At 47.2% G+C, this 57671-nt stretch carries 60 protein-coding genes and 1 pseudogene (1 of these 61 running past the window's edge); 11 read left to right on the top strand and 50 right to left on the bottom strand.

Annotated elements, in window-relative coordinates; translation table 11 throughout:
- From qmoC to QMD03_00685, 29 genes are all read right to left on the bottom strand, one after another.
- A protein-coding gene (qmoC, locus tag QMD03_00825; protein MDI6775780.1) for a quinone-interacting membrane-bound oxidoreductase complex subunit QmoC crosses the window boundary here: on the bottom strand, positions 1 to 522 show its beginning. It extends 618 nt beyond the left edge of the window; only the first 522 of its 1140 coding nucleotides appear in the window; the start codon lies at positions 520 to 522; its stop codon lies off the left edge, out of view.
- Positions 523 to 583: 61 nt separating this feature from the next.
- The gene (locus QMD03_00820; protein ID MDI6775779.1) at positions 584 to 2827 is read right to left on the bottom strand and encodes an FAD-dependent oxidoreductase; all 2244 of its coding nucleotides are present in this window, start codon (positions 2825 to 2827) and stop codon (positions 584 to 586) included.
- A gap of 5 nt (positions 2828 to 2832) precedes the next feature.
- Complete coding sequence (locus tag QMD03_00815) at positions 2833 to 4095, bottom strand: CoB--CoM heterodisulfide reductase iron-sulfur subunit A family protein (GenBank protein MDI6775778.1); 1263 nt, start codon at positions 4093 to 4095, stop codon at positions 2833 to 2835.
- 73 nt (positions 4096 to 4168) lie between these two features.
- A complete protein-coding gene (locus tag QMD03_00810) occupies positions 4169 to 4945 on the bottom strand; it encodes a YkgJ family cysteine cluster protein (protein ID MDI6775777.1) in 777 nt (258 codons plus the stop codon).
- Between the two features lie 40 nt (positions 4946 to 4985).
- The gene (locus tag QMD03_00805; protein ID MDI6775776.1) at positions 4986 to 5771 is read right to left on the bottom strand and encodes a YkgJ family cysteine cluster protein; all 786 of its coding nucleotides are present in this window, start codon (positions 5769 to 5771) and stop codon (positions 4986 to 4988) included.
- A 62-nt stretch (positions 5772 to 5833) separates the two neighbouring features.
- A complete protein-coding gene (aprA, locus tag QMD03_00800) occupies positions 5834 to 7750 on the bottom strand; it encodes an adenylyl-sulfate reductase subunit alpha (GenBank protein ID MDI6775775.1) in 1917 nt (638 codons plus the stop codon).
- Between the two features lie 16 nt (positions 7751 to 7766).
- On the bottom strand, positions 7767 to 8213 hold the full coding sequence (gene aprB, locus QMD03_00795; GenBank protein ID MDI6775774.1) for an adenylyl-sulfate reductase subunit beta: 447 nt from the start codon (positions 8211 to 8213) through the stop codon (positions 7767 to 7769).
- Between the two features lie 127 nt (positions 8214 to 8340).
- Positions 8341 to 8643: a hypothetical protein gene (locus QMD03_00790; protein MDI6775773.1), complete on the bottom strand. Its 303-nt coding sequence runs from the start codon at positions 8641 to 8643 to the stop codon at positions 8341 to 8343.
- 95 nt (positions 8644 to 8738) lie between these two features.
- Positions 8739 to 10004, bottom strand: coding sequence for a sulfate adenylyltransferase (sat, locus tag QMD03_00785; GenBank protein ID MDI6775772.1), 1266 nt, complete (start codon positions 10002 to 10004; stop codon positions 8739 to 8741).
- A gap of 72 nt (positions 10005 to 10076) precedes the next feature.
- Complete coding sequence (locus QMD03_00780) at positions 10077 to 10268, bottom strand: 4Fe-4S binding protein (protein MDI6775771.1); 192 nt, start codon at positions 10266 to 10268, stop codon at positions 10077 to 10079.
- Between the two features lie 109 nt (positions 10269 to 10377).
- Positions 10378 to 11535 carry a polysulfide reductase NrfD gene (gene nrfD, locus QMD03_00775; protein MDI6775770.1) on the bottom strand — a complete coding sequence of 386 codons (1158 nt, stop codon included), beginning with the start codon at positions 11533 to 11535 and terminating at the stop codon, positions 10378 to 10380.
- Positions 11536 to 11541: 6 nt separating this feature from the next.
- The gene (locus tag QMD03_00770; GenBank protein ID MDI6775769.1) at positions 11542 to 12303 is read right to left on the bottom strand and encodes a 4Fe-4S dicluster domain-containing protein; all 762 of its coding nucleotides are present in this window, start codon (positions 12301 to 12303) and stop codon (positions 11542 to 11544) included.
- Positions 12300 to 12686, bottom strand: coding sequence for a sulfate reduction electron transfer complex DsrMKJOP subunit DsrJ (gene dsrJ, locus QMD03_00765; GenBank protein ID MDI6775768.1), 387 nt, complete (start codon positions 12684 to 12686; stop codon positions 12300 to 12302). Before dsrJ ends, QMD03_00770 begins: the two co-directional genes overlap by 4 nt.
- Before the next feature lie 6 nt (positions 12687 to 12692).
- Entirely contained in the window at positions 12693 to 14402 is a 1710-nt protein-coding gene (locus QMD03_00760) for a (Fe-S)-binding protein (protein MDI6775767.1), read from the bottom strand.
- A gap of 2 nt (positions 14403 to 14404) precedes the next feature.
- Positions 14405 to 15397 (bottom strand): sulfate reduction electron transfer complex DsrMKJOP subunit DsrM, encoded by a 993-nt coding sequence (dsrM, locus tag QMD03_00755; protein ID MDI6775766.1) that lies wholly within the window; start codon positions 15395 to 15397, stop codon positions 14405 to 14407.
- Positions 15398 to 15442: 45 nt separating this feature from the next.
- Positions 15443 to 16027 (bottom strand): RsbRD N-terminal domain-containing protein, encoded by a 585-nt coding sequence (locus QMD03_00750; protein MDI6775765.1) that lies wholly within the window; start codon positions 16025 to 16027, stop codon positions 15443 to 15445.
- 17 nt (positions 16028 to 16044) lie between these two features.
- The gene (locus QMD03_00745; GenBank protein ID MDI6775764.1) at positions 16045 to 16437 is read right to left on the bottom strand and encodes an OsmC family protein; all 393 of its coding nucleotides are present in this window, start codon (positions 16435 to 16437) and stop codon (positions 16045 to 16047) included.
- A gap of 16 nt (positions 16438 to 16453) precedes the next feature.
- Positions 16454 to 16774, bottom strand: coding sequence for a TusE/DsrC/DsvC family sulfur relay protein (locus QMD03_00740; protein MDI6775763.1), 321 nt, complete (start codon positions 16772 to 16774; stop codon positions 16454 to 16456).
- A 52-nt stretch (positions 16775 to 16826) separates the two neighbouring features.
- Positions 16827 to 18323, bottom strand: a complete 1497-nt coding sequence (locus QMD03_00735; GenBank protein MDI6775762.1) for a cobyrinate a,c-diamide synthase — start codon at positions 18321 to 18323, stop codon at positions 16827 to 16829.
- Between the two features lie 3 nt (positions 18324 to 18326).
- On the bottom strand, positions 18327 to 18572 hold the full coding sequence (locus QMD03_00730) for a dissimilatory sulfite reductase D family protein (protein ID MDI6775761.1): 246 nt from the start codon (positions 18570 to 18572) through the stop codon (positions 18327 to 18329).
- 33 nt (positions 18573 to 18605) lie between these two features.
- Complete coding sequence (gene dsrB, locus QMD03_00725) at positions 18606 to 19721, bottom strand: dissimilatory-type sulfite reductase subunit beta (GenBank protein ID MDI6775760.1); 1116 nt, start codon at positions 19719 to 19721, stop codon at positions 18606 to 18608.
- A gap of 12 nt (positions 19722 to 19733) precedes the next feature.
- Complete coding sequence (gene dsrA / locus QMD03_00720; GenBank protein MDI6775759.1) at positions 19734 to 21041, bottom strand: dissimilatory-type sulfite reductase subunit alpha; 1308 nt, start codon at positions 21039 to 21041, stop codon at positions 19734 to 19736.
- 292 nt (positions 21042 to 21333) lie between these two features.
- On the bottom strand, positions 21334 to 21957 hold the full coding sequence (locus tag QMD03_00715) for a tetratricopeptide repeat protein (protein ID MDI6775758.1): 624 nt from the start codon (positions 21955 to 21957) through the stop codon (positions 21334 to 21336).
- Entirely contained in the window at positions 21954 to 22295 is a 342-nt protein-coding gene (locus QMD03_00710) for a hypothetical protein (protein ID MDI6775757.1), read from the bottom strand. The genes QMD03_00715 and QMD03_00710 overlap by 4 nt, the downstream gene beginning before the upstream one ends.
- A 42-nt stretch (positions 22296 to 22337) precedes the next feature.
- On the bottom strand, positions 22338 to 22661 hold the full coding sequence (locus QMD03_00705) for a hypothetical protein (GenBank protein ID MDI6775756.1): 324 nt from the start codon (positions 22659 to 22661) through the stop codon (positions 22338 to 22340).
- 30 nt (positions 22662 to 22691) lie between these two features.
- On the bottom strand, positions 22692 to 22904 hold the full coding sequence (locus tag QMD03_00700) for a 4Fe-4S binding protein (protein ID MDI6775755.1): 213 nt from the start codon (positions 22902 to 22904) through the stop codon (positions 22692 to 22694).
- A gap of 343 nt (positions 22905 to 23247) precedes the next feature.
- Entirely contained in the window at positions 23248 to 24624 is a 1377-nt protein-coding gene (locus tag QMD03_00695) for a sigma-54 dependent transcriptional regulator (protein MDI6775754.1), read from the bottom strand.
- 15 nt (positions 24625 to 24639) lie between these two features.
- Complete coding sequence (locus tag QMD03_00690) at positions 24640 to 26163, bottom strand: ATP-binding protein (GenBank protein ID MDI6775753.1); 1524 nt, start codon at positions 26161 to 26163, stop codon at positions 24640 to 24642.
- A 65-nt stretch (positions 26164 to 26228) separates the two neighbouring features.
- On the bottom strand, positions 26229 to 26573 hold the full coding sequence (locus QMD03_00685) for a CGGC domain-containing protein (protein MDI6775752.1): 345 nt from the start codon (positions 26571 to 26573) through the stop codon (positions 26229 to 26231).
- 487 nt (positions 26574 to 27060) lie between these two features.
- On the opposite strand from QMD03_00685, the gene QMD03_00680 reads away from it, so the two are divergent.
- Together QMD03_00680 and QMD03_00675 are read left to right on the top strand one after the other, a co-directional pair.
- Positions 27061 to 27825 (top strand): protein-L-isoaspartate(D-aspartate) O-methyltransferase, encoded by a 765-nt coding sequence (locus tag QMD03_00680; GenBank protein MDI6775751.1) that lies wholly within the window; start codon positions 27061 to 27063, stop codon positions 27823 to 27825.
- Positions 27826 to 27827: 2 nt separating this feature from the next.
- On the top strand, positions 27828 to 30227 hold the full coding sequence (locus tag QMD03_00675; GenBank protein ID MDI6775750.1) for a hypothetical protein: 2400 nt from the start codon (positions 27828 to 27830) through the stop codon (positions 30225 to 30227).
- A 21-nt stretch (positions 30228 to 30248) separates the two neighbouring features.
- On the opposite strand, the gene QMD03_00670 is transcribed toward QMD03_00675, so the two are convergent.
- Positions 30249 to 31127, bottom strand: coding sequence for a deoxyribonuclease IV (locus tag QMD03_00670; GenBank protein ID MDI6775749.1), 879 nt, complete (start codon positions 31125 to 31127; stop codon positions 30249 to 30251).
- Positions 31128 to 31400: 273 nt separating this feature from the next.
- Between QMD03_00670 and QMD03_00665 the strand changes: the two genes are divergently transcribed.
- The gene (locus tag QMD03_00665) at positions 31401 to 32741 is read left to right on the top strand and encodes an FAD-dependent oxidoreductase (protein MDI6775748.1); all 1341 of its coding nucleotides are present in this window, start codon (positions 31401 to 31403) and stop codon (positions 32739 to 32741) included.
- 52 nt (positions 32742 to 32793) lie between these two features.
- Here QMD03_00665 and QMD03_00660 read toward each other — a convergent pair whose 3' ends face one another.
- Both QMD03_00660 and QMD03_00655 read right to left on the bottom strand, forming a co-directional pair.
- Positions 32794 to 33654, bottom strand: a complete 861-nt coding sequence (locus QMD03_00660; protein ID MDI6775747.1) for a substrate-binding domain-containing protein — start codon at positions 33652 to 33654, stop codon at positions 32794 to 32796.
- A 13-nt stretch (positions 33655 to 33667) separates the two neighbouring features.
- The gene (locus QMD03_00655) at positions 33668 to 33898 is read right to left on the bottom strand and encodes a hypothetical protein (protein MDI6775746.1); all 231 of its coding nucleotides are present in this window, start codon (positions 33896 to 33898) and stop codon (positions 33668 to 33670) included.
- Positions 33899 to 34263: 365 nt separating this feature from the next.
- Between QMD03_00655 and cmk the strand changes: the two genes are divergently transcribed.
- The 8 genes from cmk (at position 34264) to QMD03_00615 (ending at position 43069) form a co-directional block, all read left to right on the top strand.
- Positions 34264 to 34938: a (d)CMP kinase gene (cmk, locus tag QMD03_00650; protein ID MDI6775745.1), complete on the top strand. Its 675-nt coding sequence runs from the start codon at positions 34264 to 34266 to the stop codon at positions 34936 to 34938.
- Positions 34939 to 35465: 527 nt separating this feature from the next.
- On the top strand, positions 35466 to 37469 hold the full coding sequence (locus QMD03_00645) for an aldehyde ferredoxin oxidoreductase family protein (protein ID MDI6775744.1): 2004 nt from the start codon (positions 35466 to 35468) through the stop codon (positions 37467 to 37469).
- A gap of 37 nt (positions 37470 to 37506) precedes the next feature.
- Complete coding sequence (vorB, locus tag QMD03_00640; protein ID MDI6775743.1) at positions 37507 to 38571, top strand: 3-methyl-2-oxobutanoate dehydrogenase subunit VorB; 1065 nt, start codon at positions 37507 to 37509, stop codon at positions 38569 to 38571.
- Entirely contained in the window at positions 38568 to 39344 is a 777-nt protein-coding gene (locus tag QMD03_00635) for a thiamine pyrophosphate-dependent enzyme (GenBank protein MDI6775742.1), read from the top strand. The genes vorB and QMD03_00635 overlap by 4 nt, the downstream gene beginning before the upstream one ends.
- 31 nt (positions 39345 to 39375) lie before the next feature.
- Positions 39376 to 39939: a 2-oxoacid:acceptor oxidoreductase family protein gene (locus QMD03_00630; protein ID MDI6775741.1), complete on the top strand. Its 564-nt coding sequence runs from the start codon at positions 39376 to 39378 to the stop codon at positions 39937 to 39939.
- A 142-nt stretch (positions 39940 to 40081) separates the two neighbouring features.
- Entirely contained in the window at positions 40082 to 41851 is a 1770-nt protein-coding gene (locus QMD03_00625) for a 30S ribosomal protein S1 (protein ID MDI6775740.1), read from the top strand.
- Positions 41852 to 41860: 9 nt separating this feature from the next.
- The gene (sppA, locus tag QMD03_00620; GenBank protein MDI6775739.1) at positions 41861 to 42772 is read left to right on the top strand and encodes a signal peptide peptidase SppA; all 912 of its coding nucleotides are present in this window, start codon (positions 41861 to 41863) and stop codon (positions 42770 to 42772) included.
- 12 nt (positions 42773 to 42784) lie between these two features.
- Positions 42785 to 43069, top strand: a complete 285-nt coding sequence (locus QMD03_00615) for an HU family DNA-binding protein (GenBank protein MDI6775738.1) — start codon at positions 42785 to 42787, stop codon at positions 43067 to 43069.
- A 65-nt stretch (positions 43070 to 43134) separates the two neighbouring features.
- On the opposite strand, the pseudogene QMD03_00610 reads toward QMD03_00615, so the two are convergent.
- From QMD03_00610 to QMD03_00525, 18 genes and pseudogenes are all read right to left on the bottom strand, one after another.
- Positions 43135 to 43293: pseudogene (locus QMD03_00610) on the bottom strand (sigma factor-like helix-turn-helix DNA-binding protein).
- Between the two features lie 604 nt (positions 43294 to 43897).
- The gene (locus tag QMD03_00605; protein MDI6775737.1) at positions 43898 to 44539 is read right to left on the bottom strand and encodes a nitronate monooxygenase; all 642 of its coding nucleotides are present in this window, start codon (positions 44537 to 44539) and stop codon (positions 43898 to 43900) included.
- Positions 44540 to 44752: 213 nt separating this feature from the next.
- Complete coding sequence (locus tag QMD03_00600; protein ID MDI6775736.1) at positions 44753 to 45529, bottom strand: thiamine pyrophosphate-dependent enzyme; 777 nt, start codon at positions 45527 to 45529, stop codon at positions 44753 to 44755.
- Positions 45530 to 45623: 94 nt separating this feature from the next.
- Complete coding sequence (locus QMD03_00595) at positions 45624 to 46736, bottom strand: transketolase C-terminal domain-containing protein (GenBank protein MDI6775735.1); 1113 nt, start codon at positions 46734 to 46736, stop codon at positions 45624 to 45626.
- 2 nt (positions 46737 to 46738) lie between these two features.
- Positions 46739 to 47482 (bottom strand): thiamine pyrophosphate-dependent enzyme, encoded by a 744-nt coding sequence (locus QMD03_00590; protein MDI6775734.1) that lies wholly within the window; start codon positions 47480 to 47482, stop codon positions 46739 to 46741.
- Entirely contained in the window at positions 47482 to 48585 is a 1104-nt protein-coding gene (locus QMD03_00585) for a transketolase C-terminal domain-containing protein (protein ID MDI6775733.1), read from the bottom strand. Before QMD03_00585 ends, QMD03_00590 begins: the two co-directional genes overlap by 1 nt.
- On the bottom strand, positions 48585 to 48833 hold the full coding sequence (locus tag QMD03_00580; GenBank protein MDI6775732.1) for a ferredoxin family protein: 249 nt from the start codon (positions 48831 to 48833) through the stop codon (positions 48585 to 48587). Before QMD03_00580 ends, QMD03_00585 begins: the two co-directional genes overlap by 1 nt.
- Positions 48834 to 48918: 85 nt before the next feature.
- Complete coding sequence (locus tag QMD03_00575; GenBank protein MDI6775731.1) at positions 48919 to 50493, bottom strand: long-chain-fatty-acid--CoA ligase; 1575 nt, start codon at positions 50491 to 50493, stop codon at positions 48919 to 48921.
- A gap of 188 nt (positions 50494 to 50681) precedes the next feature.
- Positions 50682 to 50882, bottom strand: coding sequence for a hypothetical protein (locus QMD03_00570; protein MDI6775730.1), 201 nt, complete (start codon positions 50880 to 50882; stop codon positions 50682 to 50684).
- A gap of 11 nt (positions 50883 to 50893) precedes the next feature.
- Complete coding sequence (locus QMD03_00565) at positions 50894 to 51538, bottom strand: ABC transporter ATP-binding protein (protein ID MDI6775729.1); 645 nt, start codon at positions 51536 to 51538, stop codon at positions 50894 to 50896.
- An 87-nt stretch (positions 51539 to 51625) separates the two neighbouring features.
- Positions 51626 to 52384, bottom strand: a complete 759-nt coding sequence (gene cbiQ / locus QMD03_00560) for a cobalt ECF transporter T component CbiQ (protein MDI6775728.1) — start codon at positions 52382 to 52384, stop codon at positions 51626 to 51628.
- Between the two features lie 54 nt (positions 52385 to 52438).
- Positions 52439 to 53125, bottom strand: coding sequence for a hypothetical protein (locus tag QMD03_00555; protein MDI6775727.1), 687 nt, complete (start codon positions 53123 to 53125; stop codon positions 52439 to 52441).
- Entirely contained in the window at positions 53122 to 53727 is a 606-nt protein-coding gene (gene cbiM / locus QMD03_00550) for a cobalt transporter CbiM (GenBank protein ID MDI6775726.1), read from the bottom strand. Before cbiM ends, QMD03_00555 begins: the two co-directional genes overlap by 4 nt.
- Positions 53727 to 54500, bottom strand: a complete 774-nt coding sequence (locus QMD03_00545; GenBank protein ID MDI6775725.1) for a DUF4198 domain-containing protein — start codon at positions 54498 to 54500, stop codon at positions 53727 to 53729. Before QMD03_00545 ends, cbiM begins: the two co-directional genes overlap by 1 nt.
- Positions 54501 to 54510: 10 nt before the next feature.
- Complete coding sequence (locus QMD03_00540; GenBank protein ID MDI6775724.1) at positions 54511 to 55335, bottom strand: transporter; 825 nt, start codon at positions 55333 to 55335, stop codon at positions 54511 to 54513.
- A 96-nt stretch (positions 55336 to 55431) separates the two neighbouring features.
- Positions 55432 to 55884, bottom strand: coding sequence for a hypothetical protein (locus tag QMD03_00535; GenBank protein MDI6775723.1), 453 nt, complete (start codon positions 55882 to 55884; stop codon positions 55432 to 55434).
- On the bottom strand, positions 55884 to 56603 hold the full coding sequence (locus QMD03_00530; protein ID MDI6775722.1) for a DUF4198 domain-containing protein: 720 nt from the start codon (positions 56601 to 56603) through the stop codon (positions 55884 to 55886). The genes QMD03_00535 and QMD03_00530 overlap by 1 nt, the downstream gene beginning before the upstream one ends.
- A gap of 96 nt (positions 56604 to 56699) precedes the next feature.
- A partial coding sequence (locus QMD03_00525) for a TonB-dependent receptor (protein MDI6775721.1) occupies positions 56700 to 57671 on the bottom strand: 972 nt, incomplete at its 5' end.

Genomic DNA, 57671 nt, shown 5'->3' with positions numbered 1-57671 from the left:
TACAATGGATATAACGACCAGAATGGAAACGGCCATAAAGACAGGGTCTACAATGGTATGGGGAATAAATTTGGCAAATACGATTTCACCCTCCGGTATCGCAAGATGGCCTGTAATCCCCATAAGAAAGAGAAGAAGGATAACCGGAAAGGCCAAGAGGAAGGGGAGATACGTTGCTTTGCCGAGGGCCTTGCCCAAAAATTGCGGAGAGGCGTAGTGCATAAAACTATAGTTTCTCACCGCTGCAAGGACATCCCCGGGTTTCGCCCCCCGGGGACAGTAGGTGGAACAATCATTACACTGATGGCAGAGCCATACATCGGGGTCGCCCAGGAGCCTCTCCTTCAGCCCCCAAGAAGCCCAGATCATCTCTTTTCTTGGGAAAGGCTTCTTTTCCGGGGTCAGATTGCATACAACAGAACATGTCGCACATTGAAAACACTTTTTCAGTGTGTTCCCTCCAAGACCTTCCATTTTCTTAACAAAATCCATATCAGGTTCTATGAGTTGTCTATCCACCATTTTTCCACCTCTTTTCTCTGTGCCTTTGTGCCTCTGTCCCTCTCAAGCCTACTTAAAACGTCTAAAGACCCTTATACGGGTTTGGACCAAGCTCTTCTATTTTTGCGAGGAAATCGTCGAAGATCCCCGGTAGTTTATCGTATTCGTCGAGCGAAAGCTCCAGGATGCGTATCCTGTCAGATTCAAGGCGAAGCCTGTCCAGCGTCTCCTTGATCTTTTCCATCCTGTAGTTCGCCAGTTCGCTTCCCTTGATGAAGTGACATTGATAATCATCACCGTATTTGCACCCTATCAGGAGAATCCCATCTATACCCTTGGAGAGGGCATCGGCGATCCATACGAGATTAACATTACCCAGGCACCTCAAGGGGATAACCCTTACATAGGGATTGTAGGAGAGACGTTTTTGGCCTACGATATCCATGGAAGGATAGGCGTCGTTCTCGCAGAGAAAGGCTACAACCCTCGGTTTTTCCTCGTCCTCTTCGGGGACATCTATCGCCTTTACCATGGACCCGATAATGTCCACGGAATAGTCCTTGAAAGAGATGATCCTCTCGGGACATGACCCCATGCAGATACCACACCTGCGACATCTGGTGGGGTTGGGCAATGGATTGGCCTTTTCATCTTCGTTGTACACACCAAATGGGCACTCCTCCGTGCACCTCTTGCACTGGGTACACCGCGACATGTATAATTCCGGATAGCTCATATCCCCCGCTCTCGGATGGACCGCTTTCCCCTGGGCGGTAAGTTCAACGCACTGTATAGCCTTCAATGCAGCTCCTCCCGCATCATCCATGCAGGCGGCGCTATCCATCGGTTGTCTTACGCATCCAGCGGCGTAAATGCCCGTTCTGCGTGTCTCATAGGGAAAACATATATAGTGTGAATCGGGGAACCCATATCTCAGGGCGGGTGGTTCCGGTCCTTGTCTGTATTCGAGGTTCAGAATATCCGATGGGATAATAGTATCCGCGGGGAGGTCTTTTTCCTCTTCCTTTTTCTCCTCACAGGTCTTCTCTGCCTCTTCCGGTGATACTATCGGTTCTCTCGCCTCAATCCCCGCCGTGGGAACCATCCCCGTTGCCAGGACGACCATCTCCGCCTTTACCTGTATCTTCTCACCCAAGAGGGTGTTATCCACGTCAATAACAAGATTCTTCTCAGCATCCTCAGAGATGCCGGCAACCTCACCCTTCGTCAGGAAGATGCCGGGGTCTTCCTGGACCTTTTTGTAAAAGATCTCATACTGACCGACGGTCCTTATATCCTTGTAGAGGATGTAAACCTTTGCGTCACTGTCCTTTTCCCTTATATACTTAGCCTGTTTCAACGAGGCAAGGCAACAGTAAGAGGAACAGTAGGGGAGGTGATCTTTGTCCCGGGAGCCGGCACACTGGATGAAGGCCACGCTCTTTGCCTCTTTTCCATCAGAGGGACGCGTAAATTTCCCCCCTGCCGCCATCTCCTCCACCATGATCCCGGTCACGACATTTGCATATTTGCCAAAACCTAAAGAACCGAGCTTCGTGGCATCATACGGTTGCCAGCCGGCAGCCTCCACGATTGCCCCTACCCTTACCGTCTCCGATTTCCCGTTCTGACTGACAACAACATCAAAGAGACCGGGGGCGCCTGTTGTTTTTTCTATCTTAGCCCCTGTATACACCTTGATTTTCGTATGGGACATCACCTCTTTGATCTTTTCATCAACTCCTGTAGGCTGGAGTTCCAGGTAAGGGGGGATCTTCGGATACTGTTTCCAAAGCTTCTTCATCCATCCCCCTAATTCAGGGGCCTTCTCGACGAGAATAACATCGTATCCGGCCTTTGCCGCCTCGATGGCCGATGTCATCCCCGTTATCCCACCACCCACGACAAGGATGGTCTTATCTATCTGCTCATTGAAAGGTTCCAGGGGGGCCATCTTCTGGGCCTTAGCGATCCCCATTCTCAGGTAGTCTTCCGCCAGCATCTGGGTATCTTCATCCTGAGAGGAATGGCACCAGACAACATGTTCCCTAATGTTTACCCTTTCCATACAGACAGAGGTGGGATCGTACATGAAGACATCGGTTTTTTCTCTCGGTGAACAGGCAGCGATAACTACCGTATTGACCCCTTCCTTCTCCATATCGGCAGTGACGAGGGAAGAACCTTCCTTACCGCATAACATCGGGTTGTTTTTACATATGGGAACTTTGTATTCAGAAGTTGCCACCTTAGAAAGGGCGGGAACATCAAGAGATTCCCCAATTTCACAACCAGTGCATATATAAACCCCGACCTTCTTATCCATCGTAGTTACCTCCTTACCATACTCTGCATAGCTTTTAGCGCTGCCCCTGTGGCATCCTGAACCGATTGCGCAACCCCTGTAGGTCTCCTGGCGCAGCCGACGCCATATATGCCTCTTTTGGACGGATCAGAGACAATAAATCCAAACTCGTCATACGTTACGGCGATGTTACTCCCCAGTGGACGGGGAACCATTCCCGTGGCTAAAACAACCATGTCAGCCCTAACTTTGATCTTATCGCCTGTCAGCGTGTCTTCCACTTCCACCACCACGTCGGCAGTGGCCGGGTCCTCTTCTACCCTGGCTGCCTTTCCCTTGATAAGGGATATATTCTCGTCCATTGCCACTTTCGTGTAGAAGTCTTCAAACTTACCGAGGGCCCTGATGTCTATGTAAAAGATCGTCGCCTTTGCATCCGGATACTGTTCTCTCACATAGGTGGCCTGTTTGAGGGAAGCGAGACAGCACACACCTGAACAGTAGGCAAGATGATTCTCATCCCGGGAGCCGGCACACTGGGCAAAGATAACAGTTTTCACCTCTTTCCCGTCAGAAGGCCTGACTATCCTCCCCTTTGTCGGTCCGGAAGGAGATGCCAGCCTTTCCATCATTACATTGGTGATCACATTCCTGCATTTACCAAAACCAAGGTTGTCAATTTTTGCCGCATCATAAGGATCCCAGCCTGTAGCGACAACTATCGCCCCAACTTTCACCTTGACGGTCTCCTGCTTCATCGTAAGATCAATGGCGTTGTATTTACATGCCTCGAGACACTTCTTCGCTTCTTCCGTACCGATAATTTCCGGAGCTATCACATATCTCATGGGAAACGCCATCGGATAGGGAAGGTAAGCAGCTCTGATTTTATCCATCCCAAGGTTGAACTCATTTGGTATCTCTGTAACACACACCTCGGCGCATTTTCCGCAGGCGGTACAGTTCTCATTAACGTACCGGGGATTTACCCTGATGGTTGCCTCGTAATTCCCCTCCCCACCGGAGATCGCTTCTACCTCCGACAGTGTGAGACACTGAATATTGGGATTTTTCTTTATCCTCTTGAAGTTTATTTCCAGTCCACAAGATGGAGGGCAGAGCTTGGTATAGTACTTGTTGTTCCTGGCCACCCTTCCCCCGAGAAAAGGCTCTTTCTCCACGAGGATGACCCTGCACCCCGCTTCCGCAGCTTCGACGGCCGTGGTGAGCCCACTGATCCCTCCTCCGATAACAAAAACATCTCCGTCAGAAACCTTTGTATCCGCCATGTTTCCTCCTTACTTTGGACGCGACAGAGCGCGTCCCTCCTTTTATTATTCCCTCAGAAATTAATTTATTTGACTAACGTTGGGACGGCAATGATTCTTTTTTTACTTTCAACGTTTCCTCAAGCATCAGGATGTATTTCAGGTATTTGAATCCAAACTTCATCAGCGCTATTTCATCAGTTTTTATCTTTTCGACCTCCACCTTATCAATCTCAAGGATATCGAGAAGTTTACTCTCAGAAATAAATCTTTTGAACTTATCTAAATCATAGCTTGCCATGTAAAGCATGGCCTGTTTCTTCGAGTCGAGTTTGGACTGCTCAGATGGGTTTCTCCTCAACTGGATCTCCATCCACTCCCTTGTCATATCATCATAAATGTCAGCTCCCTGGTTGATCCTCCAACTCTCTATTGTCCACTCTCTGCCCTCCTGATAACCAAGACAATTTGGATCTCTTATAAAGAAGTAAAATTCTTCATTTACCGGCCCTTCCTCTGAGCCAATTATCATGAGACCTTGACCGACAGGATAATAGCGACAGTTAGAAGGCCGGTCTTCATAAATACTGCAGCCCTCAGGTGTAACAAAGGGACATCCCCCTTTATTATCATCCATCACCTTAAGCACTGCATAAGGATGTGAGTTCTCTTCATCAATATAGGTGTAGGTGTATTTCTCGAGGAAATCTCCTGAAGAGATTCCCAACCTATTTTTTATCCTTACGATGTCATAGGGGGTAAGAATTATACTTGTACGGCTACAACAGCTAGTAAAGCAGCTGATATCATTATGACATCCGAATTTGAATTTGGAATCCAGTGTGCGCTTAACAGGTTCCACGACACCCATATCCATTAACATGGATTAATCCTTTCTTTGCTTGTCTCTCTTAATCCTTTAGAGATTCCTTCCTCTTGGCCTGCAAAATCTTCTCAAAAGTCTTATCTTTGAGTCTTAATGTATCTTCCCCAAAGAAATTGAATCTTACCCATCTATATCCAAAACTTAGGAGTTCTTCCTCGTCTTCTTTTATTCTTTCAATAGTCTCCCTCTCCACATCATAAATATCAAAAAACCTGGTTTCAAAAAGAAATCTGTTAAACTCATCCAGGTCGTAACAGGCCATATAAAGCATCTTCGACCTTCCTGGATCAAGTTTATTCCCCTTCAGGAAATAATCATGGAAGGTAATCTCCTTATAAGATTCATTCATTTTATCATAGATATCGATCCCATGACCCTTCTTCCACTCTTGTATTGTCCACCATTTTTCCTCTTTAAATCCAAGGCATGAGCTCCCTTCCTCTATAAAAAATTCTTCTTCTTTTGAAGAAGAGGGGAATATGGGATACATCCTGCATGACCATGGTCTGTCCTGGTATATACTGCAACCCTCTTGGGTAACAAAAGGACAGCTCTTATTTTCGTCCTCCTTCATCTTAAGCACAACCAGAGGTAACCTCTCCTCGCCTAAGAGTGGGATGGTATATCCCTTTAAGAATTCTCCCGAAGACAACCCCGTAGCCCTTCTCATCCTCAGGAAATCATAAGGTGTGAGAAAGATATTTATATCAGCGCAGCAGGTGTTAAAACAGAAAAGTCCATTGTGACATGAAAATCTGAATCTGCCATCCAGAGAGAGCCTTCGGCGTTTTTCAGCATACTCTTCATTCATAGGCCATTCTCTAATAAAATATGGGGGCGACCGGAAAGATCGCCCCCATGGATACATCTGGCTTACATGATAGGGATCATCGGCCTTTCAATTACCTTCCATTCCTTCTTATCCACATCGTACTTCACATTTATAAACTTCTTCTGACCCTCATCCAGTTTTAGGTAATCGAATTTATAGTAGTATCCGGGCCATCTTGACTCCTTCCTCGCAAGCCTTGTCCTTGCACATGCCTCACCAACATAGTACCTGTGGACACTCTCCCATGCCCTCAGTAGCTCATGAAGGTCTTTGGCGGCAATCTTCTCTATATCCTCTCCGCAGAACCCTAATTTCCAGAGGGCGGCCTCAAGCATCTTGTCAGATGTCCCATACAACGTCTCCCATCCACCGCAGTATTCTCCCATTATCTTCTGCAGCCTGAACAGGAAATTATGCGGAGAGATATAGTTAGGATTCACATCGGGACTCACTGTATATGTGGCTTTTTCTTCATAGAGGGCAAGTGGTCTCAATATTGTTTCCTTGAATTTACCTATCGTAGCATCAGACAGCGTTGGCGTATAGTCCTTCCTGTCATTGGCATACTTCAGGGCAGACTTTGCTGCAATCCTTCCCTGTACGTGTGAGCCACTTGAAAACTTATGGGCACATGCGCCTACTCCGCAACCTGCTGTAAATAGACCCTTGACAGTGGTCATACAGTTATACTGCTCAGGGAATGCATCGGCATATTCTTTTGGCATTAGATCTTCAGGACCACAGGTCCAGGAACCACAAGAGCAGGCATGTGAACCTATGAAGACAGTGTCTGACAGCTGAAGCTCCATCGCTTTTTCCATTGGGTCAACATTATGGGAAGCCCAGTTGGTGGCGCCTGAGATCGTCATATCGAGGAAGTCTTCCCAAGCTTCGCTTTCATACTCTCTTATCTTCTTCTTCAGCTCCTTTGGATCTGTTATCTCCTTCTGAAACCTTTCTACCACCCTGTTTGTGTGCATGAGGTATGGTGTTTTGCCTTCCTTCGCGCAGAGTATCATCTCATAGTTTCTCAAAGCAGTTGGACAGGGCTTTGCATTTGAATAAGGCGCCCACTTGTCTAACTCGGATGGATATGCACCAACGTATGGCCCGTCATAGGCATTTGTTGCCGGTGTCTTAAAGAGCAGGAAGAATGTGCCCACAGGACCATAAGAATCCTTGAACCTCGGAGGGACAAATGTCACATCCATCTGTGTAAGCTCACCACCTGCCTGGAGTACAAGGGCATAGATTGATCCGCTAACAAAGGGCGGCATCCATGACCTGCCAAAGCCTTCACCCTGAGACCTTGGCCTGAATACATGGACTGCACCACCCATCAGAGCGATAGTTGCCTTAGCCTTAAACACATAGATCGTCTCTTCCCTGACGCTAAAGCCAATTGCACCACATACCCTGTCGGGTTCCTTTTCATCCTTGAGTAGATGCGTAATCATAACCCTCTCAATTATCTGACCTTTATCACCAAGAGTGGCCATAGCGTTCTTTGCTGCCTCTGCCACGACGACCTTGTAACTCTCGCCGGATATCATCACCTGCCATTCACCTGATTTTCGATAGTTTCCTGCCTCATCCTTCCATATAGGAAGACCCCATTTATCGAAGTGTCTGACGGTTGAGTCCACATGTCTTGCGACATCATAGACCATGTCCTGTCTTGCCAGACCACACTGGTCATTCGTCACATATTCAACAAATCTTTCCGGCATACGGGGATTCTCAGTTACCTTTCCATCCATTCCCATGTATGTATTAATGGCAGAAAGTCCCATGGCAACAGGACCACTTCTGTCAATGGCAGCCTTTTCTACAAGGGTTACCTTTAAACCCAGTGGCTTTGCCCAGTATGCAGCCTCTACTGCAGCGCCACAGCCGGCCATTCCTCCACCGAGTATCAATACATCAGTCTCCACAACTTCTGTTTTAAACTCTCTCATGGTCATTCCTCCCTTCCTATTTTTTCTTTGTTGGGAGATCTTTTACTCCCATTATGTCGGGTTCTCCGAGAAGTAAGTGATTGTTCAAATCTGCTGCCTTTGCCTCGGGAAATCCCTCGAATGGCTTTATTGAACCCTCCGGTGTCGTCCTGATGGCATACTTAAACCTCTTTATCCTCCCGTCCCTGAATGTGATTGTCCACATGATGTCCTCTGATCCTCTCAGGGGGGTTGAGGCAGCGCCAAGGGGCATAAAGTCTGCGTACCCCCTTACATCCATAGCCTGCTGTGGACATATCTTCACACAACAATAACACTCCCAGCAATAGGTAGGCTCCTGATTGTAGGCCTTCATTGTCTCTTTGTTCAAGACCATTAAATCGTTGGGGCAGATATGCATACATGCCGTCTTATCCTGCCCTTTGCAGCCGTCACACTTCTCCGTAATGACATAACTTGGCATAATTTTTTACCTCCTTCAAATAGTTTCTTCTTACCACTACTGGTCATACCGTATTTTGTTTACTCCTGCCGATTACCATTTACCCCCTTTACCACCTCCCTTCAGATTTTACTTTATCCTCCACCGTTTACCCCTGTTGCTTCAAGAACTCTTCCATAACGTCCACTTTCTTTTTCTCCACGATCAGATCAAATATCTTATCCTTTACCTCCCTGGGAAGAAGCTCGATACTTTTGGTCGTGGCACTGTCGAATTTTGCCGTAGGAAAAAGCGAAAGTATCTTATCCTTCTGTGCATCGTTGGCGTAGGCCCTTATCACTTTTAAGCCAGCCAGCATCTCCTCACACAGGTCTGCCAGACCGGCACTTCTAATTTTTTCATACCTCTCCTCATTTACCCAGATATTGATGGGATACTTCTCTTCAGTCATAACATCACCTCCTCAAAACATTAGTCGTATGTCATATGTCGTATGTCGAAAGTCGAAAGTCGAAAGTCGAAAGACATATGACGTATGACGACGTATTAAGCGCTCAATGGTGGAATCGTGAAAACAGGCGTTCTCTTTTTCAGATACTCATCTGTAACAAAGGGAGAACCAAAACCATATTTTTCAGCACATTCCATCACCAGATCAAAGACCTCGGGCCTGAATATCAAACGCGGCGGCTTTACCCCGTCATCCACAATGCTCCTGATGAGGGTGCCGCTAAATTTCTGCCACTCCTTCCTGTGGTTGCAGAGACCCTCCGAGGCGACTTCCCCACAGTGGGGGCAGTACAACCAGTCCATGGAATAGACGGAAGCAATACTCAGCTCATTCTTTATGCTTTCGAGCAGGTAGTGAGCATCGTACGTACCATAGTATGTTCCAACCCCCGCGTGGTCCCGCCCGTACATGTGATGAGTGAGACCGAGATTGGTCCTCAGCATCGCATGGAATACCGCCTCCTTCGGTCCTGCATAACGCATATCCCAGAAGGTAAGGGAGGTCATGTGGTTATGATCCCCAAAATAACCGGCCTTCCTCAATTCATCCTGGGTCAGGATGATAGCCTCATCAATATAATCGCCCTTCCGTTTTTCCCCAATGATCGCATTAACCAGCACCCCGACTAAGGGTTTCTCAATGGGGAGTTCACCGTATGTCTGGAACCAGGCCCCCTTCATGAGCCATTCATGCCCTGTATGGGGCACGTTTCTCGTCTGATGGGCAACAACCCTTACCCAGCCCTTCTCTTTAAACCTCTTTCTCATCTCTAAGGGCGGTATAAAGTACTCCTCAAAGGGAGGATTGATCTTCGGCCTGCTGACGAGGGTGATTTTACCGCCGATGAATTTATCCTTATACTTATAAGTCCTTGCACAACCCGGATGCTTTTCATCGGTCGTCCCGTATATGGCCTGACACATCTCCTTCCTGTCGTAATCGAATATCTCCTCTACCTCGAAGATCGCCATGGGATTGTTATCGTAGGTGAGAAGCACACTCCCCTTTTCTCTTATCCCATAGTCGGATATTTCTCCTGCCGAGATATCAAAGACGATCGGAATACTCCAGACCACACCGTTCGCCAGTCTCATCTTCTTGCATACGGAATCTACATCGGCCTTACCCATAAAACCTTCGAGAGGTGTGAACCAACCGTAGGCAATGTTTATAACCTCATTTGCCATCTGGCTTCCAATGGGAACCGCTCTCATACCAGGCCCTTTAATCTTTTGGGCAGCTTCCTTTGGTTCTAAGATCCTTTCCACAATCTCTTTGCCGCCATATCCTATATTACTCATATTTTATCTCCTTTCCTCAACATTCTCACCATAATCCCTCGTCCCTGGATCCCTCAGGAAAATGAAGATGTTTTACACCTCCTCAATGGTAATGGCTCCCTTTTCACACACTTCCACGCATGTGTCACAGCCGATGCACTCATCCTCATTGACCGGATCTGATTTACCATCATCACCGATCACAAAGACCTCTACCGGGCAATTCTCAACACATGCACCATCTCCGTCACACTTTTCCTTATCAACCTTTACCACATACGCCATTTCCTCTTTCACCCCCTTATGTAATCTGTAATAAACCCCATCAGCTAAATTAAAAACTGCTTCTTCCCTTCCTTTCCTCCCTTCTCGATTATTTCTCTTTTCCCTCTCCCTATGCCGCTATCTCCTCTTTAACTGTAACAGCTATCTTATAAAGAACGGTGAGTATCAGAAAACCCATTGCCCAGACTCCGAGGGTAATTATTACCTCAGGTCCCGTGGGCGAATACTCAAATACCCTGCCCAAGGAAGAGGGGATAAACCCGGTGATCACGAGACCAAGTCCCTTCTCTATCCAGAGGGAGGCAAATACCGCCACACAGGCCACGGCCAGGATACCTTCCTTCCTCCGTGTGACAGGGTTAATCAGGAGGATGAGAGAGGCAATGGCAAGTATGGCAGAAGTCCACATCCATGGCACAAGCTTTTCATGCCCCTCCAGGCCGGCAAAGAGGTACTCGAATGGGTGCATGTGTTCCGGTATCTGACTGTAGAAGACGGTAAAGATCTCAAGCAGCACGAAAAATACACTGACCGCCATGGCATAGGTAACAATCCTGGCGAGATTCTGCATGGCCTCCTTCCCCGGATCAAATCTGGTAAACCTCCTTATAATAAAGCACATCAGGATGAGAAGGGCCGGCCCGGAAGCAAATGCCGAGGCCAGGAAGCGAGGGGCCATAATGGCAGTGAGCCAGAAACCCCTCCCCGGAAGACCGGCGTAAATAAAGGCGGTAACTGTATGGATACTAACGGCCAAGGGGATAGAGATATATATCAAAGGTTTCACCCAGGTAGGTGGTGGCACTGATTTGCGCTCAGAGGCTAATACAGTCCAGCCAATCACGATATTCAGGAGAAGGTAACCATTCAAAACAACCATATCCCAGAAGAGGATTGAACTGGGAGATGGGTAGAGCAATACATTAAACGCCCGTGCCGGCTGCCCGAGATCTACAATAATGAACGTCAGGCACATCGCCACACAGGCCACGGCCAGAAACTCCCCTAAGATGGTAATCCTCCCGAATGCCTTGTAGTTATGCAGATAATAGGGCAAAACCACCATCACCGCTGAAGCGGCAACACCCACCAGGAAGGTAAACTGGGCAATATAGAGACCCCAAGAAACATCCCTGCTCATTCCGGTTATCCCCAGGCCGTAAGTCAATTGCCTGAGGTAAAAATAAAATCCCCCTCCGATAATAATGAGCAGCAGAATAACCAATCCATAGTACTTCTTACTTCCAATGAGCGCCTTCTCTAACATAACCCCTCACACAAGATAGTAGATTTGTGGTCCTGTACCCAGCTCTGGCCTTCTTCGGATGGTGTGACTTGCACGGAGAACCTCTCTTACTTCCGCACCGGAGTCCTTCAGATTACCAAAAACCAATGCCTTTTCCTTACACGCTTCTACACACGCCGGGATAAGACCCTTGGCGATGCGCTCCCCACAAAAATCGCATTTTTCTACAACCCCCCTCATCCTCGTGGGAAAGTCCGGATTAATCTTCTTAATAAAAGGCCGGGGGTCCCTCCAGTTTAAACTCCTTGAGCCATACGGACATGCAGCCATACAGAATCTGCAGCCGATACACCGATGATAGTCCATCATGACAATCCCGTCTCTTCTCTTAAAGGTGGCCTTTGTGGGACAAACCCTTACACAGGGAGGGTTGTCACAGTGGTTGCACAATACAACAACGGGCTTATTACCTCTGGTGCTAAATTCCTGCTCCTGCTCGGGAAATACCTTCTTATAGGGCTCAGTCCATATCCACTTGACCTCATCCTTGGGATTGCCCAAATCGGGGACATTGTGGACACTGTGGCAGGCGGCGATACAGTCCCGGCATCCTTCCTTGCACTTGTTCACATTGACGGCCATGGCCCATCTTTTCCCCGTTAGAGCATCAGCTTCGGGTGAAGCTTCTACCAGATCACCTTTTAAAAGGACATCCATAAGAGGCCTGGCAGCAAAACCCAATATCCCAATGCCTCCTATCTTTAAGAATCCTCTTCTGTCGGTCTTCATGAGTTTCTCTCCTCCGGGACGACGTGGCAATTGAAGCAGGTAGGCGTCACCTCCACGTAGTTGTGACACTTATCGCAAAAATCAGCCTTGTTCAGATGACATTTCAGGCATGTCCTGGACAGATTCATATCATACTTCTTTCCATTAGAAGCCACATATACCCTGTTGCCCTCTCGAACAACGGTATTTCTCCATTCATTGAGTAACTGCATGTGATTGGTCCTCATGTACCCTGTGGACTCTACACACTGCTTCTCCTGGGTGACAATCTTGAGGTCAGGTATATACGCGGCCTTTCCTCCCACTACATTGTACCAGACAGGAAAGGTTATTAAAGACAGGAAGATAATTATTCCTGCCATGATCTTAGCTGTATCGTACATTCGCCTTTATTCTCCTTCTCTGCCTGTCTCCAGTCGCCTGTCTGCCTGTCTCCAGTTTCTATGACTGACGACTGACGACTGATTTTTACTTCCTGGTAGCGGTTCACCCCGAAGATTGATGGTTCTCTCTTTCTCACCTTTCATTATTAGTGCATTCGCCACCATCTCATGGATACCGGTAACGAGCACCCCCGGAGCCCAGTAGTCGCAGAGAGGAATAAGAGTAGCCCTGTCAATTGCACACATACAGGCAAGGCGGTTCACCCCGTATTTCTCCTGGACATATCTGACGGCGTTTCCCCTCGGGAACCCCCCACGTAACCTCATATCCAGGTTTTCGTCAGTGCCCAGGCCGGCCCCGCCCCCACAGCAGAATGTCTGTTCCCTGATGGTACCCTCCGGCATATCATAGAAATGGTTACACACATTCCGGATAACATACCGCGGTTCCTCAAATATCCCCATGGCCCTTGCGGGATTGCAGGAGTCATGGAAGGTCACAATCAGGTCATCATTTCTCCCGAGATCCAATCTCAATTTATTGTGCCTGATGAGATCGGCGGTAAATTCCATGATATGCACCATCTTCGTGGACTTTGCATTCTCAAACTTTGTGCCCGTAATAGGAGAGACCGGCTCCTCGAGAAAATCGGCCGGACCGTTCATTGTATCCATATACTGATGCATGACCCTCCACATGTGGCCACATTCCCCGCCGAGGATCCATTTTACCCCCAACCTCTTCGCCTCGGTGTAGATCTTGGCATTGAGCCTCTTAATCATCTCATGGGAGGTAAATAAACCGAAGTTTCCCCCCTCGGAGGCGTATGTGCTCCAGGTATAGTCAATGCCCAGTTCATGGAAGAGCATCATGTACCCCATGCAGGTGTAAGTACCCGGATCGCCAAAGTAATCACCAGAAGGCACGACAAAGAGGATCTCGGCGCCCTTTTTATTAAGTGGCACATCTATTCTGATACCCGTTACATTTTCTATATCATCCGCAAAAAATTCGAGGGTATCCTTGAATCCATGGGGCCGAATCCCCAGATGATTCCCTGTCCTGAAGCAATTCGCCACCGGCTCCATGGCCCAGTTGATACCCAAACCTAACAGATGGAGGAGTTCCCTGCCCATCATCGTGATCTCCGCGGTATCAATCCCGTAGGGGCAGAAGACCGAACAGCGGCGGCACTCGGTACACTGGTAAAAGTAGTAGAACCATTCTTTTATTACATCCTCAGTAAGTTCTCTTGCCCCGGCAAGCCTTCCTAAGAGCTTGCCTGCCGTGGTGAAATCATTACGATATACCGACCTGAGAAGTTCCGCCCTGAGGACCGGCATATTCTTGGGGTCTCCGGAACCGATGAAGAAATGGCACTTGTCGGCGCAGGCGCCGCATCTCACACAGATATCCATGAAGAGTTTAAAGGAACGGTACTTCTCAAGACGATCCTTGAATCCTTCCCTGATGATCTCCTTCCAGTTTTCCGGCAGTTTCCAGTCCTCATCGGTAGGTGACCATTCCCTCGGATTTGGCATATCAAGGATCTTAAGATTTTTGGCCTTTCCCGGAAAGCAATAGGTTCCCCGCTTGAATTCAACGGGGGTATCCATCCACCCCTTTCGCGGCGGCTTATGGACGACTCGCATGAATTCATCCGGTTCAGGGATGTTAGACAGCTCTGATGATGACGGCAGCTCTGATGATGACATCTCTACTCCTTTTCCACTGGTATTCCAGCCTCTTTCATTCTATCTCTAAATTCGTCCTCATATTCCTCGTACGTATGAACCTTCACAGGGTAATCCCATGGATTGATATGCCTTTTCACACGATTGTTATTCGCCAGATTCCTCGTAGGACTGAAGAAAACCCCTGTTAGGTGCATCAGCTTGCTGAAGGGAAAGTACACGAGCAGGACACTGACTAAAAACAGATGAATGTAAAAGGGAATCCCTATCCCAGTGGGAACAACAGGATGAAAACTGACCAATCCCATAACCAATTCCTTTACCTTCAAGAGATCCACCTTGAAAAAATGCCGCATCAGGAGACCGGACAGACCAACACCAATAATCAGAAACAATGGAAAGTAGTCAGCGGCAAGGGAGATGTAGCGGACCTGGGGGATAAAAACCCGCCTGAGGAAGAGGTAGGTTACAGAGACGAGCATGATTAAACCGCTTATGTAAAGAGCGGGTACTCCTATCTCGAAAACCCCGTCAATACCGGCAAAAAGCCCTACCAGGCGCGGCACCGGCTCGGTAAAAAACCTCAAGTGTCTGATGAGAATGACAAGAAACGACCAATGAAAGGCAAGTCCGGCCAGCCAGAGCCACTTGGCTCCACCGTATACGAGTCTGGGATCATTCCTCAATTCAACTTTTGTGTTTCTGAAGAGGGAGCGAAACAGAAGCACCTCCAGCGCCATCCTCACGATAACACCCATGGTGTTGTGCGGACTCTCAATATTGTTTGACTTGATCCACGGTAGGGATTTCTGCTGTCCGCAAGTTGTAGTTATTCGGAAGGGGACAGGCGATCTCGCCCATCTCAAGACACGACTAATAACCCCCACAATAAAGATCGCCAAAGCCGCATAGGGTATGATAACACCAAAGAGGACTTGTAGCTTTCCCATTTCTACACCCATAAAAACAACAAAAGTAAGTATCACCACCGCAAAGAGAGAAAACCATAAAGCCATTTGCCAAGACCTCACATTTGACAGGCGAGACGCCTGTCCTCTTGGTTATATAAAATCACCACCCATGGTAGGACAGGCGTCTCGCCTGTCATGACTGCCCGTGTCCAGCTCAGAAGCCTCCTCTGAAACATCACATATCAGATTTGCCCTTTTAAGCAAACTAAAGACCCTGTTTCTCACTTCATCTACCCTGATTTCATATATCTTCTCCCGACACTGCATATAGGTGTCGAAAGCAAGAAGGGCAAGTTCATCTATCCGGGAATCAAATTTCAGGAGATCCTCATAGAATCGTCTTTCGTGAATCTCGCCAGCCAACTCCTCCCTGATCACCTTCTTTAAAAAGTAGACAAACGCCACGGCCTCTGAGGGAGAAAAATCCTGGATTGCCCTGATTCTGATAATTCTGTCCAGGAAGGGAGATATTTTATCAGCATCTACCCCTTCAAGGAGCTCTCCATAGAGGGACTCTATCTCCCGCAGGATCGTATATCCCACCGGATTGGCAAAGCGGCTACCTTCCTGCTTGAAAAACTCTGCCGCATCGGGAGGATAAGTCTCTAAGATCATATCGCACCATCTTTTCAATATGACGGCTTTTTTCTGTATCAGGAGATTCTTCAACCCCATACCCTACAACTTGCAACTTAAATGTCGAGATCAATCTCCGGCCCCCGGGCCAGGGTATTTCTGACAATACAGTTCTGCCCTGCTCTCAACACAGCGGAAGAGCGCGGCCCCGAATCCTGGGGGAGAGAAATATCTCCCACAATATTGGAGATTCTTTTCCTGTTTCCCTCATCGGCAATTTGAAAGGTCAAATTCAATTCCATTCCCTCGTAAGGGATCTTAGATGTCTGACAGTACCTGACGATGTGAGCGCCAACACACGATCCGAGGGATGCCACGAGAATCTCCGCCGGCGAAGGACCCTGATCAGCGCCACCGGCATCTTCTCCCATATCCACAAGAAACCGATGACCACGAACACTGACCGAAAAACAGAGCCCACTTTCATGTTTTATAGAAATGAGATCCATAACTTCCCTTTGGAATTTATACGCACCCTGTAGGCTTGGAAAGTCCCGCCAGTTTACAGGCGCCTTTTGCCGGCCCTGAAGGAAACATTTCGTATATATACTTCAGGCTAAAGCCACAATCCTTACACAGCTTTCTGATCATGGGAGCAATGCCATACTGGGTATAGTAGTCCCTGATGTAATCTATAAGCTTCCAATGGTCTGCGGTAAGTTCCCCTTCGATACCTTCTATGCCGGCGTAACCCTGCGCAAAATCCCTACTCCATTTATCAAGCTCCTGAAGGAAACCATCCTCATCAACCTCGTAAGCCTTTCCTCCAATTTCTAACTGCGGCATGTCTTTACTACCTCCTTCTTTTTATTTTTTGCTGATTTCACTAATACAAAACTTATAGGGTCTGGCGAGAACAAGCAGCCGGCCTTTCCGAATTGCCTGTGACAACCGGGACATTGTTTACTACGGTGGATCGCCCTACCCAAGACAACCTATCCTCCCTATCTTTATAAAAAAGGGCATGATCAAATAAGGACCTGGCCCATCCCTTCGCCCCCGAGGCGTGGAGGTGAGAATATGTGGCTAGGACATTCTTATAGCACAGACCATCCCTTCTTCCATTGATACCATATCCCCGCCTGACATTAAGAGCTAAAGTAAGCCCCTCCTCCTTCCCATCGAGGATGTGAGAGTAATGAAATTCATGACCGTGCAGGATTTCTCCTGTCGGAAAATAAGGATTGGGCTGATCAACCTCGAGGATTGTGTACCCATGGCCCTGCGGTATTCTGTCCAGAACAAAATCCAAAGGGAAAACCCCCACCATGGGAAACGTCCTCTCCCCCACAATCAGCTTTTCCCCCAGATACATCAGCCCGCCGCACTCTGCATAAACGGGAAGTCCTCTCTCCACAGCCTCATGGAGAGACCTCCGGAAACCGGCGTTAGCAGCTAAAGACCCGGCATGGGTCTCAGGAAACCCCCCTCCAATGTAAAGGGCATCTACGGGAGGAAGTTCCTCATCATGAAGGGCGCTGCACTCTACCAGAGACGCCCCCAGTCTTACGAGGGCTTCCAGGTTATCCGGATAGTAGAACCAGAAGGCAGAATCCCTGATGAAACCGATCCGCGGCTGTCCCGATGGCCAGCCGGACCAGACCTTTTCCTCCCCCTTCAGGTCAGGAAGGTCCAGGGGAGGAGACCCCTCAGCAATCTCCCACAATCTATCTATGTCAATATATCTGGCTGCGATTCGGGCAGCTTCATCTATGGCCCGGGAAGCTCCCGGGTGTTCCGGAGGTGGCACCAGCCCCATATGTCTTTCCGGAAAGGCTCCCCCGGCTATCCTGGGAACGGCCCCTAATACAGGCACTCCACAACTATCTTCTATGGCAGAACGCACAATCGTCTCGTGGCGTGTCCCCCCGATCCGATTCAGAATAACGCCTTTTATGGCAACCTCCGGATCGAAATGTTGACAGCCGAGGAGCATGGCGGCTGCGGTGCGTGTCGTCATAGAGCAGTCCATAATTAAAATTACCGGCATCTGGAGCATCTTGGCAAGCTCCGCCGTGCTGTAACTTCCCTCCCGGTTCATCCCATCGAAAAGACCTCTGTTACCCTCCACCAGGGCGCCATCTGTCTGCTGCACACGGGTTAAAAAGGAAGAGAGGACCCCTTCCCTTTCCATCAGGAAGACATCCAGATTGTAACAGGGGCGACCGGTAACCATCCCAAGCCAGGCGGCATCTATATAATCGGGACCCTTTTTAAAAGGAGCTATTCTCTTCCCCCTATGGCGAAGGCAAGCCCCCACGCCTACCGTCAAAAAGGTCTTACCTGAGTTCCCCCGCAAGGCGGAGAAGACCACCCTTGGACAGACAATAACCATCTTCTACTCTTCTTCCCTGGCCTCTGCCCCGTGTTGCACACCTGCGCCCTTAAGACCGATCATTGTAGTAGAGCCACTTGACCAGTACTCAAGGATACCTTCAGCTACCATCTCATTGACAATCTTCTTTACTTCCCTCGGTTTTCTGTCAGGAAAGATATGATTGAAGTCACTCAAATAGAACTTCGTTTTTGCCTTCTTTCCCTTCAGTGTCTCGACGATAAGCTGCTTATCCTCTTCTATGCCCATCTCTTCTCTCCTTATAAAACTTTCCTCTTTTCTTTAAAATTTAAACTGTGTGCTGGTACGCCAGGTTGTGTAGGCAAAACGGTAATCGTCAATAAGATGCTCTGTAAACGGCAACCCCGTCTTCTCAAAGAACCTCTCCCAGCCGATCCTCTGAGCCCAATTACCGAGACGTTCATATTTCTTTGCATCTTCCATATAGGTATAGAGGATTTTTTTGATTGCCTCGACCGTCTGCGGCCAGCGGGGGGGCTCATTGGGAAGGAAGGGAACCACAACCTTGGAAAACATCGGGGGACTTATCCTGTTCGAAAGTTTACCCCCCACCAAAAGGGCGATACCACTTCCCACTTCATCCGCTAAGGGCATACAGGGACACATCGTATAACAATTACCGCAGAACATACACCTCTCATTCTTAACCTCAACACTCTTTTTGCCGTCCACCGTAGTCGGCTTGATGGCTCCCGTAGGACACGCAGCAATGGCTAAAGGAATCTCGCACATATTTCCCAGATTCTCATGGTCAATCATGGGAGGCATGCGGTGAATACCCAAAATGGCAATATCAGAACAGTGGACAGCGCCGCACATATTGAGGCAACAGGCCAGTGATATCCGGACCTGAGCAGGAAATCTCATCTTCTGAAAGTCGTCGTATAATTCATCCATCACAGCCTTTACCACACCCGAGGCATCTGTAGCCGGAGTATGGCAGTGGATCCACCCCTGGGTGTGAACAATGTTGGTGAGACCGGCGCCGGTGCCACCACGGGGAAACTTATGCGAGCCACCGGCAAATTTCCTCTTCTCAAGGTCTTCCATCAGGGGCTTCAATTTTGCCTCGGCATCAACCATAAACTCGATGTTATTACGGGTAGTCCATCTTACGTGCCCATCACAGTGTTTATCGGCAATATCGCATATCTCACGGATATGCTGGACACCCATCAGCCGCGCGCCGCCCACCCTTACCGTGTAGACCTTCTCACCCGTCTCGGAAACATGCACAAGCACACCTGGTTCCAGGATGTCATGGTACAACCACCTTCCAAAATTCCTCTTGATTACGGGGGGCAAAAAATCTTCATAGTTTCGCGGGCCGATATCGGTGATTCTATCCTTCATCGGATCACTTGGATTATAAGCCATTTTTAAGACCTCCTATTTCTGGTGTTTTTTCCTGTATTCTTTAATATCCCGCTCCCATCCCCCGGCAACGTCCTCTTCCTTCCAGAAGATGTAAGGGTTAGATCTTGGTTCCTTAATTGATCGAGGATCTGCCTTTAACCCACAAACCTCCATAAGTTTCCCGAGACCCTCTCTCTGCATCATTTCACCGAGGCGCTCACGGTTTTTCCCCCCTTCAGACCACCAATCCCATACATTTTCAATCAACTCCTTGAGCTCATCGTACGGTTCCTCGATCTTCATAAACGGAACAACTAATGTGGAAAGCTGGGCGCCTTCTAAGATTGGGGCCTTGGCGCCAAATAGGATAGATGCTCCGGTATCCTCTCCAATCCTCAGGGCCCTGGGCATCGTATTGATACAGTGCATACACCGAATGCACTCCTTATTATTGATCTTGAGATTTTTCCCATCCCAGGCCATGCAATGAGTGGGGCAGAGATGAATCACCTCTTTCTCAATATCGAAAGGTCCCCAGTTCCGACCGGCATGGGCTCCGGCATTAGGCTTGAAGTCGCCTCCTACATACGCCCTCACCGCTTCCTGGTCAATGCGGATGTCATCCCGCCAGGTGCCGATAACCGACATGTCCGCCCTGGCGATAGAGGCCACACAGCCGTTGGGACAACCATCAAACTTAAACTTGAATTTATACGGAAATGCGGGTCTGTGTAACTCGTCCTGATATTCCATGGTAAAGGAATGACACAGATGCTGGGTATCGTAGCAGGCAAACTCACAGCGGGCCTTTCCTATACAGCAATTCGGTGTCCTGAGATTGGAGCCTGAACCGCCGAGATCCTGTTTGAGGTCATGGGTAAGCTCCCAGAATATCTCTTCTAACTGCGGTGTGGTTGTCCCCAGTAAGATCATATCCCCGGTGGAACCATGCATGTTGGTGAGGCCGCTACCCCGTCTCTCCCACAAATCACATATTTTTCTTAAGTGCTCCGTGGTATAAAAATAACTGGAAGGTTGATTTACGCGCATGGTATGAAAATCTCGCACCGCCGGAAATTGTTCGGGCTGGTCACAATACCTGCCAATAACACCGCCACCATACCCGAAGACACCTACGATACCGCCATGTTTCCAGTGCCCTACCTTATCTTCGTAGGAGAGCTCCATAAGACTGAGGAGATCATCACAAGCCTCCCGCGGTGTTTGCAAATCAACTTTCGTTTTTTCTCTTGCAGCGGCCTCCTGTTTCATATCAGAGACAAAACTCGGCCACCTTCCCTTCTCTAACTCATCAAGCATAGGAGTCTTACGCTTTGCCATCAAAATACCTCCATTCTTAAGTGATTTAATACTCTTAGGAATTTCCCTTTTATAACTTTAGGCACCTTAAACTTTAGATCACTTTAGGCACTTAACTTGAAATCCCCGATCTTCTGGACTGTTGCTCTGTTCACCCCCTCCCCAAGAACCTCAAAATCAGTCAAACCCGCAGGCTAACTATAACAATATCTCCCGTCTGTCAAGCTCTTATTAAAATATCTCTCGTCATACGTCTTATGTTTTACGACTTACGACTTACGACTTACGACATACGACTTGTTTTTAGCGGAAACTATTCCTGGAATGCTCTCAGTTCCTCCAAAAGTTCGGGGGATACCTCATACCCATACTCTATCGCCCTGTCACAATGATGGATCGCCTTCTTGAATTCTCCCTTCTCGAAATAGGCAACAGCGAGGTTGTTATGGGCAACCGCAAAATTTGGTGCAATTCCAATGGCCTTTTCATTGTTTTCAATACACTCTTCAATCTTTCCCTGACAAAAATAGGCGCTCCCCAGGGAGCTGAAGGCCTGAACGAACACAGGGTCTTTTTTAACCGCCTTCTTGAGCATATCAATCGCCTTTTCAACCTCCCCCATCTGCAGATAGGCAAAGCCTATATTGCCATAGGGAATAGCAAAATCCGACCTGAACTCTATGACTTTCCTGCAGATGTCAATCCCCTTTTCCAGATCTCCCCTCTGGAAGTATATCCCACTCAGGTTGATGTATGCCTCTGCCAGGCGCGGACTCTCTACTATCGCCTCTTCAAACTCGGATATTGCCTCATCCCACTTATGCTGCTTTATAAGCGCAATCCCCAAGTTGTAATGGGTAAGTGCACATCCCGGGTCATCTCCCGATCTCTGCTTCAGTTCCCTGATGTACTCTTCAGTGGACACCTCTTCCTTCATAACTCACCATTTTTCAATATCTTTCCGTACCAGCAGGAAAACTCGTACATCCCCCTGTAGCGGTCGTTGTTGCCAATAATTCCTACGCAGATTTCCCACGCCCCTTGACCGTAAGCATTACTGTACTCTTCTTGACGGCATGTTTGTAGAAACTTCCTTACCAGCGCCGAAGCTGTCTCCCTTTGTCCGGCCATCCTGATGTCAATGGGGTCATTCGGCATAAGGAAAGGGTCCCAGCTCTCGTATCCCTTATCGAGGATCCTCTTCCGGCTTCTTGCCGACATGCTCTCAAAGATAGCCTTCTTCCTCTTTTCCTCTTCAGGGGTAAGTTCAGACACTTAAAAATGTCACCCTTCCTATGTCAGGGCATAGCCTTGTTGTTAGAATACCTTTGCACGAAGATCCTTACCCGCAAGGGGGTTGTAGAGTTTCATAATGGCTACCTTCATAACATCTAAGGTCTTCATATCCAGGATAAAATTCATCAGGATATTCTCCGCCTGCTCGGGAATTACGCAGGCGTTGGAAGAATCGAAGGCCAATTCCGGGAAACCCTTGACGAGTTTCTTCTGTTCCTTGCCGGTAAGACCAACCTGAACCGCCTTTTTACCGTCAATTTCCTTAATTTCGCCGGCCAATCCGGCGCCTTGAATCTTTTTGAGTTTCTCATCATCGAGGAAGACGTTAATGTAATAATCTGCCATCTAAGGTACCTCCTGTTTGTAAAATTAATCCTAACACCCTACGGAAACTTCATCATCTTCTTTGATAATTTTTAATGCCCCGGTTTCACAGACTACCACACAATTTTCACATCCAACACATTCTCTATCGCCAATAGCCGGTGAACATCCATCCCTTCTTTTAATCAACACATCATTGGGGCATACCTCTGCGCATAACCCACAACAATTACACATCGCCTCGTCTATCTGGATACGGAACATGGGGCATTACCCGGCAGATACTTTCCCTCACTAACTCAGGCCGTGAGAAAAACCTCCCCATACGAAGCAAAAACTATACCAGAAAAATATATGGATGGGAGGAGAAACTTCCCCCGTACCCAAGGCAGGGCTTTCCGGATATATCCAAGTCAGGATCATTTACACTATAGAACAAAAAATCCTGGGGAAAACAGGCCTAAATGGGAAGAAAAAGTAACACCATTTAACGTCCATTTTCCTTGAAAATGGAAAATTTCTCTGTTCTTTTAAGGAGATTAAGTTATGTTTAAGAAATGTTACGAGAAGGTAACGTAAAAGGTTTATCCTTAATATTTAAGTAAGGTCAAGAGGTGGCACTCTCAACAATTTGGTGTTCTTTCATTTTTTCCCAGAGAGTCTTGCGACTTATCCCTAAAAGTTCTGCCGCCTTACTCTTTCGGCCCTGCGCCTCCTCAAGTATCTTCCTGAGATGCTCCTTTTCCACGGCCTTTAAAACTTCATCGAGGGTTTCAACCCGGCGATCAAGATACTTCTTTTTCTTCAAGCAAATCTCCCGAATGTCCTTAGTAAGATCGGCGATCTGTATCTTCTCTGTCCGACAGAAAGCTACCGCCCTCTCCACAACATTTCTCAACTCCCGAACGTTCCCGGGCCATTCGTATTGTTCAAGCAGATCCAGAGCGCCTTCCGTGAACCCAAGGATATTTTTGGCAGTCTTCATCTTAAACTCATGCAAAAAATATTTGGCGAGAAGAGGGATATCTTCCTTACGTTCACGGAGAGAGGGGAGTTGGATCTTAATTGTGTTCAAACGATAGTACATATCCTCTCGAAGACGTTCGCTCTTTACTGTCTGGATGTCGTATCTTGTGGCGCTGATTATCCTTACATCCACATGGATGGTTTTGGAACCGCCGACTCTCTCAAATTCTCTTTCCTGAAGGACACGTAGAAGTTTGACCTGGACGGCAGGCGATATGTCACCGATTTCATCCAGAAAGAGTGTCCCCTGATCTGCCAGTTCAAATCGGCCAGGTTTTCTTCGGATGGCGCCGGTAAAGGCCCCTCTTTCATGGCCAAAGAGCTCTGACTCGAGGATTGTCTCCGACAGGGCAGCACAGCTTACCTTAATGAACGGACCACTTTTGCGACGGCTGTTATAATGAATAGCGTTAGCAACCAACTCTTTTCCTGTACCACTCTCACCTTGAATCAAAACGGTAGTGTCTGTTTCCGCTACTATCTGGATACGTTCGTAGATATCCTGCATCTTATGGCTTTTACCTATAAGGTTGCCAAAATGGTATTTTTCCTCCACTTGTTGACGGAGATAGATATTCTCATCTTTCAAACACTGAAAAATGTTGATATTCCGGATCTTCAAAACCAGTTCATCAAGAGAAAAGGGTTTGGTAATAAAGTCGTGTGCCCCCAACTTCATAGCCTCTACAGCCTTCTCTACCGTGCCATAAGCGGTAATCATAACTACCATGGTTTCCGGGGAGAGGCTTTTTATCTCTTTAAGTATATTTATCCCCGATATGTCCGGCAGAACCATGTCAACTATTACCATGTCAAAGGATTCCCCTTGAAATATCGCAAGTCCTTTTTGGCCGGACTCCGCCACCTCAACCTTATATCCCGCTTTGGCCAGGGCATCGGAGACGGTCACCAGTAAGATAGGTTCATCATCTATAAGCAAAATCCTTCCCTTCTCCATACCAGATAGGCCTCCTTAAGAAGACGATTGCTGAACTTTCTCCTCCAGATAATCGAGGGGTAAAAGAATGGTAAATTCGCTTCCCATACCTTTTTCGCTTTCCACCTCGATCTTACCACCGTGGTCATGAATGATACCGTAACTGACGGAAAGGCCAAGCCCGGTTCCCTGTCCCGGATCTTTTGTGCTGAAAAAGGGATCAAATATCCGGTCCAGGTTCTCTTCCGGGATTCCGCATCCATTATCCCTTATCGCAATCTTTACTCTCCCGTTTTCCTGGGCGGTTTTAATCCAGAGATCCCCCCCCTCCGGCATAGCCTGGATGGCATTTAAGATAAGATTCACAAAGACCTGGAGCAACTGATGGGGATCCACCATGATTCTGGAAAGACTTTGATCAAGGTCTCTATGGAGGGAGATGTTATTTGAAGAAAGTTGATGGGAAGTTACCTCCAGTGTCCGGTTCATCAAGGCATTAATATCCGTGGGCTCGAGCTGAAAACTCCTCTGCTTACCGAAATTCAAAAGTTGCTTGACGGTTCTTCGTATCCGTTCCAGGCCCGAATGGATAAGATCAAGGTATTTGGCCCTCATCTGTTCATCCTGGAAGTTTTGTCTGAGGGTTTCAAGGCAGGTAAGGACACCTCCCAGGGGATTATTGATTTCATGGGCCAGGCCAGCCGCCAGCTTCCCCATAGCTGCCATCTTCTCCGTTTGAAGCATGTGGGCATGGGTACGCTCGATCTCTTTTCTTGCCTGATTGAGGCTATCCATCATGGAATTGAAGGCCTGACTAAGAAAACCTATTTCATTCCTGTGGCTGATGGTAGAACGGATGGATAGATTTCCCCTGCTCACCTCTCTCAGGTCATCGGTTAATTTCAGGATAGGTTTGATAATATTCAGGATTAAGGCGTGGACAACGATGAAATTAAGGGCTATCAACCCAACAGATATGAGGATCATCTCTTTATACCGTTTAACCAGGTACCGTTCAAACAGCCTGCTCTGCAGACTCTCCAGAGAGAATCCAATTCTCAGAGTGCCCAGTTTCTCAAATCGTCCGGTCAGGGGGGTAGAAACTTCTATAATCTCATCGGTACCTTTGTACCTCCGGATGATTGTTTTATCAACGGCGGCAGATTGTAAAGAAATCCTGTCCGGATAATTTCTCCTGTATCTCTGTAAATGACTCTCTCTTATTATCTTACCCGATATATCGGTAACGATAACATACCCGATTTTCAAGTTTTTGTTAGCCATTATACGGGCAATATAGTTATCAAGTAAACTTTCCCCCTGCACCGGATCCAACTCTTTAGAAGAGATCAAGGCATTAGTAATAGGAATAGCAAACACCTCTGCCAGCTCCTTCTTCTGCCGTTCTGAATCTTCTGTAGTTAAACGATACTCTCGATAAATAGAAAAAGCTATGATCAACATCATCATTAAAATGAGAAAACCGGAGATGAGGTAGAATTTCGTCTTCAGATTCCACCCTTTTTTTTGAAAAGTAAAAAAGGAAGAAAAGAAAGGCATATGACATTCTCTCAAAAAGGGAATCAGTGATTAGGGCGTTCAAAACTATATCGGACGAGTATCCCCTAATGATAATCGTGTGTTCCCAATACCACTTTGATATTCGTTTTGTTCTCTATGATCTTAGCTGCTTCCTCGGCACTGACGTAGGGGCATGCCGGTTTGGCGGTTGCCAGACATGAGCTAAGGTAAATAACATCCGGTTTAATTTCGGATAATCTCATAGCCATACCTATGTTCGGCACAATGGTGCGCCCAGGACATTCACACCGGATAAAGGCTATCACCTGCGAGGGCTCATCGAAATTACCTTCCCCGAGCGCTGCCGCCTTCAGGCATCGCCATTCACCGGGGCAACCGTAACCACTGTCCATATAGGCGCTGCAACCGACAACAATAACTTTCTTCATCGAAACCTCCTGGTAAAACTCTTACTTTAGTTTGGGTCCTAACCACTCCAGCACAAACGAAGTTCTCAGGTTTTAGCGTTAGCTGTTTGTGCTCTTATTGTGCGAAGTGACTATTGGGGATAGCGGTAAGGCTTTTTCTTAGCACAATTGGCTAAGTATTGCAAAAATAATTACAAAGTTTATATCTCTAAAAGCTACCGTCATTTCAGGTAGGCTTGAGAGGGGCAAAGGCACAATGCTTAGCAGTCTAATCAGGAAGTTAAGCAGTAAATGGCAAGACGTGGGGACAGATTTCAAATCTGTCCCCAATATGTGCCCTTGCCCCTATTAACCTGAGTAGTTACAAAAAATATTTGACCTTCGTTTTGATATTCACTTTAAAATTTCAGGTGGCATTAACTCAAAAGGACTGATATAGATTAAGCAAAGGAAAGTGACGTTTTGTTCCCCCGAAATTTTTCCAAACCTTATCCTTCTGGACCAGATTATGATAAGAGAGTGGAAGAAAAATTCAACAACAACTTTGCCCGGTTTGTTACCGCTATTTTTCATCTTAGCCATGGCGACGATCCATATAACCGGGAAACAGGTCCTGGCGGCAGACCAGAATGATGCGCACTTTCTGTCCCTAAGAAGGACAATGGTTTACGAGCAGATTATCCAGAGAGGTATTGAAGATCGAAACGTAATCCAGGCCATGATGCATGTCCCCCGCCACCATTTCGTACCGAAAAGGTACATCTCCTCAGCCTACAATGATACACCATTACCCATTGGACATGGACAGACAATTTCCCAGCCATACATCGTGGCGTACATGACAGAAGTCCTGAACCTGAAGAAGGAAAATACAGTTCTTGAAGTCGGAACGGGATCGGGCTACCAGGCTGCCATTCTCTCCCCCTTAGTCAACAAAGTATATACCATTGAGATCATCCCGGAACTGGCCAGGGTGGCAGCGACTCACCTGAAAAAACCGGGCTACAACAATATCGAATGCGCAACGGGCGATGGCTATTACGGTTGGGCCGACCGTGCCCCTTTCGATGCCATCATTGTCACCGCCGCGGCCGGTCATATCCCGCCACCCCTGCTCAAACAACTTAAAAATGGCGGTCGCCTGGTCATCCCTGTGGGGGGCGCCTTTATGGTTCAGAATCTCGTCCTGGTCGTGAAGGATAACGAGGGGAAGATTACCACCCAGAATCTACTGCCGGTCCGTTTCGTCCCCTTAACCGGCAAGCATGATTGACTATGGTATCCCACCCCTCATTAAGGCGCATCCAGAGTTCGATCTTCCTTATCTCCTCTGTCCTGATCGCCTATCAGATCCTCCTGGTTAAACTACTTTCAATCCAGTACTGGTACCATTTCTCCTATTTAATCATCAGCATTGCCCTGTTAGGGTTTGGAACGAGCGGCACTTTTGTCTTTATTTTTAAAGGGTGGTTAAAAAATCACCTTTCCGTGGTTCTCTTTACCCTGCCCCTTCTCCTGACATCCGCGATATGGGCAAATATCTACCTTCTACGGACAATCGAATTCAACCCCCTGATGATCATCTGGCTCAGGCACGAAATCTTAAATCTCCTCTATCTCTGTCTTTCCATCTTCATCCCCTTTTTCCTCGGCGCCCTCTATATTGGCCTCAATTTTTCAGTTTTTGCGGATCATGCTTACAGGATCTATTTTGTCAATTTAACCGGTTCCGGACTGGGGAGTCTTATCGTCTTATTGACCGTTCTCCGTCTTGGTCCCCACGAAATTATCCTTATTATCTCGATGATCACGGTCGGTACAAGCCTGATCATGAGTAACAGCCGAATCCGGAAACTGGTGAGCGGCATTATTATGGCATCCGCGGTACTGCTCTATTTCCTCCTCTTACGTCATACGCCTCTCGAAATGAGTAAATTTAAAGACCTCTCCCAGGCCGCCAATCTCACGGGAGCGAAAAAAGAAAGGGAAATATTTGGACCCCTTGGGCTGGTGACAGTTCTGGATAGTCCGGCCTTCCATTACCTGCCTGACCTGAGTCTGAACTGTCCCTGCCCGTTACCACGTCAGAAGGGTCTCTTTCTCGACGGTAACACCGTCGGCGCAATTAACCGGTTTAACGGCAATTTAGAGGATATGTGTTTCCTGGACTACCGTACCAGCTCACTCGCCTATAAAATCCTCCCTCACCCGGAGGTTTTGATTATAGGCGGGGGTTCAGGGACAGAGATACTCAATGCCAGGCGCCACCTGGCGCGAACCGTCTCCGTCGTGGAGATGAACGGAGATATTGTCGCCCTGATGAGGGGACATTACCGGAGCTTCGGTGGAGACATCTATCATCCCGGATTTTCCCGTGTCTTTATCGAGGAAGGCAGGGGATACCTGGAAAGAACAAAACAGTCATTTGATCTGATCCAGATCAGTCTGTTGGAATCTATGAGCTCGGCTTCGGCAGGCGTCTATTCCCTCAACGAGAATTATCTCTTTACCACGGAGGCGCTGGAGACCTGTCTCAAGCGTCTCAAGCCGGAGGGGATATTGAGCATCTCCCGGTGGATCAAAAATCCCCCGCGGGACAATATCAAACTCCTGGCCATGGCCATAGAGGCCATTGAGGCCCACGGGAAAAGCGCACCTTCCCGCTCAATTATCATGGTCAGAAGCTGGCAGACAGCAACAATCCTGATCAAAAACGGAAACTTTCATCATGAGGAGATTGAAGCCGTCAAATCCTTCTGTAAAAGCCGCCTTTTCGATCTCTGCTACTACCCGGGGGTAAAGAAAGAAGAAACAAATATTTTCAACAAGTTAGAGAAAAGTTCGTTCTACCTTGCCGCGGTCCAACTTCTCTCACCCGCTGCAAGGGAACAGTTTTACAGAGAATATCCCTTCTATGTTCGGCCTGCTACGGACGACAGGCCCTTCTTTTCTCACTTCTTCAAGATTGAGATGCTGAAGCGATACCTTGGCGCATTCGGCCGCCAGTGGATTCCCTTTATGGATTGGGGCTATATCCTGGTCTTCATCACGGCGGCCATCCTCTTTCTTCTCGGTATGATCTTCATCCTGGCCCCCATTCGTCTCATACGCCACCCTTCCGGAGGTCTTGTGCCTGTTTTTACCTATTTTGGCGCCCTGGGGATGGCCTACATGTTTCTCGAAATGTCTATCCTGCAGCAATTCATCCGCTATCTCTACGACCCTGTCTTTTCGGCAAGTGTTGTTATCGGTTCATTTCTTGTATATTCAGGGATCGGGAGTCTGCTTGCCGGGAGAATCGGCAAAGTAACATCAAGGCATATCTGGGGGTGTATATCCTGTATTGGTGTCATGGTAATCGTTTTCTCGACTTTTGACTGGTGGTTGCAAGACGTCCTGGCCGGCCTGTCCTTATGGATACGGATGTTTGTTTGCAGTTTACTCATTGGCCCACTTGCCATACCCATGGGCATCCCCTTCCCCTCTGGCCTCAGTGAATTAAGGAAAAGGGGGGAAGAGATCATCCCCTGGGCCTGGGGTATAAACGGCTTTTTCTCCGTAATGGGAAGTTCGGCAACGGTATTGGTCGCCATAGGGTGGGGCTTCAGATCCGTGCTGTTTGCTGCCCTGGCGTTTTATCTCCTGTCAGCGGTCATGTTCATTCGTCTTAAGTAGGGGGAGGTGTAAAACTTGTCCCTACTGCCCAATAGAGGATTTACCCCTGGCGCTCCCAACCAAACTCTTCAGCGTCGTCAGATTCTGAACATCTTCTTTTAAATCTTTTCCCTTGGGGGTTTCCAGCAGCATCGGCAAACCTTGAAAACGGGAATCGTTTAAAAGAAGGCGAAAGGCTTCTCGTCCCAACTGGCCCTGGCCGATGTGCTCGTGCCTGTCCAGGCGACTCCCCAATCCTCCCCGGGAGTCATTGAGGTGTATCGCCTTAATCTGTTTGATCCCGATCAATCCATCGAATTGGGCAAAAGTTTTCTCGAATGTCTCGGGAGTACGGAGGTCGTAGCCAGCCGCAAAGGCATGGCAGGTATCAAAACATACCCCCAGGCGCTCGGGATAATGACTGTTTTTCATTATTTCCGCCAAATGTTCAAAACGAAACCCAAGCGTAGAGCCCTGGCCGGCGGTAACTTCCAGTAACACCATAACTTTCGATTCTTTTGTCCCCTCGCAGATCCTGTCGAGAGCCCGGCTGATGCGGGCAAGACCCACGGTTTCACCGGCCCCCACATGGGCGCCAGGGTGGGTAACCAGGTATGGGATACATAACAGGGCGCATCTTTCTATCTCACCAATAAAACTTGCCACCGATTTCTGCCACAGCTCTTCGTCGGGGGAGGCCAGGTTAATCAGGTATGAGGTATGACCCAGAACAAACATGTCCGATGCCTTCCGGAATTCTTTAAAATTTTCTGTTTCCCCGGTGGTCAGGGGCCTCGCCTGCCACTGGTTATTACTTTTGGTAAAGATTTGAATAGCCTGGCAACCGATAGATAGTCCCCGCAGGATGCTTTTCTCAATCCCTCCGGCAATGGACATGTGCGCTCCCAATCTCATCGTCATTATACCTGCCCGCCCCAAGTTTTTACAGGGTGATGGAAAAGCATCAATACCTCGGTTACCCTTAACAAAGCTCCACGAAAATACTTTTTTATATTACCAGATGCAAGATGTTTGAACAATATGTCCAGGGCAAAACTCCGGTAACAATCTATAGTTGTAAATGAATTAAGGGGGAAGTATAATATTACAGTTCCTTAATTTGATCAGAGGGAAAGTGGTTGGCTGGTTAGAGGATAGAAGAGTTTAAAAGGTCAAAATCAGAAAGGGGGAAAAATGGAAAAGGCGGATGTATTGATCATTGGTGGCAGTGCTGCCGGTCTCGTTGCCGGTATAACTGCGAGGAGGCACTACCGGGAGGCTAAGATTACCATCGTCCGAAGGGAAAAGAGGGGACAGGTTCTGGTTCCGTGCGGCATCCCCTATATCTTCGGCACCCTCGGAACACCGGAGAAAAATATAATTCCTGAAGAACTGATCACCCGGAATAACCTCGATCTGATAGTTGACGAGATAACCAGTATAGATCCGGAGTCAAGGAATGTTACCACCTCAGGGGGTAAGTCCCTCGGATACGAAAAGCTGGTACTGGCTACCGGGTCAATGCCCGTTGTTCCTCCCGTACAGGGGGCGGATTTGAAAAATGTCTTCTGCGCCCAAAAGGATTTAGATTATCTCAATGGGTTGCTAAAGACGTTAAATGGTGTGAAGGATGCGGCCATTATCGGTGGGGGGTTCATCGGTCTTGAGTTTGCCGATGAATTCAGGAAGAGGGGATTGAATGTAACCGTGGTGGAAGTTTTACCCCATTGTCTTCAGCTTGTCTTCGATGAAGAGTTCTGTATCCTGACAGAAAAAAAATTAAGGGAGAGGGGGGTTGAGATCAGGACAGATACGCGGGTAGAGGCTATCTTAGGGAAGGAAAAGGCTGAGGGTTTACAGCTTGCGGGAAAAGAACAGATAAGAGCGGATCTTGTGTTTTTGGGGGTAGGGGTGCGTCCCAATACTCTCCTGGCACAGAAAGCAGGACTTAAGATAGGGGAAACCGGCGGGATATGGGTTGATGAATATGGAAGGACGAGTGATAGGGACATCTTTGCGGCAGGGGATTGTACCGAAAAGGTATCCTTTTTTACCAAAAGACCTTCGGCCTTGAGAATTGCCTCCATTGCTGCAATGGAGGCCAGGATTGTCGGCGCCAATCTGTTTGTGATAAAGAGGAGAAATGCAGGGGCATTGGGAACTTTTAGTACGATGATAGGAGATCTGGCCTTAGGGCAGGTGGGGCTTACGAAAAAAGCGGCAAGAGAAGCAGGCTTCGACTGTGTTACAGGAGAGGCTGCGGCTACGGACAAACACCCCGGTACCATACCTGATACGAGAGAAATTAAAGTAAAGCTTATTTTTGAGAGGGCATCCGGTGATATTTTAGGGGCTCAGCTTTGCGGTGGTGTCATCGTCGGAGAGACAACCAACATCCTTGCCGCCTTAATTCAAAGGAAAACAACGGCAGATGAGATCGCTACCTTCCAGTGCGGCACCCACCCTCTCCTTACTCCATCGCCTCTCGCCTACCCCATTGTGAATGCGGCGGAAAATGGAGTGGCCAAACTGTAAGAACCGGAGGTCAGATCCGAAAAAAATATAATCCCCTCATATAAATTTCTCCTTATCGTCTGCCTTTCCCCAACTCCTCCTCTTTTTTACCAGCGTCGGGGAAGAAAAGAGGAGAGCCGAACTTGTCCACTCCAAAGCCCCTGATAATGTTCTGGGCCTTCCTGGAAACCATGAAATCAGCCAGTGCCCTTGCCCCGGCAGCGTTTATTCTGGGCCATTTTTTCGGGTTGACCTCAATGACATGATAGATATTCAGGAGGAGGGGATACCCCTCTACTAAGATGTCCAAACGGAGATTTTTCTTCAGGGCCAGGTACGTTCCCCGATCGGTAAGGGTATAGCCTTTTTTCTCTGAGGCGACATTGAGGGTCATCCCCATTCCCAGGCCCGTCTGCTGATACCATCTTTTTTCTTCGGGATTGATTCCGCAAGCCTTCCAGATGGCCTTTTCCTTGGCATGAGTTCCTGAGTTATCGCCCCGGGAGAGAAACATGGCCCCCCTGGAGGCGATCCTTTTAAAAGATTCCACAGCGGATATTGTGCCCTTGAGCTTAGCTGGATCCTCCGGAGGCCCTACCACGATAAAGTCGTTGTGCATAACGATTCTTCGATTTATCCCATACCCTTCAGCCACAAACTTTTTCTCAGCCTCGGGCGAGTGCACCAGCAACAAGTCGGCATCTCCCCTTTGTCCCATGGTCATGGCCTGTCCGGAGCCCACAGCGATCGTCTTTACAAAATAGCCGGTCTTCCTTTCAAAGATCGGGATGAGAACATCGAGAAGACCGGAATCCTGTGTGCTGGTGGTCGTGGCCAGGATGATACTCTTCTGCCCCGCGGGTGATAATCCGGGAAATGCCCCCAGGAGAACGATTAACCACAGGAGAATAGATACAACTATCCTTCTTTTCATGTATTTTTTCCTTTCATGAACCTACAGAATAGCGGATTTTGCCTGAATCTTCAAAGTCGTAGCCTCCCACCCATTCCGCCCTGCTGCGGAATTCTTTTGCATTCAGAATCTCGATAAAAGCCTGTACACCCTTTTCGAAAAAAGTGAACTGGTCGAGGAGCATGCCGAAACTTTCCCTGGTAATGGAAATAAATGACAGTCCTAAGAGTTTTGCTGTGGCAATGGTAAAGACAAACACCAACAAACTAACACTACTTCGTTAAGTCCAAAATGTGGAACCAGTATTATCAAGGGTTTCAGGCTCTTTTTAAGTAAACTGATAAGTAAACTTAAAACCTATTAAAGGCCCAGTAAAATTGGGCACCTCATGATTTTGCGCGCATCAATGTAACGTAGTAGTATTAGCACACCCTCTTTTCCCTGAGAGATAGAACTTTTTGTAATAATATCTTTTTAAGGGGCAATGGCAAGGAAACGTTTCACTCAAAGTGTGAGATTTATACTTTTCTGACAAGACGCTTTCTGTTATGCTGAAATCGTGCCAGGTAAAAAGGCGTTCACGGTGATTCTTTTGAAGTGCAACCTTTCCAGAAATGTGTGGTTTACGGTATGAGGGAAAAACTGGTGATTACCATTGATGGGCCGGCCGGAGCAGGGAAAAGCACGGTCAGCAAGGTTCTTGCAGAACGTATGTCCTATATCTATCTGGACACCGGTGCTCTTTACCGGGCTGTTGCCTATACAGTGGCCAAAGAGGGAATATCTCCAGATAATGAGAACTGCCTCTCGAACCTGTTAGGGAGAACAAAGATTTTTCTTAGAAACATGGATGGTCGTACCATCAAGGTCTTTGTTAATGACGAAGATGTAACGGAAAAGATCAAGACCGAGAAAACAGGACTTCTCGCGTCAAAGGTTTCTGCGATTCCTCTTGTCAGAAATGCGTTGCTTTCAATTCAGCGGGAAATGGGTAAAGAGGGGGGTATTGTTGCTGAAGGGAGGGACATGGGAACGGTGGTCTTCCCTGATGCTGATTGCAAGTTTTTTTTAGATGCCAGTGTTGAAGAGAGGGTTAAGAGACGATACAATGAATTAGTCATGAGAGGGGTGCACCGCGATTACCGTGATGTTGAAAGGGATTTACTTATCAGGGACAGACAGGATCGCGAAAGAAAAACAGCTCCTCTTCAAGTATCCAGGGATGCCATCATCATTGATTCCACAAACATGACAGTTTCTGAAATTGTCGAGAAAATGGTGACAATCGTACGTCGTACGTCATAAGTCATACGTCATAAGACATACGACTTACGAGGAGATATATTTATATACCTCAATTGCGCTTTCGGGGCACATCCTGCCACATATGGTACACGCCGTGCAGTTTTCCTCGTTTATAAAGTTTGGTAACTGGTATCCTTCAGAGTTGAGCTCATTTCCTATAATAAGACAGTCTTTAGGGCAAAACTCTACACAAAAACCACAACCTTTACAAAACTGTTCGTTGATCACTATTTCCCCTCTATTTTTTCCCACAATTTTAGCTCCTTGGTTAATTTTTTACGCCATTGAGAATCATTCTTAAACTTCTCTGAACTATAAAGATACTGTGGAATAAGTCAAGTATTTTTAGCTTTGGCTAAAAATACTTGACATGATTAGCTCAAAAAGATTAAGTGATCGGTGCTGTTCTGGATTAGCTGGAGGATAGATTTTTATGGTCTGCTCTGGGGTTATTCTCGAGAGATAATTTATTCTTTCTCTCATCAAAATTAAATTTCAGCTTTCAGCATCGAAGGGGGGGCTATACAGTGTACAGTTATGCGGGTAAACTCCTGTTTGTAGATTTGACAAAGGGTGAGTTCCGGGAGGAAGAAGTCCGGGAAGAGATCTACCGAAAGTATATAGGTGGATATGGCTTGGGGGTAAAGGTGTTATATGAAAATGTCAAGGCCGGTGTTGATCCTTTAGGGCCGGAGAATATTTTGGGATTTGTGACCGGCGCCTTGAATGGTACCGGCGCCATGGGCAGTGGCAGGTATATGGTGGTGGGCAAATCCCCTTTAACCGGTGGGTGGGGTGATGCCAACTCCGGTGGGCACTTCGCTGAGGCAGTAAAACAAGCGGGATACGATGCCATATTCTTCACCGGGAAATCTGAAAAACCGGTGTACTTGGTGTTGAGTGATGAGATACGAGAGCTGAGAGATGCCGGCCACATATGGGGAAAAGATACTATAGAGACAGAGGATTTAATCTTGAAGGAACTGGGAGACAGGAGATTCAGTGTGGCCTGCATCGGACCGGCCGGTGAGAAACTATCCCTGATTGCCGGTATCGTGAATGATAAAGGGCGAATCGCTGCCAGGTCGGGGCTCGGCGCCGTGATGGGTGCAAAGAATCTAAAGGCGGTGGCAGTTAAGGGGCAACATAAGGTTTCCGTAGCAGATCCGGATGGATTGAAAAAACTCAACGCAGAGATAAGACCGATGTACGGATTCCGCCCTTCAAAGCTCCAAAGTTTTCTAACGAATGCATTGACCCCTCTGCTTCCATATTTTGTAAGGTTGAAGGTTCCCCTCCCCCCGCCCGATCAAAAACTGGTTGCCCGGCTTTTTTCTGATTATGGAACATGTAGTTTTGTCGCTTCATCATCGGAAATGCAGGATTCTCCGATAAAGAATTGGTCAGGTATTGCCTATAAAGATTTCCCCATGAGGAGTAAGTCCTCAAAGATAAGCGACGATAATGTTGTAAAGTACATGAAAAGGAGATTTGCCTGTAGCAGTTGTCCTGTAGGTTGCGGTGGGATTATGGAATTAAAAGAAGGGATGTACAGCGTTAAAGAATCCCATAAGCCGGAGTATGAAACGATCGCCGCTTTTGGAAGTATGATCCTCAATGATGATATAGAATCTATCCTGATGGCGAATGATATGTGTAACAGGGCGGGAATGGATACCATCTCTGCAGGAGGAACTATTGCCTTTGCTATCGAATGTTATGAGAATGGTTTAATCACCAGAGAAGATACCGGTGGGATCGAACTGAAGTGGGGAGCCCAGGATGCTATCTTGGAAATGCTGGATAAGATGATAAAGAGGGAAGGGTTTGGCGATCTGCTGGCGGATGGCTGTAAGGTCGCGGCAGAAAAGGTGGCCAGAGGAGCAGAAAGATATGCCATGCATGTGGGGGGACAGGAGGTACCGATGCATGATCCGAGGCTTAATCCGGGTTTTGGGGCCACTTATGTTGCTGATCCAACTCCTGCCAGACATACCCAGGCTGGTCTGGGATTCGAGGAGATGGGACTGGGAATTATGAATGAAAAGCTTCTATCTCAGTACAATCTGCCAAAGCAAAAAAAGTACGAATACCATCACAAGGGGAGGAAAAATGTCCTAGTAAGTAGTTATGGCCAGATAATTAATTGTAGCGGTCTCTGTCTGTTCCATTTCTTCATTGTCCCGACATATCCGCTTCTCGATTATCTAAGGGTGGCGACAGGGTGGGATCTTACTCTAAAAGAATTGATTACAACGGGGATGAGAATCCAGACATTAAGACATCTCTTCAATATTAGAGAGGGAATTTCTCCTCAAGACTTTGTCTTACCCGAAAGGATTATCGGTAGTCCTCCCCTTTCCGATGGTCCCCTCAAGGGGATTACCATTGACATAGAGACACTGAAAACAGAGTACTTCAGGGAAATGGGCTGGGATGAGGAAACAGGGATACCATCGGAGGAGAAGCTGAGGGAATTGTCTCTGGGAGAATATTATGAGGAGTGTCTCAGAAGTCAGGATCCAGAATAGAATAAGATTGACGATTTAGAGTTTAGGAGGAGGTAAGATGTTTATTCATGGTTACGAGGCTGTGGGGCGTGGAGCCCTGAATGCCGGTTGTACGCATTTTTTTGGTTATCCAATTACGCCGCAAAACGAGATTACCGAGTTTTTTGCCCGTGAATTACCCCAGAGAGGGGGGCGTTTTGTCCAGTCCGAGAGTGAATTGTCATCCGCCTCCATGGTTTTTGGGGCGGCGCTGGCAGGGGTCCGGGTGATGACCTCTACCGCAAGCCCCGGTTGGGGATTGATGCAGGAAATACTCTCCCATATCAGTATGTGTGAACTCCCCTGTGTTGTTGTTAACGTTCAGAGGGGGGGGCCCGGCCAGGGTACCACCCGCCATGCCCAAACCGACTACCTGTCAGCAACACGGGGAGGGGGACAGGGAGGATATAAGAGTATCGTTCTTGCCCCCTCATCGGTTCAGGAATGTCATGATCTGATGCAGCTTGCCTTTTATCTGGCAGACAAGTATCGAATTTTAGTGGTGGTCCTAACAGATGGCATACTCATCCAGATAGCCGAGCAAATTGATGTTAAGTGTATAGACTTCGGTCCCTTACCACCGAAGGATTGGGCGTTGAGGGGCATGGCTAAAAAAGGGGGGAGATTCGATTATATCCATTCAATAAGAGGTATCATGCCCCCCGTTTACAGGGACGTTATTGTCCAGATGCATGAAAAATATAGAAAGATAGCCGAAGCTGAGGTAAGGTTCAAGACCTATCAGGCCGATGATGCCGAATTACTGTTGGTAGCTTATGGCTACGTGGCCCGTTGTTGCGAGGAAGCTGTAAACATGGCCCGCAGCAAAGGATTAAAGGTGGGCATGCTCCAGCCTGTAACCCTCTGGCCATTTCCCTATGAAATTATGGCGCAGAAGGCCTCCTCCGGATGCAGATTTTTAGTTGTCGAGGACAGTATGGGTCAGCTATTAGAGGATGTGAGGCTCGGCGTGGAGGGTAAAAGCTGTATCGCTTTTTTGGGGTTGTCTTTTAGGCACGTGGCTGGTGAGTTGGGGATGATCTTTCCGGAGACTATTTTTGAGGAGGTTAAGAGGCTGATATGATGGTTAATCAGAGTGGTCCTGTAGTTAAGGAAAAAATTTATGGTCCATCGCCTTACCTGGTGAATTTACCGTTGCCCTCCTGTCCCGGTTGCGGTAGTCCCCTAGCATGTAAAATTATCATGGAGGTCCTTGAGGAATTGGAAGTGGTTGAAAGGGCAGTAGTTGTCATCGGTGTTGGCTGTGCCGGTATGGGATTTTTCCGGGCAAAGATGGATATGACCTTGTGTGCCCATGGGCCTTCCCCTTCTGTGGCTTTGGGGATAAAGCAGGCCAATTACGATGATGTCATAGTCTTTACCGTTCAGGGTGACGGTGATTGTGCGGCCATCGGGGCGGGTTATCTTGTTAATTCTGCGGCCAGGGGGGACAAGATTACCGTGTTTATGTTGAACAATACTAATTATGGGACCACAGGGGGACAGATGGCTCCCACGACACTCCTCGGCCAGGTAACGACAACCACTCCCGGAGGGAGAACTTCTGTGTCCCATGGATATCCGCTTCATATAGCGGAAATGCTGACTACGATTAAAGGAGTCGCTTACAGCGCTCGCGGGGCAATAAATAACTTTGCCAACTACCAGCGCACAAAAAAGTATGTAAAATCCGCATTGCAAAAACAGATAGACGGGGTGGGGTTCAGTTTTGTAGAGATATTGGTTGCCTGTCCAGTAAATTGGCATCTGGATCCCCCAAAGGCGATGAAACGGTTAAAAGAAGTGATTGCCGAGTATCCTCTCGGTGAATTCAAGAATGTAGAAGCCCTCGATTGAAGGATATCAGGACAGATCAGGAGGAGAAGAGATGGAGCATGGAAAAGATAGTAAAGAAGAACTATTAATCGCCGGTGTTGGTGGATGGGGTATTGTGACCATAGGGGATCTCCTGGCCAAGGCCGCTCTCAAGAAATATAAGAATGTTGCTTGGTTTCCCAGTTATGCGACCATGATGCGCGGGGGTGAAAGTGAATGTTGTGTAATATTCTCTCAGGAAAGGATATCTTCACCAATAATATACATGGCCTCCAGTGTAATGGTGTTGGGGGCTTCGAGGATAAAGGCTTTTGAAGATAGAGTAAAGCCCGGTGGACTAATGTTAATAGAGTCCACAGGAGTAAACGAAGATAACAGGGTGAGAAGAGAGGACGTGGATGTGAGGTATGTGGCCGCAATTGAGGAAGCGAAAAAACTGGGAAGTATAAAGAATGCAAATCTGGTCATCCTGGGGGCCTATGTGGGCGCAAAAAATTTGAGTTTAAGGGAGTTCCTTTTAGAGGAGATTGAGGCCAGATTCGGTGGGAAAGGAAAGGATAAAGTAGTTTCAACCTGTAAAGAGGCATTCCTCGCCGGGTTAGAACTTGGCAAATAGGTATTGAGTGTCTGCGTTTGATATTTTAAATTTTTATGTGAGCCGTATATTCTGAATTAGCTTGATATTTTGTAATGAGTATGTTAATCGTTATCCAAAATAAGTTTTATAAAATTTTCCGGGAGGGGGAGGTAATTGTTTAATGGTTAACGGTGACAACTTAATTTCAAAACAGGGTAAAGAGGTAGAAGGTAGTTCCCTTGTGAGAAATGGGGAAGGTGAACAGGTCCACGAGATGGAAGAAGAGGTAGGTTTTAAGGAGCTCTATGAACAAAGCCGGCAGGATGTGCAATTTGGTGAGATTATGACGGGAAAAGTAGTACAGATGGGCAGTGAAGTGGTTATGGTAGATGTGGGCTGGAAGACGGAAGGGTATATCCCCATTGGGGAACTTAAAGATAATGAAGGGAAAATCACCGTTGCCGTTGGCGATGAGATTGAAATCCTTGTTGATAGAAGAGATGGAGATGGTAATCTGATTCTGTCAAAGGATAAAGCCGCTAAAATTAAGGTATGGGATGACATAAAAAATGCCTGTGAGCAAAACACGACTATAAAAGGGACTGTTATAGAAAGGGTGAAGGGTGGACTTTCTGTGGATATTGGTGTTTTGGCCTTTCTTCCCGGCTCCCAGGTTGATATCCGTCCGGTGAGGGACCTTGATAAATATGTAGGCCAGACATTGATGTTTAATGTCCTCAAGTGCGATAGGAAGAGGAATAACGTCGTTTTATCGAGGAGATCAATATTGGAGCAGGAAAGAGAGGCCCAGAAGAGAGATGCTCTTGAGAGGATAGAGGTAGGAAAAATCATGGAAGGGGTAATTAAGAATATAACTGATTATGGTCTTTTCATCGACCTGGGAGGTATTGACGGGTTGCTTCATGTTTCCGATATATCATGGGGTAGGATAACGCGTCCGCCAAACAATTTTTCTAGAGGGGATAAGATCACCGTGAAGGTCCTTTCCTTCGATCGCGAAAAGGAAAGGGTTTCCCTCGGTTTCAAACAACTGACGGACAATCCCTGGGATACGATTATCGAGAGATACCCTGTTGGTTCTCTTGTAAAGGGGAAGGTTGTCAACCTGGCGAATTATGGAGTTTTTGTGGAACTTGAACCTGGTGTGGAAGGTCTTATACATATCTCAGAGATATTCTGGACGAGAGAGATTAAGCATCCAGCGAAGGTTTTATCTCTCGGAGAGATAATTGAGGTTATGGTCCTCGACACTAATCCGGATACGAGACGGATTTCCCTCAGCTTGAAACAGACTACCCCTAATCCATGGGAAAGCTTAAAACAAAAGTATCCCGAGGGGACTGTCATAAAAGGTGTGATCAAGAATATTACGAATTTTGGGGTCTTCGTAGGTATCGAAGATGGAATAGACGGTCTGATACATATCTCTGATATTTCCTGGAAGCAGCGGGTGAAACACCCCTCTGAATTCTTTCAGAAAGGCCAGGAGATCGAGGCTATTGTCTTAAATGTTGATGTAGAAAAGGAAAAATTTTCTCTCGGCATCAAACAGATTGAAAATAATCCCTGGGAAGAGATGAGCTTGAAATATACACCAGGCTCAGTTGTTACCGGAAAGGTCACAAACGTTACTGACTTTGGCGTTTTTGTTGAGATAGAGGAAGGAATAGAAGGACTGGTTCATATTTCGGAGTTGAGCCAGAAGAGGGTAAAGACGATTTCGGAGTTGTTTGCCGTTGGCGACGCTGTGTCTGTGGTTGTTAAAAGTATGGATGTAAAAAACAGAAAGATCCGGTTGAGCATAAAAGACTACGAATCTTCTTCTGAGAGGCATAGCAATCGGTATCTTAATAACACCGAAAATGTGGGCTACAATCTTAGAGAAGCCTTAGCTGAAGTAAAATTTCAAGCACTGAAGGATAGAGGATAATATCTGGTCATGAGAAGGCATCCTGTCATCTTCGGAGTATTACTTTTATTTCTTATCGGGGCGGTTTTTTTTCTCTTTGTTTACGGGTTAAGTTCTATTGGTGGGGATCACCATGTGTTTACACTAAGTGATAAAGTCGGAGTTGTGATGATCGAGGGGATTATCACTGATTCACAAGGTGTTGTCGAACAGTTGGATGAATTTACCAAGGATGACAGGATAAAGGCGGTTGTTCTGAGGATTGATTCACCTGGTGGGGGTGTAGCTCCTTCACAGGAGATATACGAAGCTGTTTTTAACTTGAGGAAAAAGAAAAGAGTGGTTGCCTCCATGGGCTCTGTGGCTGCTTCTGGTGGGTACCTGATTGCCTGTGCCGCCGATAAGATTGTGGCCAACCCGGGTACCATTACCGGCAGTATTTCCGCTGTCATGCATTTCGCCAATGCGGAAGAATTGTTAAAGAAGATCGGGCTAAAATCCTCTGTTATTAAAAGTGGCAAGTACAAAGACATAGGATCGCCTGTCAGGGCGATGACAGAGGATGAAAAGGCCCTGATTCAGGGTCTGGTTGACGATATATACGAGCAGTTTCTTGAAGTGGTAATTCGGGAGAGGAAAATCTCCGGAGAAAAGCTGAGGAGAATAGCCGATGGGAGGGTCTTTTCAGGCAGGCAGGCGCAGAAACTGGGACTGGTTGATTTTCTTGGTGATAGGGGTTATGCTATTCGTTTAGCGGGAGAGATGTCCGGTATCAAGGGTAAGCCAGATGTGGTATATCCTAAGAGGAAGAAAGTTAGTTTTTGGAAGTTTATTTTACAGGAGATGGTCTCATCCTTTCTCGGTGGATACAGAGAAAAAGAAACAGGATCTTACGGTGTTAATTACCTGTGCCCGCGGCTGGCAAGCTTTAGCTCCTCTTAGGTGGTTTTGGTAATGACAAAAAATGATTTAATCAGACAGGTTCAGGTAACCCTGAGAGATTACCCTCTCCGTGATGTGTCTTACGCAGTTAATGTGATCTTCGAGGCAATGAAAATGGCCTTGAAGAGAAATGAACGGATAGAGATCAGGGGGTTGGGGAATTTTACGGTTAGAAATCGGAAGTTCAGATGGGGAAGGAATCCCAAGACTGGTAAAACTGTCCAAATTCCTCCACGAAAGGTAGCTTTTTTTAAAGTGGGTAAAGAACTCAGAGAAATGGTTCAACATGGACCATGAAACTTTTTGTTGTCCCGTAAAAGGTTTTCTGCCCCTGCGGTCGGGTTTTACAGGAGGTTACGGGGCTAAGTATTATAGCTACTATCCCGCTCACTGCCGGAGACGGCAAAATCCTTTAATTGGTCGCTTCTCTTCTTATGCTGCAATTTCTTGAGTGCCTTGGCTTCTATCTGTCTTATTCTTTCCCTCGTTACCCCCATCATTTCACCAACCTCCTCAAGGGTAAAGGGACCGTAATTACAGGCAACCCAGGTACAATTTAAAAATGTTTCATTCTTGAGACGCCATTCGCAGGTCATTTCTTGACAGACCCCAGATATCAGATGCCCCCTTTTTTTACATCTGTACTTGTTGATCAAACAGTCCATCTCCCTATAAGTTCAGTTTTAAAATCGAGATAATCTTTAGACATCAACCTCATATTTTTGAGGATGAAATTCGATACTTGAATAACACTTACTTATCCTTATCTTGTTTGTCAATAGCAAATGTAGCCAAGATACTATACCTGTTTCCCACCTATTGGAGCAAGAGACCTTTGAAAAACTGAAAATTGGCTTTGTGAAGGGCGAATCAAAGATTTTTTCGGGGAGGGGGGCTCTGCCATCGCAGCGAAGCGCCCGCCAGGGCGACTGTTTGAAGGCGAAGCCTGAGTTTTGCCCTGGCAGCGAAACTAAATGATGCATAATCGTCAAAAGATTTTGAGCCCTGATGAAGTCAATTTTCAAAGGTCTCCGCTGGCATGCTGACACGTAGTTGCAGACTGTCGCTATTTGCCCCTTGCCACTGCCATTACCCCCCCTCTTTTTTTCCTTATCAGGTTGCACCTTATTTTACTAAACCTTGTAAACCTTTTATTACCTCCGAGGCTTCCCGTATTATTTCTTCAATAACCTCTTTTGTTTCTTGTATCTTATGGACCCTTCTGGCCACCTCACTCCCCCATATAGGGCCTTCGTCCACTTCCCCGTCGCCTGCCGCGCGAAACATGCGGGGCGTCTCGTATCTCAAGACATCCTCCAAGGTTGCCTCTCCCCTTCTTTCTTTCTCCGTTAATTCATAAAGCTCCAAGGCGTATTTGTTTTTCACGTGCCGGCAGGGACCATACAGCCCCTCTGTAACTATGGTAGCCGCTTCTCTTCGGTATTTTTCTCCCGCTTTGATGAAATATTTTTTAACGTTTTGATGAGCCGTCATCTCTTTGGTCGGTATAAACCTGCTGGCCATGTACACCCCTTGAGCTCCAAGGGCCAAAGCTGCTGCGAACCCCTTACCATCACAGATTCCGCCACCTGCAACAACGGGAACCTTTACAGTTTCTACAACTTCTTTGAATTTTTTCTTTAGCTCGGGATTCTTTTCCCTTTCTTCAAGCATCGCTTCAATTAGATAAGGCACATCAGGCTGTCTTGCGCCGCTGGCTCGAAAATTCTGCCCGAAATTCTTGTCTGTCAGTCTATTCACCTTCATGGTATAATGAAAGTCATAAATAAGTTGACATAAATCAAACTCTAAATTCTAATATCTAAATCACTAGGTAGTGACCCTTCCTTTCCACCAGAGGTTCGGCCAACCACGATTCCTGAGTATCGATCATATAAAGAAAGCATCAGACGGTATTCTTTGGCAAAGGCAATGAGGGTCATTACCGAAAACTGAAGGCTGATAGCTGAACGCTTACTATCAGTTTACCTCTTTAATATTTTTAAACTCCCCCAGGGGGAACTCGGGTATTAGCTTTTCCTCTATATACTTTACAGAATTTATAGGGGTCATCCTCCAGTTAACCGGGCAGTTTCCCAGAATCTCCACAAAGCTGAATCCCCGATCATCCATTTGTTTGGCAATGGCGGCCTTCACATACTTTTTGGTGCGCTGAAGATTACGAACGCTGTTAAGGGCGCCACGGGCAGAATAAACAACGCCATGTAACTTCGCAAGGAGTTCGGCGGTGTGGACAGGATATCCCTCTTCCGATTTTCTCCCCCCGGCGGTGGTGGTAGTCGGATGCCCGATGATAGTGGTTGGGGCAAGCTGCCCGCCTGTGGTCCCATAAACCTGATTATTGATCATGATCACCGTTATCCTCTCACCCCGGGCGGCAGCCTGGATTAAAGGTTCCGTACCGATGGCCATGGCGTCCCCGTCACCCTGAATAGTTATCAGAATAGCTCTCTTACCGAGGATTCTTTTTGCCCCTGTCGCCACATCCGGTGCGCGACCATGGGCAGCCCCCGGCAGGAGAACATCAAGATTTAAGTGCCCAACGATGACAGCGTGGCACCCTACTCCACCTACCAACACAGTATCTCCCTCGATTCCCAACTCCTCTACATTTTCAGCAATTATCCTGCCGACCAGAGGATGAAGGCAACCTTGACAAAAGGCAATAGGAGATTTAATGGGAAATCTCAGGCGTGGAGTGCCAGCGGCTTTTTTTCTCGTTACGGCCTGTTCCACGATAGCTTTTACCTCCTTTTAATAAAGTGCCTAAAGTGAGCTAAAGTGACTAAAGTGACTAAAGTGACTAAAGTTAAAAAATCTTACCTTAACTTTAGTCACTTCCAACTTTAGTCACTTCCAATTTTTTCATTTTTTCTAAGACTTTGCCCGGATAGATCGCCCCTCCGGCACCGGGATCATTTCGATCCAGGGCATCTACCGTTTCAACTTCGGCCTGTCCCTCTAAGGCAAGCATCACATCTTCCCGCAACCCTCCCAGGCCATCTTCAACGGTCAGGAACTTAGCGCCTTGCCGGGCCTTCTTTTTCAAGACATCCCCGGGAAAAGGCCATAGAGTGACAGGCCTCACAAGCCCGGCCTTGATCCCCTCGGCACGTGCCATCAGCAAAGCCTCCTGACAAACACGGGCGGAATAACCATAGGCAACCAGGACTATCTCTGCATCCTCCAACTCATAGCTTTCATACCTTACTTCCTCTTCCCGCATTTTCAATACTTTTTCATTAAGCCCCTTTAAAAAACTTAGGTAAGTGGGAAAATCACGGGTGGGAATAAAGCCCTGAGCGCTGGAAATAAACCGGCGCATTCCATCCGGCTGATGTCCCCTTCCTTTTACTGCCCAGTCCTTTTCAGGCAGAGGGTCGAATTTTATAGTTTTTAATGCGATAGGCTCCGTCATCCCGGCGACAATTGCATCAATCGCTACGATCACCGGATTAAGCCACTTATCTGCCAGGTGGAAGGCAAGTTGCGTCGCTTCGTAAGTTTCCTGAACGGAAACAGGCGCCAGGGAAATTACCCTGTAGTTTCCCTGCCCGGCATCACGGGTAATGGCCAGGTAATCCATCTGGGCGTGCCGTAGCGAGCCTGCTCCCGGCCCGCCTCTCTGGATTAGCACTACCACTACAGGTAAAAAGGAATTGACCAGGTGAGACATCGTCTCCTGTATCAATCCCCAGCCGGTACTGGCAACGACAACCATTGTCCTTCCGCCAGCGCCGGCGCTTCCATAGGCGATATTTATCGCGCTTACTTCCGAAGAGGCCCGTACAAAATGCCTGCCGTTTTTAGGAAATTCCTGGGCAAGCCAGGTAAAGGCTTCATCATCCGGGCTGGTGGGACAACCAACAAAGAGCTGACAATCAGCCGCCAGCGCACCCCATCCTATTGCCTCAAAACCCCGGGCCAGTATTTTCTGTTCCATTCTTAGATCCCTCCCCCCATTTTGAACTCACCCAAGGGAAGCTGGGCAACCATCACTTCCCTGATCCATTTCAAACTCTCTTGCGGGGTAAGATGCCACCTGGTAGGACAGGCCATCAGAATTTCCACCAGATTAAATCCGGCGCTGGTCATCTGCTTCTGGATCGCCTTTTTTATGTACCCTTTTGTGTCCTCAAAATCCTCCGCGGAACTCACCGCACCCCGGGCCAGATAGGAAACCCCCTCGAATTCAGCAAGCAATTCAATAATGTTCAGGGGGAATGAAGGGTTCGGTTTGTCCATTTCTGGTGAGATTGGACTGTCCCCTGCGGGCGCCATCTGCCAGCCGGTACTGCCGTAGCTGGCGTTATTCGCCATAATGACCGTGATGGCATCGCCTCTCAGGGCGGCATGAATCAAAGGTTCCGTACCGACGGCCAGGGCGTCGTTATCGTCCTGATAAGTAATGATCACTGTTTCTCTGCCATGGAGGCGTTTTATGGCAGATCCTATGCTCGCTGCGCGCCCATTGGGGCACTGCATGGCATCGAGATCGAGCAGCGAAGGGAGGGGATATGCACAACCTCCACCCCCAAGAAAAATGGTCTTCCCCTCAATCCCCAATTCTTCTATCGCTTCGAGAATCACTCTTATTCCCACTCCAAGCTGACAACCAGAACAAAAAGGCAACGACGCGGAACGGTATCGCCAAAGCCTGGGTTTACCACAGACCACTTCCTTTACCATTAGCCCATCCCCTTTATCTTTTTCAACTTTTCTAAAACCTTTCCCGGATATATCGAGCCACCCTCACCCGGATCATGCCGGTCAAGAGCAGTTACCAGTCTGATCTCCGCCCTCCCCGCTACGGCAAGTCTCACATCGTCACTCAAACCTCCCATCTCTCCCAAGCTATCTTCCACCACCAGGAATTTTGCCCCCGCTTCCGCTTTCTTACTTATCGGTTCCGCGGGAAAAGGCCATAAAGTTACAGGACGTATAAGACCCGCCTTGATTCCTTCCGCCCTTGCCTGTTTTACCACCTCACGGGAAACCCTTGCCGTATAACCATAAGCCACAAGAACTACGTCGGCGTCTTCTATCTCGTACTGTTCATACCTAATTTCAGATTCTCTCATCTGCTCGAACTTATCACGGAGGTGTCTAAGATAGGAGAGGTAGGAAGGATGTTCTTCCGTAGATGTCAACCCGTACCCCGAAGTTACAAGACGGGACTTCCCATCGCTGTGCCTTGCTTTACCCTTTAATGCCCATTTTTTCCGGGAAGGATAGTCAAATTTCAGCGGCCTTCTTTCCATCAGTTCCAGCACCCTGGTTACATTAGGTTCAGTGAGCAGGATTACCGGGTTTCGGTATTTTTCAGAGAGATAAAAGGCAAGCTGAACAAAATCATAGCATTCCTGGCATGAATAAGGGGCAATAACGATATTTTTGTAACCTCCCTGACCTCCCGGGGAGGTTGCCGAGGTATAATCCATCTGAGACTGACGGGTGGTGCCCTGTCCCGGTCCTCCCCTCATCAGGAGGGCAACGACCAGAGGAAGCTCAGCGGCAACAATGTGAGACATCCCCTCCGGATAAAGCCCCCAACCGGGGCTGGCTGTCGAGGTCATTGTCCTGGCCCCTCCCGCGACAAAACCCATGCAGAGAAATGTTGATTCAATCTCAGAAGTTGACTGAAGGAAAATTTTCCCTCTCGGAGGAAATTCACGGGCAAACCATTCCACCACCTCATTCTGGGGAGTTACCGGATAGGAACAGTAAGCGTCACAGCCGGCATCTAAGGCCCCCCATCCCAGGGCATGATTGCCCTCCATAATCTCTACCATTAAGATCTCTCCTTACCTTTCCCTTTATTAACAACAGCGTAGGCTTCAATGGCAAATTGAGGACACATGATGACACAACTTCCACAGGCATTGCATTCTTCAGGGTTACTGAAAACCGCCAGGGGATAGCCCAGGGGATTAAATTTTTCTTGCGATATTTCGATGCATTTTTTTGGACAGAACATCTCACAATACCCGCAACCCAAACAGGTGCCTTCATCAATAACTACCTCACCTTTTCTGGCCATAAAACCAATCTCCTTTCCAGCTTTTTTTAACGTCATTTCTGACTTTTCACGAGAGCATCAGAATATATTAGAATATAATTGAACGCTAAATTCTCTTCTCCCGTCCCTTCCAGTACGGCTCTTTAACCACTCTTCTCAAGATTTTACCGGTTTCCGTCTTGGGGAGATCATCCACAAAATCTACGGATTTCGGCGTCTTATATTTACCAAGGCAACCTTTACAAATTTCAATAAGCTCTTTTTCCGTGGCAGTTGCACCTTCCTTTAAGGTTACCACGGCCTTTACAGCTTCTCCCCACTCCTCGTCCGGGATACCGACAACCGCCACATCAGCTATGCTTGGATGGGCATATAAAACATCTTCTATCTCCTTGGGATAGATGTTTTCACCGCCACTGATAATCATATCAAACTTTCTATCTACGAGATATAGATAGCCCTCCTCATTAAAGTAACCCATATCGCCGCTGTAGAACCAGCCATCCTTGAAGTTCTTTATCGTCGCCTCAGGATCCCTATAGTATTCAGTAACCGCGGGAATAGGGCCATCAACTGAACGGGAACGGGAGATGATCTGACCTACCTGTCCTATAGGAAGTTCCTTCCCGTCCTCATCAACAATCTTTACCTCTGTTGTGGGCAGCGGCCTTCCCACAGAACCCGGTCTGGCTAACTGCTCCTGAGGAAGGAGAACGGTAGCCCCTCCCGCCTCCGTGCCGCCGTAGGCCTCGTAAAGACCCGCGGACTTGAAAAACTCAACGAGCCATTTCTTGGTAGAGAAGGGAAGAGGAGCGGAAGATTGAAGTAAACTTTTCACCGAGGAGGTATCATACCTGTTTTTGATTTCCTCGGGCAGATTCTTTAGGCGGTGATACATGGTCGGCACCATGGAAGAGAACGTGCATTTATAAGTCTGGATCAGGCGTAAAGCCTCTTCTGCATCAAAGCGGGTCATAATAACTACTGTCTGTCCCAGGTATAGACTTGCCCCCGTGGAATTGATGGCGTTCATGTGGAAAAGAGGCATCGTTAAAAGCTGTACCTCATCCGGTGTTGGCTGAATGCCCATTAACATCTCAACCCCTTTAGCTTTAACCTCCCAGTTTGCGTGCCTGGTGACAGCACCCTTTGGTTTACCGGTAGTACCTGAGGTATAACCGATAAAATAGGGAGCAAACTCCCCATTTTCCACCGATGGTTCCGTATCGGGGGCGCTGGCAAGCATTTCTTCATAATTCTTCATACCTTCTGCAAGGCCATCTATCAGGATATAGTTACCTGCCGGTACATTTTTTAACCTCTTCTGAATAGGGATTAGCTTCTCTAAAAACTCTCTGGTTAAAACTACGGCAACAGAGTCGGAGTTGTTTATAACATAATCCATTTCTTCAGAGGAAAGTCTCCAGTTAATAGGGACATGAACCAAACCTGCCTTAACCAGGCCGCAAATGATCTCCACGTATTCGGTAGAATTGCGAGAGATAACCGAAACTTTATCCCTCGACTTCAGTCCCAGGGAGATCATGGCATTTGCAAACCTGGCCGCCCTATTATTAAGGACTCGATAGGAAGTCTTTTTATCCTGAAATATAACGGCAGGTTTAGCGGGAAACTTATCCCCATTTTCCTTGAGTTTAAAACCTAAATCTGTACCAGCTATATCGCCACCTCCTTAGCTTATTGGTCATTCATGCAAACATTAAAAACCCTTCACTGTCTCACAATAACTTTTATCCTCAGGAATTGTTTTCTCTCAAACGGAAAATCCACCCCCTCCAAAATTGAGCATGAAAGTTAATATTTTTTCTTTCTCTACGTGTCAATACCTTTTTTAAAAAGGGATCAACTTCAACCAATTATCCTTAGGGCTTCCTCAAAAAGCTCATTCAATTTTCTTGTCTCCTCATAAAGCCTGAGGAGAGTTTTTGATAACTCTTCATTACCGAGGGATGATGCCTTTTCTGCCCAACCTCTGTAACCATCAGCATGCTCATTATTGTGCTCCTTCCAGTGATGAAGCAGTACTTTCAATTTTTCCAGCTCATTCATATTTACCTCCATTAAAGGGAAATAACCTTGCTGTCCTTTAGCATATAGACTTTATCCACGGCGCTTTTTAAAAACTCACGGTCATGGGTGATGATAACGTAAGTTTTTCCGTACTCCTTCAGGTATCTCAAAAATCTATCTGTTGTTGCCTCATCGAGCCCGACTACCGGTTCATCAAATAAGAAACATTCCGGATTCATTGCCGCTGCCGTGGCAAGGGCTACAAGCCTCTTCTCTCCCCCTGACAGGCGGTGAGTAACTTTTCTTTCAAATCCTTTCAGCCCCAACCTCTCACAGACCTCCCTGACAATCGCCTTTGCCTCCTCCTGAGATTTCCCAAGGTTTAATGGTCCGAAGGCAATATCCTCCTCAACGGTTGGACAGAAGAGTTGGTCATCGGAATCCTGAAATACAAGACCGACCCTTCGCCTCACCTCCATAAAATCTTTTTCCACCTTCCTTGCCTTGCCAAATATTGCAATCTCCCCCGCATCAGGTTTCAGAAGCCCCATTATCAGATGGAACAACGTGGTCTTACCGGCGCCGTTGGCGCCTGTCAGCCCTACCGTCTCACCTCTTTTCAGAGAAAAATTCAGACCCTCAAATACCTTTTTTCCGTAAGGATAACTAAAATCGAGATCCTTTATATCTATCACCGTCTCCCCCTGATTCATCGCCGATCTGTTCCGGGCGGGGACATGATGCGCTTCCTTCGGACTTTCGCATCATGTCCCCGGCCCCCCTCAAAAAATGGGATACCTGTCAACAAGCCATATCATAAATGTTATCATCGTCATGATCAGACCAAACAGTATATCCCCTTTTTTGAGTTTGAAGTGGCTCATGATATGGAACTTACCGTTGGATCCCCGGCACAGCATTGCCTTGTAGATCCTCTGAGACCGCTCATAACTCCTCACGAGAAGCATCCCCACAAGATATCCGTATGTCCTGTACGTATGGATATTCGTACCCGGTCGAAAGGACCTGATGGCCATCGCGTTTTTCAGTCTTCCATACTCCTCGTGCAGGACACTTATATAGCGGTAGAAGAAGAAAAAGAGGTAGACGAGCTTATCAGGTATCTTAAAATGGACAAGGGCATGGGCAAGGGAGTTGACTTCCGATGTGCCGAGGATGGCAATTGTTGCCAGAAAAATGGCGTTGGCCTTGAGGGTAATGGAGAGGGCATACAGGAAACCTTCACGGGTTGCCGTTAAAGAGAAGATACTGAAAACCGGCTGGCCGGGGTAACTTACGGGAAGGAAAATCCAGAGCATAAAGATAAACGTGTTTATCACAACCAGTCTGCCCAAGAGTTTCCTGAAACTGATACCGGCAAAAGTTATCATGGAAGCGGAAATGAACAGTCCGGCGAGCGGACCATTTATGTCGCGCATTAAAGCAATAGTAAAAACGTAGGGTATGAAGGTTATAAGCTTAACCCGCGGATCGAGGCGATGTAAAAAAGAATTGCCCTCTGCAAATTCCTCAAGATGCATAATCTGCCTTATCTATGAAAAGTCCCCCCCTCGCCTTGTTTTGCCGGAGGGGAGTTAATTGCGTTCCTTAAATCTTCTTTTCAGATACATCGCCACCCCCATCAATCCTACGATATAACCTATACCTCCTACGATCTCCGTGAAACCAGGTTTTTCATTATTTTCCCGTAACTTAACGAGCATCCCTATCACAGGTTTTAACTTACGGTCAATAACCCTTTCCATAAGGGCCTCCATCTCTGATTCACTCATGCCTCTGCCAATGTCTGTAACCTCTCTATCCATTTTTCCACGGCTCTTTGTACTGACTCTCTCCGGTTGAGAAGAAGATTTAGATGTTTCTTTACCGGTCTTGGTCTCTTTACTCTGCCGGGCGCCTTGTGGGCGTTGTCCCTCACCCATTGCCTCCCTGACCTCATCCTCGCTAAGTGTGTATTCATTCTGATGCCCCATGCTTGCATGGAGGACCAGTTTAAGGGAGGTAACCTTGGGAATTTTAAAGGAAAACTTTCCATTTTCGTCGGTTTTACCTTCCAATAGTCTGGTTCCTGCCCTTTCATCAAAGACCTCGATAAGAGAATTCTTACATTTTGTGCCATCAACAAAATAACTTTCTGAGTGAATCATGCCATCCTCGGCATAGGCATAGATATTTACCTTATGGGCATGGGCGGAAACGGGCATCAAATAACAGATACTGAGTACTAAACAAAAGATAAGACTCCTGATCCTTGCTTTCATCCCCTCACCTCCAGGATTTCCGGTTTTACTCTTTTCAAAAATACAACACAAAAGGCGGTGATGATGCCCTCGATAACCATCACCGGCAGGTGTACAACTACCACCAATTTTGCCACATTGAAAAAACTCTCCCCTGTGCTTACAAGTGTCAGGGCAACGAGAAGGGCTCCCATACCGACACCTATGGCGCCGGCGGCAAACCCTGAGATAATGCTCAGAAGGTGATTGCCCTTTCGCACAGGCAGATTAAACAGATAATAGGCAATGATAGCAGGGGCTGCCATATTGAATGTATTGACACCCAGGGTGGTAAACCCGCCGAACTGGAAGAGAAGCGCCTGAAGCGCCAAGGCCACGAGAATGGAGGGGAAGGCCATCCAGCCCAGGAGAAGCCCTACAAGTCCATTGAGGATCAGGTGAGCGCTTGATGGACCTACCGGCACATGAATCAGAGAGGCGACGAAGAAAGCAGAGGATAAAACCGCCACCTCCGGTATCCTCTCATAGTTCATCTTTTTAAGTCCCAGCGCCGTTCCGCCCACGGTAAGCAGGGCGCCTGCCATAAGGACAGGCGCCGAAAGAACTCCCTCTGATATATGCATTATTTCATCTCCCTCGTCTTCACCCACAGGACAGCGCCAATCTCAACAGGATATTCTCTGCCTTCATACTTTAATTTGAAATCGGCGGTGCTAAGGGCGGCAAATCCCCACCACCCAGCCTTCGGCATCGCATAGGTGAAGACGCCGCCGGCATCGGCCTTTACGACCTGGGTTATATATGGATCGGCAGGCGGCTTTATCTTCCCCTCTTCGTTGTAGTATTCAACCTCCACCTCTGCGTAAGGCACAGGCTTGCCGTCCACCTTTACAATCCCCTGAAATACATTGCCTGCCCATAGGCCATAGGGCCTTGTCAGGGGCGCGATCTCGGTCTTGAGTCCTACCTCATTATCCCATCCCTCTTCTCTTCCGAGGGCGCTGACTACGACCTTCGTGTAATGAATGATGAAGCTCTCCTCTGCAGGTTCCCAGTATGGTTCAGGCTCAACAAAGAATATGTGGTCGCCAGGCCCTTTAATCCTATATTCAGCCTCCCACGTGGAAAACCCCTTCACCACCTTCTTTTTCAGGGTCGGAAGGAGGTCATCTCTCTTACCGTTTACCATAACTCCTACTGCCTTCGGTCTTTCCATGTTCATGTACTGACCTTCAAAAGGATGGATGAATTTGATCTGGAGACCGATTTTTTTCTCATCCCCCTTGGAGACAATGTCGTCAGAAGGGATGATCAGGCCAAAATGCGCCCAAACTGTTGAGGTTGAAATCAGGATCATAACTACCACCGCTAATACAAAAAATTTACAGCTTTTCATCTCCCACCTCCTAAAATCTCAGGGCTATCCCTGCAAGTATTGAATAGTCGGTCTCAGGTTTATTGAGGCCACCTTTAACGCCGAAATCAATGTCAAAATTCTCCGAGAGTGAATAGATTAAGCCGCCCAGAATAAACGCAGGATGGGTGCTTGAAGCTTCATCAGCATTTCTCTCCACTCCGATGTTCGCAACAACTTTAAGATTTTTAACGACTTCTACCTCTCCGGCAAGGGAGGCATGCCATATATCTTTTCTGTTGTCATCTTTGTCTTCTTGAAGTTTGTATTCATTACGAGTGTAACCGAGATTTAAATGGAATGCCCATGGCTCGATCTCCTTTGTGGTGATAAAATACAGACTGTATGTTGCTCTTCCTGTCCCTAATTCCTTCTCCTCGTCCCCTGTCGGTAAAGTCATTCCCGGCTTCAAGGCAAGGCTTAATCCGTCCTTCTCATAAAATCGCCACTTTAACTCCAGCGACATATCGGATATCCCATCCTCTCTGGAAGTTACATCTCCCTCCTCTTTAACCCTGAACCATTGATAGGGAACACCGAGGACAATATCAAGACTGTCCACTATCCCATAGGATAGGATAGCTGCCGCTTCACCGCCTGTCTCTTTTTTCGTTACTCCCCCTTCCGTCTCCTTTTCATAGTTGTATTCGCCATTTACCTCCAATTGAAACTTCCCCTTGCCCTGCGTGCCCGCATCATCAGTGATAAGCGGATGGGCGGCGTAGGAGTTAGCAGCTAAACCCATCACAAAGAGTAATACAGTACAGAACAAACCGTAGAACAATAAACCCCGCTTAAACTTTGAACCTTGTAACATCTTGCATTTCCTCCTTACGAGTTTTAAAACCCTCCACAGAGGGCTTTGATTTTCATAATACAATAATTAAATTCGTGTTACCAAAGGGTAAAATTTTTAGGTAACTTCACCTCTCTTTTTCCACGACTTTAGAAGTGCCCATAATCCAAAGAGTGCCAGAAGGAAGCTGATACCAACAAAGGCTTTTGTGTACTGTGCGACGAGAGGTTTCTTGAAAGAATCCATAAAGAGATTTTCGCTGATATTCACTACAACTTGAGTGCCGTGCATCCCGTGTTCAGATTCTCCATAGACCTTTATAATCCATATCCCCCGCCGATCGGGTAAGAATGAAACAAAACCATTCCTGTCGGTTCTCCCTTTCTGATGGGGAATTTTGTCTCCCGGACCGAATATCTCATAAGAGGAGTAGCTCGCAGGATCATCCTCCGCATAGAATACTCTCACGCTGACACCTTTGTTTTCGACTCGATAATGGACGGAATGGGCTTCTGCCCCTGAAATCATCAGGAGCAGAAGCATGAAACCGAGGTAAAGCACCTTCAACATTATTTAACCTCAAAAGTCATATTTGTTGAAATCGAAAGGAGATCTGCATCGGGATCATCTTTTAATGCAGTTTTATAACTTGCATTAATTATTTGATTACAACCTTTTTCAATAACAACGTTAGCTACGCCATCCTTGTCTGTCGCGGAATACTCTTTTAGATTTCTTTCGTGGGTGCATCCAGCTTTGATTGTAGCGCCCTCAAGCGGTTTTCCTTCAAACAACACCTTTATTGGGAGTGTTTCTCCAATCTTGATTGCGAATGGGTTTTTCTGAGGTACTATCTCGAGTCTCAAACCGATAGGCTTCGAGGATACATCACTTGGACCTACCATGGCTTTAGAATATTTATATGATCTAGTGGACTCTATAATCTCAAAATTCCCCTTTGCTTCCCTTTTCGTAAGTTTTTTCGATCCTTCTGTTGTTTTTACCCCGTAGCCGCCGTCAAAGAGCATACCAATGGTTGCGGCCTCTCCTTTTGGGGATATTAGGGCGCTCTCTTTTCGTTTTACAATTTCGACTTTCACAGCCTTCCCCTTGCTATCAAATCCTTTCACATCCTTTATCTTTTCCGGGTCATAAGGATCAAGCTTGAGGCCGTGTCCATATAGGACACCGATGTCTCCATTCCTCTTCTCCATCCATACATCATGGGCAAAGGCATTTGAAAACATCATAAAACTTAGCGCAATTGCGGTAATTAAAATGTGTCTCATCTTCTACACCTCCATAAATTTTAAATTTTTCTATCCACATACGATACTGACTTTTTAACAACTTAAAGCTGATACTTCACGCCGGCCAAACTATTATTAAAAACTGGCCTCGAGCATGGCAAAAAAGGTTCTTCTCGGATAGGGGTGAGATGCGTAGTAAAGTTCATCAGTAAGGTTATCGACAGCCATAGAAGCTTTCCAATTTTTAAGGAATTTATACATAAGCTTTGTGTCAAATACCAGATACCTGTCGACCCCGCCGTATCCTCCTCTGGTATCCTTGTTTTCAAGAGTATTCCATGCCTTGCTGGCATAGCTTCCGCCAAATGTTAAAGTAAGGTCATTTATGGGGGAATAGGATATAACGGCATTAGCAGTCCATTCAGGACAGCGAGGAAAAGTTTTTCCCTCTGAGATGAGGAGATTGGTATTCTTTAAGATTTCCGCATAAGTATATGCTATGTTACCCATTACATCAAGCCCGTCAATCAGAAACCTTCTTTTTTCTACGCTGAATTCAATACCCCTTTTTCTCATTTCATCTATATTTTGATAATTTGTTACCATTGTATAGATGTTAATTTGCCTGAAGATAGCGTCCTTTTCGGAGTTTTCAAAAAAACTGAGTCTGACTTTCCCGTCCCTGTCCAGACTTCTCGTGATGGTAAAATCTTTGGCGAAGATCTTTTCACTTTTCAGGTCGGGGTTGGTCTCAACCACGTCTCCTGCGGGAGTGATCTTTCCATAATAGAGCTCTCCAATGGTCGGGAATCTGTAGGCCCTGGCCAGCGAAAGCCTGAAATCCCAATTTTCATCAGGCCTGTAGGTAATGGCAAACTTGGGGGAAAAATAGTCTTCCTCTCTCTCATCCAGATAAGTTTTAACTCGTGATCCACCGACATCCTTTGATTTACTACCATCAAAGCCTCTCCACCACTCGTAGCGCCCTCCCAGATAAAGCATCCATTTATAGGTCAGGTCCCATTCATCCTGTAAAAAGACGGCATGGGTCCCGGTTTTTCCCTCAGAGCCTTCTGAGAGGGTAGTTCTTATATCGCGCTTCCAGTC

Source organism: Syntrophales bacterium (genome assembly GCA_030018935.1).
In the GTDB taxonomy this organism is placed as follows: Bacteria; Desulfobacterota; Syntrophia; order Syntrophales; family CG2-30-49-12; genus CG2-30-49-12.
The sequence above is the reverse complement of the archived record's forward strand: the minus strand, read 5'-3'. Positions and strand labels throughout refer to the sequence as shown.

What these genes read in the sequence shown, in the direction of transcription:
- QMD03_00630 (MDI6775741.1), top strand. Translation starts at nt 39,376, where the DNA reads ATGGAGCATGGAAAAGATAGTAAAGAAGAACTATTAATCGCCGGTGTT.
- QMD03_00810 (MDI6775777.1), bottom strand. Translation starts at nt 4,945, where the DNA reads ATGGGTGTCGTGGAACCTGTTAAGCGCACACTGGATTCCAAATTCAAA.
- aprB (MDI6775774.1), bottom strand. Translation starts at nt 8,213, where the DNA reads ATGCCAAGTTATGTCATTACGGAGAAGTGTGACGGCTGCAAAGGGCAG.
- QMD03_00745 (MDI6775764.1), bottom strand. Translation starts at nt 16,437, where the DNA reads ATGGATCTCATTTCTATAAAACATGAAAGTGGGCTCTGTTTTTCGGTC.
- aprA (MDI6775775.1), bottom strand. Translation starts at nt 7,750, where the DNA reads ATGAGAGAGTTTAAAACAGAAGTTGTGGAGACTGATGTATTGATACTC.
- QMD03_00705 (MDI6775756.1), bottom strand. Translation starts at nt 22,661, where the DNA reads ATGGCAGATTATTACATTAACGTCTTCCTCGATGATGAGAAACTCAAA.
- QMD03_00790 (MDI6775773.1), bottom strand. Translation starts at nt 8,643, where the DNA reads ATGACTGAAGAGAAGTATCCCATCAATATCTGGGTAAATGAGGAGAGG.
- QMD03_00680 (MDI6775751.1), top strand. Translation starts at nt 27,061, where the DNA reads ATGATAAGAGAGTGGAAGAAAAATTCAACAACAACTTTGCCCGGTTTG.
- QMD03_00570 (MDI6775730.1), bottom strand. Translation starts at nt 50,882, where the DNA reads ATGAATGAGCTGGAAAAATTGAAAGTACTGCTTCATCACTGGAAGGAG.
- QMD03_00540 (MDI6775724.1), bottom strand. Translation starts at nt 55,335, where the DNA reads ATGTTACAAGGTTCAAAGTTTAAGCGGGGTTTATTGTTCTACGGTTTG.
- dsrB (MDI6775760.1), bottom strand. Translation starts at nt 19,721, where the DNA reads ATGGCTTATAATCCAAGTGATCCGATGAAGGATAGAATCACCGATATC.
- QMD03_00685 (MDI6775752.1), bottom strand. Translation starts at nt 26,573, where the DNA reads ATGAAGAAAGTTATTGTTGTCGGTTGCAGCGCCTATATGGACAGTGGT.
- QMD03_00590 (MDI6775734.1), bottom strand. Translation starts at nt 47,482, where the DNA reads ATGGTAAAGGAAGTGGTCTGTGGTAAACCCAGGCTTTGGCGATACCGT.
- cmk (MDI6775745.1), top strand. Translation starts at nt 34,264, where the DNA reads ATGAGGGAAAAACTGGTGATTACCATTGATGGGCCGGCCGGAGCAGGG.
- QMD03_00735 (MDI6775762.1), bottom strand. Translation starts at nt 18,323, where the DNA reads ATGGTTATTGTCTGTCCAAGGGTGGTCTTCTCCGCCTTGCGGGGGAAC.
- QMD03_00545 (MDI6775725.1), bottom strand. Translation starts at nt 54,500, where the DNA reads ATGAAAAGCTGTAAATTTTTTGTATTAGCGGTGGTAGTTATGATCCTG.
- QMD03_00715 (MDI6775758.1), bottom strand. Translation starts at nt 21,957, where the DNA reads ATGAAGGAAGAGGTGTCCACTGAAGAGTACATCAGGGAACTGAAGCAG.
- QMD03_00690 (MDI6775753.1), bottom strand. Translation starts at nt 26,163, where the DNA reads ATGCCTTTCTTTTCTTCCTTTTTTACTTTTCAAAAAAAAGGGTGGAAT.
- QMD03_00670 (MDI6775749.1), bottom strand. Translation starts at nt 31,127, where the DNA reads ATGACGATGAGATTGGGAGCGCACATGTCCATTGCCGGAGGGATTGAG.
- sat (MDI6775772.1), bottom strand. Translation starts at nt 10,004, where the DNA reads ATGAGTAATATAGGATATGGCGGCAAAGAGATTGTGGAAAGGATCTTA.
- QMD03_00760 (MDI6775767.1), bottom strand. Translation starts at nt 14,402, where the DNA reads ATGTCATCATCAGAGCTGCCGTCATCATCAGAGCTGTCTAACATCCCT.
- QMD03_00770 (MDI6775769.1), bottom strand. Translation starts at nt 12,303, where the DNA reads ATGAAGACCGACAGAAGAGGATTCTTAAAGATAGGAGGCATTGGGATA.
- dsrA (MDI6775759.1), bottom strand. Translation starts at nt 21,041, where the DNA reads ATGGCAAAGCGTAAGACTCCTATGCTTGATGAGTTAGAGAAGGGAAGG.
- QMD03_00730 (MDI6775761.1), bottom strand. Translation starts at nt 18,572, where the DNA reads ATGGGCATAGAAGAGGATAAGCAGCTTATCGTCGAGACACTGAAGGGA.
- QMD03_00665 (MDI6775748.1), top strand. Translation starts at nt 31,401, where the DNA reads ATGGAAAAGGCGGATGTATTGATCATTGGTGGCAGTGCTGCCGGTCTC.
- QMD03_00535 (MDI6775723.1), bottom strand. Translation starts at nt 55,884, where the DNA reads ATGTTGAAGGTGCTTTACCTCGGTTTCATGCTTCTGCTCCTGATGATT.
- cbiM (MDI6775726.1), bottom strand. Translation starts at nt 53,727, where the DNA reads ATGCATATATCAGAGGGAGTTCTTTCGGCGCCTGTCCTTATGGCAGGC.
- QMD03_00635 (MDI6775742.1), top strand. Translation starts at nt 38,568, where the DNA reads ATGATGGTTAATCAGAGTGGTCCTGTAGTTAAGGAAAAAATTTATGGT.
- QMD03_00740 (MDI6775763.1), bottom strand. Translation starts at nt 16,774, where the DNA reads ATGCCGCAGTTAGAAATTGGAGGAAAGGCTTACGAGGTTGATGAGGAT.
- QMD03_00700 (MDI6775755.1), bottom strand. Translation starts at nt 22,904, where the DNA reads ATGTTCCGTATCCAGATAGACGAGGCGATGTGTAATTGTTGTGGGTTA.
- QMD03_00805 (MDI6775776.1), bottom strand. Translation starts at nt 5,771, where the DNA reads ATGAATGAAGAGTATGCTGAAAAACGCCGAAGGCTCTCTCTGGATGGC.
- nrfD (MDI6775770.1), bottom strand. Translation starts at nt 11,535, where the DNA reads ATGTTAGAGAAGGCGCTCATTGGAAGTAAGAAGTACTATGGATTGGTT.
- dsrJ (MDI6775768.1), bottom strand. Translation starts at nt 12,686, where the DNA reads ATGTACGATACAGCTAAGATCATGGCAGGAATAATTATCTTCCTGTCT.
- QMD03_00815 (MDI6775778.1), bottom strand. Translation starts at nt 4,095, where the DNA reads ATGGCGGATACAAAGGTTTCTGACGGAGATGTTTTTGTTATCGGAGGA.
- QMD03_00585 (MDI6775733.1), bottom strand. Translation starts at nt 48,585, where the DNA reads ATGGTAGAGATTATGGAGGGCAATCATGCCCTGGGATGGGGGGCCTTA.
- vorB (MDI6775743.1), top strand. Translation starts at nt 37,507, where the DNA reads ATGTTTATTCATGGTTACGAGGCTGTGGGGCGTGGAGCCCTGAATGCC.
- sppA (MDI6775739.1), top strand. Translation starts at nt 41,861, where the DNA reads ATGAGAAGGCATCCTGTCATCTTCGGAGTATTACTTTTATTTCTTATC.
- QMD03_00530 (MDI6775722.1), bottom strand. Translation starts at nt 56,603, where the DNA reads ATGAGACACATTTTAATTACCGCAATTGCGCTAAGTTTTATGATGTTT.
- dsrM (MDI6775766.1), bottom strand. Translation starts at nt 15,397, where the DNA reads ATGGCTTTATGGTTTTCTCTCTTTGCGGTGGTGATACTTACTTTTGTT.
- QMD03_00780 (MDI6775771.1), bottom strand. Translation starts at nt 10,268, where the DNA reads ATGGCGTATGTGGTAAAGGTTGATAAGGAAAAGTGTGACGGAGATGGT.
- QMD03_00555 (MDI6775727.1), bottom strand. Translation starts at nt 53,125, where the DNA reads ATGAAAGCAAGGATCAGGAGTCTTATCTTTTGTTTAGTACTCAGTATC.
- QMD03_00580 (MDI6775732.1), bottom strand. Translation starts at nt 48,833, where the DNA reads ATGGCCAGAAAAGGTGAGGTAGTTATTGATGAAGGCACCTGTTTGGGT.
- QMD03_00750 (MDI6775765.1), bottom strand. Translation starts at nt 16,027, where the DNA reads ATGGGGTTGAAGAATCTCCTGATACAGAAAAAAGCCGTCATATTGAAA.
- QMD03_00615 (MDI6775738.1), top strand. Translation starts at nt 42,785, where the DNA reads ATGACAAAAAATGATTTAATCAGACAGGTTCAGGTAACCCTGAGAGAT.
- QMD03_00820 (MDI6775779.1), bottom strand. Translation starts at nt 2,827, where the DNA reads ATGGATAAGAAGGTCGGGGTTTATATATGCACTGGTTGTGAAATTGGG.
- QMD03_00625 (MDI6775740.1), top strand. Translation starts at nt 40,082, where the DNA reads ATGGTTAACGGTGACAACTTAATTTCAAAACAGGGTAAAGAGGTAGAA.
- cbiQ (MDI6775728.1), bottom strand. Translation starts at nt 52,384, where the DNA reads ATGCATCTTGAGGAATTTGCAGAGGGCAATTCTTTTTTACATCGCCTC.
- QMD03_00675 (MDI6775750.1), top strand. Translation starts at nt 27,828, where the DNA reads ATGGTATCCCACCCCTCATTAAGGCGCATCCAGAGTTCGATCTTCCTT.
- QMD03_00695 (MDI6775754.1), bottom strand. Translation starts at nt 24,624, where the DNA reads ATGGAGAAGGGAAGGATTTTGCTTATAGATGATGAACCTATCTTACTG.
- QMD03_00660 (MDI6775747.1), bottom strand. Translation starts at nt 33,654, where the DNA reads ATGAAAAGAAGGATAGTTGTATCTATTCTCCTGTGGTTAATCGTTCTC.
- QMD03_00605 (MDI6775737.1), bottom strand. Translation starts at nt 44,539, where the DNA reads ATGAAGGTGAATAGACTGACAGACAAGAATTTCGGGCAGAATTTTCGA.
- QMD03_00595 (MDI6775735.1), bottom strand. Translation starts at nt 46,736, where the DNA reads ATGGAACAGAAAATACTGGCCCGGGGTTTTGAGGCAATAGGATGGGGT.